General features: G+C 56.0%; 42 protein-coding genes and 4 pseudogenes (1 of these 46 only partly in view). 30 read left to right on the top strand and 16 right to left on the bottom strand.

Annotation, left to right across the window (positions count from 1 at the left end; genetic code table 11):
* Positions 1–9: 9 nt before the first annotated feature.
* The 3 genes from AC07XF_RS01370 to AC07XF_RS01360 form a co-directional block, all read right to left on the bottom strand.
* Complete coding sequence (locus AC07XF_RS01370; protein WP_495025073.1) at positions 10–393, bottom strand: c-type cytochrome; 384 nt, start codon at positions 391–393, stop codon at positions 10–12.
* A 431-nt stretch (positions 394–824) separates the two neighbouring features.
* A complete protein-coding gene (locus tag AC07XF_RS01365; protein WP_495025072.1) occupies positions 825–2,276 on the bottom strand; it encodes an arylsulfatase in 1,452 nt (483 codons plus the stop codon).
* A gap of 109 nt (positions 2,277–2,385) precedes the next feature.
* A complete protein-coding gene (locus AC07XF_RS01360) occupies positions 2,386–3,858 on the bottom strand; it encodes a flavin monoamine oxidase family protein (RefSeq protein ID WP_495025071.1) in 1,473 nt (490 codons plus the stop codon).
* Between the two features lie 371 nt (positions 3,859–4,229).
* Between AC07XF_RS01360 and AC07XF_RS01355 the strand changes: the two genes are divergently transcribed.
* On the top strand, positions 4,230–5,237 hold the full coding sequence (locus AC07XF_RS01355; protein ID WP_495025070.1) for an AraC family transcriptional regulator: 1,008 nt from the start codon (positions 4,230–4,232) through the stop codon (positions 5,235–5,237).
* 69 nt (positions 5,238–5,306) lie between these two features.
* Here AC07XF_RS01355 and AC07XF_RS01350 read toward each other — a convergent pair whose 3' ends face one another.
* A complete protein-coding gene (locus AC07XF_RS01350) occupies positions 5,307–6,410 on the bottom strand; it encodes a CaiB/BaiF CoA transferase family protein (protein WP_495025069.1) in 1,104 nt (367 codons plus the stop codon).
* 150 nt (positions 6,411–6,560) lie between these two features.
* On the opposite strand from AC07XF_RS01350, the gene AC07XF_RS01345 reads away from it, so the two are divergent.
* The 6 genes from AC07XF_RS01345 (at position 6,561) to AC07XF_RS01320 (ending at position 16,542) form a co-directional block, all read left to right on the top strand.
* Positions 6,561–7,424, top strand: coding sequence for an MBL fold metallo-hydrolase (locus AC07XF_RS01345; RefSeq protein WP_495025068.1), 864 nt, complete (start codon positions 6,561–6,563; stop codon positions 7,422–7,424).
* A gap of 280 nt (positions 7,425–7,704) precedes the next feature.
* Entirely contained in the window at positions 7,705–9,141 is a 1,437-nt protein-coding gene (locus tag AC07XF_RS01340; RefSeq protein WP_495025067.1) for a DUF1254 domain-containing protein, read from the top strand.
* 2,485 nt (positions 9,142–11,626) lie between these two features.
* On the top strand, positions 11,627–13,465 hold the full coding sequence (locus tag AC07XF_RS01335; RefSeq protein ID WP_095966145.1) for a TnsB C-terminal domain-containing protein: 1,839 nt from the start codon (positions 11,627–11,629) through the stop codon (positions 13,463–13,465).
* Positions 13,466–14,320, top strand: coding sequence for a TniB family NTP-binding protein (locus tag AC07XF_RS01330; protein ID WP_095966144.1), 855 nt, complete (start codon positions 13,466–13,468; stop codon positions 14,318–14,320).
* Between the two features lie 68 nt (positions 14,321–14,388).
* Entirely contained in the window at positions 14,389–15,423 is a 1,035-nt protein-coding gene (locus AC07XF_RS01325; protein ID WP_495025066.1) for a hypothetical protein, read from the top strand.
* A gap of 81 nt (positions 15,424–15,504) precedes the next feature.
* A complete protein-coding gene (locus AC07XF_RS01320) occupies positions 15,505–16,542 on the top strand; it encodes a TniQ family protein (protein WP_102674095.1) in 1,038 nt (345 codons plus the stop codon).
* 47 nt (positions 16,543–16,589) lie between these two features.
* On the opposite strand, the gene AC07XF_RS01315 is transcribed toward AC07XF_RS01320, so the two are convergent.
* Together AC07XF_RS01315 and AC07XF_RS01310 are read right to left on the bottom strand one after the other, a co-directional pair.
* Positions 16,590–16,856, bottom strand: coding sequence for a helix-turn-helix domain-containing protein (locus AC07XF_RS01315; RefSeq protein ID WP_095966142.1), 267 nt, complete (start codon positions 16,854–16,856; stop codon positions 16,590–16,592).
* 688 nt (positions 16,857–17,544) lie between these two features.
* Positions 17,545–18,684: a site-specific integrase gene (locus tag AC07XF_RS01310; RefSeq protein ID WP_495025065.1), complete on the bottom strand. Its 1,140-nt coding sequence runs from the start codon at positions 18,682–18,684 to the stop codon at positions 17,545–17,547.
* 78 nt (positions 18,685–18,762) lie between these two features.
* On the opposite strand from AC07XF_RS01310, the gene AC07XF_RS01305 reads away from it, so the two are divergent.
* The 5 genes and pseudogenes from AC07XF_RS01305 (at position 18,763) to AC07XF_RS01285 (ending at position 22,969) form a co-directional block, all read left to right on the top strand.
* A complete protein-coding gene (locus AC07XF_RS01305) occupies positions 18,763–19,635 on the top strand; it encodes a DNA-binding protein (protein WP_495025064.1) in 873 nt (290 codons plus the stop codon).
* Between the two features lie 194 nt (positions 19,636–19,829).
* Positions 19,830–21,202: pseudogene (locus tag AC07XF_RS01300) on the top strand (transposase).
* 273 nt (positions 21,203–21,475) lie between these two features.
* Positions 21,476–21,616: pseudogene (locus AC07XF_RS01295) on the top strand (FAD-binding oxidoreductase); the annotation flags it as partial.
* A 232-nt stretch (positions 21,617–21,848) separates the two neighbouring features.
* The gene (locus AC07XF_RS01290) at positions 21,849–22,151 is read left to right on the top strand and encodes a putative quinol monooxygenase (RefSeq protein ID WP_095966138.1); all 303 of its coding nucleotides are present in this window, start codon (positions 21,849–21,851) and stop codon (positions 22,149–22,151) included.
* A gap of 457 nt (positions 22,152–22,608) precedes the next feature.
* A pseudogene (locus AC07XF_RS01285) lies at positions 22,609–22,969 on the top strand (avidin-fold protein).
* A 128-nt stretch (positions 22,970–23,097) separates the two neighbouring features.
* Here AC07XF_RS01285 and AC07XF_RS01280 read toward each other — a convergent pair.
* The gene (locus tag AC07XF_RS01280) at positions 23,098–23,361 is read right to left on the bottom strand and encodes a hypothetical protein (RefSeq protein ID WP_495025063.1); all 264 of its coding nucleotides are present in this window, start codon (positions 23,359–23,361) and stop codon (positions 23,098–23,100) included.
* Here AC07XF_RS01280 and AC07XF_RS01275 point away from each other — a divergent pair.
* The 8 genes from AC07XF_RS01275 (at position 23,360) to AC07XF_RS01240 (ending at position 37,112) form a co-directional block, all read left to right on the top strand.
* Positions 23,360–26,023, top strand: a complete 2,664-nt coding sequence (locus tag AC07XF_RS01275) for an excinuclease ABC subunit UvrA (protein WP_102674092.1) — start codon at positions 23,360–23,362, stop codon at positions 26,021–26,023. The genes AC07XF_RS01280 and AC07XF_RS01275 overlap by 2 nt on opposite strands.
* A 589-nt stretch (positions 26,024–26,612) precedes the next feature.
* Positions 26,613–28,853, top strand: coding sequence for a putative bifunctional diguanylate cyclase/phosphodiesterase (locus AC07XF_RS01270; protein WP_116579523.1), 2,241 nt, complete (start codon positions 26,613–26,615; stop codon positions 28,851–28,853).
* Positions 28,854–28,985: 132 nt separating this feature from the next.
* The gene (locus AC07XF_RS01265; RefSeq protein ID WP_495025062.1) at positions 28,986–31,985 is read left to right on the top strand and encodes a xanthine dehydrogenase family protein molybdopterin-binding subunit; all 3,000 of its coding nucleotides are present in this window, start codon (positions 28,986–28,988) and stop codon (positions 31,983–31,985) included.
* The gene (locus AC07XF_RS01260; protein WP_218534925.1) at positions 31,982–32,788 is read left to right on the top strand and encodes an FAD binding domain-containing protein; all 807 of its coding nucleotides are present in this window, start codon (positions 31,982–31,984) and stop codon (positions 32,786–32,788) included. Before AC07XF_RS01265 ends, AC07XF_RS01260 begins: the two co-directional genes overlap by 4 nt.
* Positions 32,789–32,790: 2 nt before the next feature.
* Entirely contained in the window at positions 32,791–33,291 is a 501-nt protein-coding gene (locus AC07XF_RS01255; protein WP_008060977.1) for a (2Fe-2S)-binding protein, read from the top strand.
* A gap of 5 nt (positions 33,292–33,296) precedes the next feature.
* Positions 33,297–34,835, top strand: coding sequence for an AMP-binding protein (locus AC07XF_RS01250; RefSeq protein WP_008060979.1), 1,539 nt, complete (start codon positions 33,297–33,299; stop codon positions 34,833–34,835).
* Between the two features lie 19 nt (positions 34,836–34,854).
* Positions 34,855–35,658 carry an enoyl-CoA hydratase/isomerase family protein gene (locus AC07XF_RS01245; protein ID WP_116579521.1) on the top strand — a complete coding sequence of 268 codons (804 nt, stop codon included), beginning with the start codon at positions 34,855–34,857 and terminating at the stop codon, positions 35,656–35,658.
* Between the two features lie 101 nt (positions 35,659–35,759).
* On the top strand, positions 35,760–37,112 hold the full coding sequence (locus AC07XF_RS01240) for an MFS transporter (RefSeq protein ID WP_116579520.1): 1,353 nt from the start codon (positions 35,760–35,762) through the stop codon (positions 37,110–37,112).
* On the opposite strand, the gene AC07XF_RS01235 is transcribed toward AC07XF_RS01240, so the two are convergent.
* Positions 37,105–37,890 carry an alpha/beta fold hydrolase gene (locus tag AC07XF_RS01235; RefSeq protein ID WP_116579519.1) on the bottom strand — a complete coding sequence of 262 codons (786 nt, stop codon included), beginning with the start codon at positions 37,888–37,890 and terminating at the stop codon, positions 37,105–37,107. The genes AC07XF_RS01240 and AC07XF_RS01235 overlap by 8 nt on opposite strands.
* Before the next feature lie 90 nt (positions 37,891–37,980).
* On the opposite strand from AC07XF_RS01235, the gene AC07XF_RS01230 reads away from it, so the two are divergent.
* Positions 37,981–38,952 carry an XdhC family protein gene (locus tag AC07XF_RS01230; RefSeq protein ID WP_116579518.1) on the top strand — a complete coding sequence of 324 codons (972 nt, stop codon included), beginning with the start codon at positions 37,981–37,983 and terminating at the stop codon, positions 38,950–38,952.
* Positions 38,953–39,130: 178 nt separating this feature from the next.
* Entirely contained in the window at positions 39,131–39,985 is an 855-nt protein-coding gene (locus tag AC07XF_RS01225) for a helix-turn-helix transcriptional regulator (protein WP_008060989.1), read from the top strand.
* 104 nt (positions 39,986–40,089) lie between these two features.
* On the opposite strand, the gene AC07XF_RS01220 is transcribed toward AC07XF_RS01225, so the two are convergent.
* The 3 genes from AC07XF_RS01220 to AC07XF_RS01210 all read right to left on the bottom strand — a co-directional run bounded on the left by AC07XF_RS01220 (position 40,090) and on the right by AC07XF_RS01210 (position 42,639).
* The gene (locus AC07XF_RS01220) at positions 40,090–40,380 is read right to left on the bottom strand and encodes a DUF6388 family protein (protein WP_493726382.1); all 291 of its coding nucleotides are present in this window, start codon (positions 40,378–40,380) and stop codon (positions 40,090–40,092) included.
* 70 nt (positions 40,381–40,450) lie between these two features.
* The gene (locus AC07XF_RS01215; RefSeq protein ID WP_493726381.1) at positions 40,451–41,194 is read right to left on the bottom strand and encodes an SPOR domain-containing protein; all 744 of its coding nucleotides are present in this window, start codon (positions 41,192–41,194) and stop codon (positions 40,451–40,453) included.
* A 554-nt stretch (positions 41,195–41,748) separates the two neighbouring features.
* Complete coding sequence (locus AC07XF_RS01210; protein WP_218534915.1) at positions 41,749–42,639, bottom strand: LysR family transcriptional regulator; 891 nt, start codon at positions 42,637–42,639, stop codon at positions 41,749–41,751.
* 109 nt (positions 42,640–42,748) lie between these two features.
* Between AC07XF_RS01210 and AC07XF_RS01205 the strand changes: the two genes are divergently transcribed.
* Complete coding sequence (locus AC07XF_RS01205; RefSeq protein WP_116579514.1) at positions 42,749–43,756, top strand: zinc-binding alcohol dehydrogenase family protein; 1,008 nt, start codon at positions 42,749–42,751, stop codon at positions 43,754–43,756.
* A gap of 82 nt (positions 43,757–43,838) precedes the next feature.
* Positions 43,839–44,147, top strand: coding sequence for a putative quinol monooxygenase (locus tag AC07XF_RS01200; RefSeq protein WP_008155402.1), 309 nt, complete (start codon positions 43,839–43,841; stop codon positions 44,145–44,147).
* A 54-nt stretch (positions 44,148–44,201) separates the two neighbouring features.
* On the opposite strand, the gene AC07XF_RS01195 is transcribed toward AC07XF_RS01200, so the two are convergent.
* On the bottom strand, positions 44,202–45,185 hold the full coding sequence (locus AC07XF_RS01195) for an LLM class oxidoreductase (RefSeq protein ID WP_116579513.1): 984 nt from the start codon (positions 45,183–45,185) through the stop codon (positions 44,202–44,204).
* 754 nt (positions 45,186–45,939) lie between these two features.
* Between AC07XF_RS01195 and AC07XF_RS01190 the strand changes: the two genes are divergently transcribed.
* Entirely contained in the window at positions 45,940–47,247 is a 1,308-nt protein-coding gene (locus AC07XF_RS01190; protein ID WP_116579512.1) for an OprD family porin, read from the top strand.
* Positions 47,248–47,566: 319 nt separating this feature from the next.
* Positions 47,567–48,382 (top strand): CmcJ/NvfI family oxidoreductase, encoded by an 816-nt coding sequence (locus AC07XF_RS01185; RefSeq protein WP_095966127.1) that lies wholly within the window; start codon positions 47,567–47,569, stop codon positions 48,380–48,382.
* 229 nt (positions 48,383–48,611) lie between these two features.
* Here the strand turns inward: AC07XF_RS01185 and AC07XF_RS01180 are convergent, their stop codons facing one another.
* The 3 genes from AC07XF_RS01180 to AC07XF_RS01170 all read right to left on the bottom strand — a co-directional run bounded on the left by AC07XF_RS01180 (position 48,612) and on the right by AC07XF_RS01170 (position 51,312).
* A complete protein-coding gene (locus AC07XF_RS01180; protein ID WP_495025061.1) occupies positions 48,612–49,712 on the bottom strand; it encodes a low temperature requirement protein A in 1,101 nt (366 codons plus the stop codon).
* 518 nt (positions 49,713–50,230) lie between these two features.
* Positions 50,231–50,758, bottom strand: a complete 528-nt coding sequence (locus tag AC07XF_RS01175; protein ID WP_102674089.1) for a DsbA family protein — start codon at positions 50,756–50,758, stop codon at positions 50,231–50,233.
* Positions 50,759–50,769: 11 nt separating this feature from the next.
* Positions 50,770–51,312 carry a redoxin domain-containing protein gene (locus AC07XF_RS01170; protein ID WP_095966124.1) on the bottom strand — a complete coding sequence of 181 codons (543 nt, stop codon included), beginning with the start codon at positions 51,310–51,312 and terminating at the stop codon, positions 50,770–50,772.
* Between the two features lie 729 nt (positions 51,313–52,041).
* On the opposite strand from AC07XF_RS01170, the gene AC07XF_RS01165 reads away from it, so the two are divergent.
* The 3 genes from AC07XF_RS01165 (at position 52,042) to AC07XF_RS01155 (ending at position 55,639) form a co-directional block, all read left to right on the top strand.
* Positions 52,042–54,807, top strand: a complete 2,766-nt coding sequence (locus AC07XF_RS01165; protein ID WP_409077326.1) for an ATP-dependent Clp protease ATP-binding subunit — start codon at positions 52,042–52,044, stop codon at positions 54,805–54,807.
* A 192-nt stretch (positions 54,808–54,999) separates the two neighbouring features.
* Positions 55,000–55,410, top strand: a complete 411-nt coding sequence (locus AC07XF_RS01160) for a phosphate-starvation-inducible PsiE family protein (RefSeq protein WP_165824744.1) — start codon at positions 55,000–55,002, stop codon at positions 55,408–55,410.
* A 55-nt stretch (positions 55,411–55,465) separates the two neighbouring features.
* Complete coding sequence (locus AC07XF_RS01155; RefSeq protein ID WP_141249758.1) at positions 55,466–55,639, top strand: MFS transporter; 174 nt, start codon at positions 55,466–55,468, stop codon at positions 55,637–55,639.
* A 331-nt stretch (positions 55,640–55,970) separates the two neighbouring features.
* Here AC07XF_RS01155 and AC07XF_RS01150 read toward each other — a convergent pair.
* A pseudogene (locus tag AC07XF_RS01150) lies at positions 55,971–56,388 on the bottom strand (inositol monophosphatase family protein); the annotation flags it as partial.
* Positions 56,389–57,319: 931 nt separating this feature from the next.
* On the opposite strand from AC07XF_RS01150, the gene AC07XF_RS01145 reads away from it, so the two are divergent.
* Positions 57,320–57,671, top strand: partial view of a hypothetical protein gene (locus AC07XF_RS01145; protein WP_495025060.1) — the 5' portion only. It continues 80 nt past the right edge of the window; only the first 352 of its 432 coding nucleotides appear in the window; its start codon is at positions 57,320–57,322; the stop codon falls past the right edge of the window.

Here is a 57,671-nt window from a genome sequence, read left to right as displayed (position 1 = left end):
TGTGCAACGTCAGCTCTTTGTCTGCAGGAAACACAGCACTGCCTGACGTTCCTCGGCCTTGCGCAGGCCGCCAAAGGCCATGGCGGTTTCGGGGAATTTCCTGGCCGGTGCTGTCAGGAATTCGTCGAGTTGCTCGACGTTCCACGTTGACTTTGCGCCGGCAAGACCCGCCGTGTAGGTGAAACCCTGCACGGAGCCGATCGGGCGACCGACGACCCCGGCCAATTTGGGTCCCACCCGGCTTTCGTCGAGCGCGTGGCAAGCGCTGCACTTGGTCTGGAACACTTGTTGACCAGCACTGGCGTCGCACTCCGCGGCCTGGCTGATGCCATGTGCCAGAGCGAAACCGCTGGAAAGGATGGCCAATGCCAATCCGCGAATGGTTGTTTGCATCGTGAATCCCACTACTTACCGGGTCTTACCGCCGTTGTGGAGTAAGTGCGGATAAGGTGGCAGTTGAAGGGGGCGGATGAATCGCTGGATGGCGACAGGGTTTCTAGCTTTCGGCGCCAATCATCCCGGTGGTCCGGGGTTTTGAATTGGGGGTGGTTGATCAGGTCTGTATCCATGGGTAACCAAGGGCTCTTGCCCCTGTGGGAGCGGGCTTGCTCGCGAAGGCGGCATTACTGACGACGTAATTTCGCGGTTGCCTCCGATTCCTGTGGGAGCGAGCTTGCTCGCGATGGAGGTCAACGATGACGCGGGGAGCCTGACACCCCGCGGTGCTCTCAGGTTTTTCGCGAGCAAGCTCGCTCCTACAGGGCCCGCCGCCATCGGCCATCGATGGCCGGGGGCGGCTAACCCGGCATCCATCACGCAGAAGGCTACTTCGGCGGGCTATACGGGTCCGGTGTCCCGGCTTCAATCGGCGGGTATTGCTTGAGGCTCGCCTTCAAGTCACCGACGATTTTCATCATCGGCCTCACGATCCAGGTGTTCTGCGCGAGGACATCATGCTCCTCACGCAGGTCGGTCAGCAGATTGATGCCTTTTGCCAAAGGCAGCACCTGCGGTGGGTCGTACATGTTCTCCTGCCAGATGAAGTGCAATTTCCAGTTACGCCATTTGACGGCCGTCAACCGGTCGGCAACATAGGCCGGGAAACCTTCGCGGTTGGATTTCTCCTGTTTGCCGGTGAAGAAGTCCAGTTGATCCACCCCGTCAATCGGGCGATCCTGGGGCACTTGTGCGCCCCCCACATGGGCGAGGGTGGTGTACAGATCGACAATGTGCACGGTCTCATTGGTGACGCGGCCACCGCTGATTTTCCCCGGCCAGCGCAGGATGAACGGCGCGCGCAGGCTCGCTTCCATGGCAGTGAAGTAGCTGCCGCGCCAAGGGCCGTTGGCGCCCTGCCAGGGGTAGGTAGCCTCACCACCGTTGTCGCTGGCGAAAATCACCAGGGTATTGTCTTCAATGCCCGCCGCCTTGATCGCATCGAGTATCTGCCCGCTGCGATGATCCATCTCGGCCAGTGCATCGGCCCACGAACCATTCCCGGTCTTGCCCACGAATTCCGGGTTGGGAAGGGTAGGCATGTGCACCAGCGAGAACGGCACATAGGCAAAGAACGGTTTCCCCGCCTTGGCATTGCGCTGGATGAAGTCCACGGCGCGGGAAGCGACCTGCGCGTCGAGAGTCCGCTTGGTCGCCAGGTCCAACTTGGCCACCTTGCGTGCCGGCTCGCCCTTGCGCGCTTCGTAGATGTATTGCGCGGGGGCCAGTGACTCGTCCCAACCCTGATTGCGCCCAATGGCCGGCCGTTCATTGTCGGTGTCGTCGGCGGCCGACCACATCGCTTCGTCATAGGTGCGCGGTATTCCGTACCACTCATCGAAACCCTGGTGAGTGGGAAAACGGTCCTCGTTGCTGCCTAAATGCCATTTGCCCCAGATTCCGGTGGCGTAGCCGCGATCGGACAGTAATTCGGCAAGGGTGACTTCCCATTGCGTCAAACCATCCGGCGCACCGCCGCCGACCACTTTGTAGGTACCGGAGCGAATGGGAAAGCGCCCGGTCATGAGCGCCGAGCGCGAAGGCGTACATTGCGGTTCGACGTTGAAATTGGTGAAGCGCACGCCTTCGGCAGCCAACTCATCGATACGCGGTGTTGGCGCGCCACGCAGGATGCCGCCGCCGTATACGCCGAGTTCGCCGTAGCCCAGATTGTCCATCAGTATGACGACGATGTTGGGACTGCCCGGCTGTGCGAAGGCCGGCGCAGGGATGCTCAGTAGTGCTGCCGTGAGCGCAGCAATGGACGCTATGTAGTTCATCGACATTCCCTTAGGGATCGGATTTTCTCGCTGCCGATGCGTCACGCGAATCGCCTTGCCTTACTTGCAAGACGATTCGTCCAACGCTCGGCACTCGGGATGTGATGCGTCAGCCCAGCAACGTCTGCGTGCGCTTGGCGGCTTTGCCACCGGCACTGATCGCGCCGTCGATGAAGCCGCGCCAGCCTTCACCATGGTCGCCCTGACCGAAGATCACCCGACCGCGGTCCTGCTGGAAATGGTCGTAGTATTTGCCCAGCCAGTTTGGTCTGTAGCTGCAGTACGTGCCGCGCGAATAGGGGTCGAGCGTCCACTCGTAGCTGTAGCATTCCGTCACTTCGATGCCCGGAAAGAAGTTTTCGAAGACCTGCTGCACGGCGTCGCGGTCCTGGACGTCGAGCTTGTCCGGGTCGCTGCCGAAGCAGGCGAAAATGGTGTGGTCGTCAGCCTTGGCATAGGTGGTCACCAGGCTGAGCGGCTGGTGCGAGTCGGCGATGCCCGTGTATTTGCCTTCCACAGGCAGCTTGCCCTTGGTCCGCACGAACACCTTGATGCCGCTGCCGGTATGGGTTTCCTTGGCTGCCTCCACCAGTGTCGGGTCCAGCGCGGGAGAGAAGGCGATGCGCGGCAGCACGTTCATCGGTACGGCGACGATCACAGCGCCTGCTACGATGGTGTCACCCTGTTGGGTGGTTATCAGCACTCGATCGCCCTTGTCTTCAACTTTGGCCACCGGAGTCGACAGGCGCACCTCGGGTTTTCCGTCCGCGATCATTGCGTTGATCAGGCTGATGGTGCCGTTCTTGAAGGTGTAGCGACCGAGGGAATCGCTGAACTGCGACAGCTCCCAACCCGGCAGAGACCACCAGCGCAGCGCGTCGGCATAGGACGCTTTGTCGCTTGTGGTGTGCGAGATACCTGCAATGTAAGCGTCCACCACGGTCCGTTGCAGCGGCGTGAGCGAGAGCTGCGCGTAACGGTCGGTAGCTGACATCGAATCCACAGCACTGAGCTGATTCCAGGTGTATTTTGCATCGTAAGGCCGCTCCCAAAGCTTGCGAGCCTCGGCGAAGTAGGCATAGATCCCTTCGACGGCACTCATCAACTCCTTACCCGCCAGTTCGATGCGTTTGCCCTCATGGACCACCGACAAGGTGTCCTTGCCCGGTACGTGGTGCTCGGGGGTTTCCTTGAGTTGCAGGCCGTAACGCTCGACTTCACCCCAGACAAAGGGTTGGGTCCAGTGGATCCAGGTGCCGCCCAGCTCGATCTTGTGACCGGCGAATTCGCTGCTGAACGTACGGCCGCCGAGGCGATTGCGCGCCTCCAGCAGCAGCGTCTTGTAGCCGTGCTTGCTGCTGTCGCGGGCAGCGGTCACCCCGGCGAAACCACCGCCAATGACCACCACGTCGTAATCGCAGCCAGCGCTCTTGCAGCCTTGGTTGTTTTCTTGTGCCTGCACGCCATCGATGTGCGCCGCCCCCACAGCCACCACCGCACCAGCAGCACCGACGACCCCGGCATCGCGCAAAAACTTGCGCCGACTGACGCCGCTCTGGGTGTTCACTTCACGCTCCGTCATAGCCCAACCTCTTTATTGTTGTTGTCATCGCCCTTGGGCGTTTAGCGCACTACGGTGACAGAGAGGCCCCGCCAAGAATCGCTCAACGGCGCCAGGCAATCTGACATCTGACGCCAGCCATAACGCACCGGGATATTTGCGTCTTCGCTAATCCCCTGTAGGAGCGAGCTTGCTCGCGATGGTCGCTGACACTAACGCACGCTTGCTGGATAACCGCGGTGTTCTGGAGTTCATCGCGAGCAAGCTCGCTCCTACATAACGATGACACCCCGAGGGGCGAGGGATGCCCCCCTTTTATTAGGGGTAGAGAGGTGGCGATGTTTGGAGTGTAATGGCTCGTATTTCAAGGCGATCTGAAAAAGAGGCCCATCATGTCTCATGGCAACTACACGGTGTTCAGCGAGACGCTGCTGCAACGACATAGCGAGATCTTCAGGCCCTACCTGGAGTCCGTTGGCTTGAGTCAGGATGTCGTCGATCGCGCAGACAGCGAGGTACCACTGAGCAGTTACATTCAGCTTCTGGAGACGACTGCCGAACATGTCGACCCCTGCCTGGGGTTGCGCATGGGCCTGGGACAGCTGAGTCCGCCGACATCGGGAAGTTACCTCGGAGCATTCGGACACGCTGCACGCAGTGCCAGAGATGTCCGCGCGATGCTGAACTTCATCAGTCGCTATCTCGTGGTACATGCCCACGCCAATGAGCTGACCTGGTACTTGCGCGGTGGACGGGTGGAAGTCCACTACCAACTGACCGACCCGAGTATTACGCGGTGCCGACAGGATGCCGAGTTTGCGATGGCCGGGCTGTACGTCACGCTGTGTAAAGTCACGGATAACAAGTTCGCCCCGCTGCGGGTCGATTTCGCCCATTCGCAGCCCCCCGACATCAGCCTGCACCAACAGGCTTTCCAGTGCCCATTGAGGTTCGGCCAATCCATCAATGCGATGATCTGGCCAGGTGCAATGCTTGAAGAACCTTTGGTAACCGCCGACGAGCGTCTGTTCCAGGCGTTGCAGCCGTATCTGGAAGAACAGCGCAAGAAGCGTCTGGCGGACACCGAACTCACGGCACGCATCAGTCAGACCATTGCGGGCAACCTGCGGGCAGGCCATGTAGGTCTCGACACTATTGCCAAACAGCTGGGGTTCAGTCCAAGGACGTTACAACGCCGTCTGCAGGAACAGGAACTGGAGTTCAACACGCTGGTCGAGGAAATCCGCATAGCGAAGGCGTTGGAGTACATGGAGAACTCTACCCGCAGCATCAACGATATCGCTTCGGGGCTGGGCTACACCGAGGCCAGTTCGTTTACCCGGGCTTTCCGTCGCTGGACCGGGCTCAGCCCGCGTGAGTTTCGTCAGCAGATACGCTAAAACAACGAACAGCTCATAAACGACAATGCCCGTATCCTGCGATACGGGCATTGTCGTTGTGGCATTGCCTCAGAGCCAGTCGCGCAGCACTTGGTCAGTGTGCTCGCCACGTTCAGGCAGCGGGCCCGGCCTGCCAGGCGGCGTACCGCTGAAACGGGGCGCCGGGTTGGCCTGGAGCATGCCATTTTCGCGGTCGAATACTTTGCGAGCCTGAAGGTGAGGGTGGTCCGCCGCCTCATCCAGATTCAGTACCGGGGCGAAGCAGGCGTCAGTCCCCTCCAGGATTTCACACCATTGCTCGCGGGTACGCCGGGCGAAAATCGAAGCGAATTTCTCGCGCAACTGCGGCCAGGTTTTCGGGTTGTAGCCGTTGGCGGTCTCCGGGTCGTCGCTCAGGCCAAGCTTTTCCCGCAGCAGTGCGTAGAAACGCGGCTCCAAAGACCCCACGGACACATACTTACCGTCGGCGCAAAGGTAAGTGTTGTACCAATGCGGGCCATCGAGCCCGCTTTGTCCGCGCTCGTTGGGCAATTGACCACCCGCCTTGGCGCTCAGCAGCAAATTCTGCATGTGGGCGCAGCCATCGACAATCGCAGCATCGATGACCTGGCCCTTGCCGGTATTGCGAGCGTTCATGACGCCGGCGAGCAAACCGATGGCCAGGTAGAGCGCACCACCGCCAACGTCACCCACCAGACTTGGAGGTGCAATCGGCGCCTGTCCCGGCTGGCCGGCATACCACAGCGCCCCGGCCAGCGCGATGTAGTTCATGTCATGCCCGGCGGCCTGGGCCAGCGGACCATCCTGGCCCCAACCGGTCATGCGGCCGTAGACCAGACGCGGATTGCGCGCCAGGCAAACATCCGGTCCGAGCCCCAGGCGTTCCATAACGCCGGGACGCATGCCTTCGATCAGGGCGTCACAGCTTTCTACCAGGCTCAGTACGGTCTGGATGCCTTCCGGGCTTTTGAGATCAACCCCGACAGAGCGTTTACCGCGCTTATAGATAGCGCCTGCGCCCATGTCGATTTCGTCAGCAGTCTGTGCACTACGCTCGACCAGCACCACATCCGCGCCAAGATCGGCCAGCAGCATTCCACAAAAGGGTCCAGGCCCAAGCCCCGCGATTTCAAGAACCTTGAGGCCCGACAGCGGCCCTTGTTTCGTCTGCATAGCGCTCTCCATTGAAAGTTGAGTACTGGTCGATGATAGCGTTCGGACAAAACGCCCAACCCCACTCATTGGGGGTGGGTGGCAGTTCACAGCACTGGTTCAAGCTGCAAGCGATAACACGTCCATGACCAGTCTGAAGAGGTAAGCATTGTGAACCGCAGCATTTCCACATTGGTCGGCAGAAACACCAAACTTGACGGTGGCATAGTGTTTGGCAATACGCCGCGTCTGCGCTGGGCAAACTGGATCAAGCCCGATCAGGACAACCTGGTGGACCTCGCCACGCGCGGCCTGCTAGTGCAGCAGGCAGGCAAAAATATCTTGATAGTCGCCGGAGCCGAGGCGCTTCTGGCTCCACCACCACGAACCTGCCGGTGTCAGCCGCGTGCTCCGGGGTTGCTGGAAACCCTGGCCAAACTGAGGCTCGGCGAAAGCGATATCGATGCGGTCGTACTGCCTCATCTGCATGCGCAGCTATCAACTGAACTGGCTGGCCTGGTGAGGGAAGGGGAGATGCCGCGCCTGCTGTTTCCAAATGCGCACTACATCGTGGGTGAACGCCATTGGCTGCGCGCCCGGCACCCGCATCCGCGTGACAGGGGGCAGTTTGTCTCTCAGATCATTCACCGCATCGAGGACAGTGGCCGCCTGGTGCTGATCGATGGCGGCCGCTGTGATCAGCTCGGCGATGGCTGGCAGTTCCATGTCTGTGATGGCTATACACCGGGACATCTGGTGCCTGAAATCGCTATGCCGGGCGGTCCGGTGATGTATGCCGGCGACCTGATCCCGGGCATCCATTGGCTTGACCTGGATATCACCAGCGCCAACGACCGCAATCCAGAGTGCGTAGTCGGTGAAAAGGAGCGCCTGCTCGACCACGTGGTGGCCAGCGGCGGTCGATTGTTTTTCTCTCGTGACCCTGACATCGCCATGATCAAGGTCACGCGCGATCGACAGGCGCGTTACACGCCCTTCGACCACCACGCTTCGTTCAGCCGATTCGAAGCCTGATCGAGACGCTGCCACTGAGGAACTGCCTCGATTGGCAGTGTCGCTTAGCGGACTTGTCTCGCGTTTTTCGGTATGACGCAAGCCGGCACCGTCTGGCCCGGGAGCGGTAAGTCCAGCCCCCTCACCTGGAGGGGGGGATGTCGCAACAAATGGGGGTGTACTGGGACCTGCAGGCATCAGAAGCCTGTTCTATCCGATATTAAGAATAAAAATGAGGACAAAACCAATGAGACATCGCTTCGTTCCGCGACGTTGCGTCATCGCCGCTGTCGGCGCACTCATGACCCTGCAATTCGCCTTCACACCCGCGTTCGGGCAGGAAGCTCTCGCTGCGGCCGCCCAACCCGTCAGTGCAGACTCATCTGCGCCGATACAGAATTGGCGCGAGGAGAATGCCTACACCTTGGGCGTGCAAGCCTTCCTTGTTGGCTACCCGTGGATCCATCTGTCGAAAACTCGCTGGCGTGCCAGCAACACCGAGCCCGCTGGCAGCTCCAACGGCGTCCTGGCTTATACGCCGTTCAAAAACACGTTCTGGCACGCTACCCGGCTGGCGGACGAATACGCCCGCACCAGAATTTCGCCGAATGGTGATACCGGTTACGGCGTTGCCTGGCTCAATGTAGGTAAGGAGCCCATTATCCTCAGCGTGCCGAAAATCCCGGATGGGCGTTACTACACGATGCAGTTCTGTTCCATGGATGGCGATAACTTCGCCTACATCGGCACTCGCACAACGGGGCCGAACGGTGGTGATTTCGCTATCGTCGGGCCGGACTGGAAAGGGCAACTTCCGGCGGGGGTGAAACTGCTGCCCGCATCGCGCACCCCCTCCGTGCTGATCGGCAGCCGCGTACTGGTCAGTGGGAACGACGACTTCGTCAATGTGCGAGGGTGGCAGCAGCAACTGCGCCTTACACCGCTGAGTCAATGGGGAAAGCCTCAACCGGCGCAGCCCGAACGAATGGACGTGTTCAAGCCCGGCGATCCGAAAGAGGATCCGCTGGCGGACTTCCGCACGTTGAATCAGGCGTGGGCAGAAAATCCGCCACCGGCAAAACTTTCGCACCTGATTAAAATGCTCGAGGGCATCGGCATTGGCCCCGGACTGGATCTGGACAAGGTGGACGCGGACACCCGACGCGGGCTGGAACGCGCTGCGGCAACCGGGATGAATATGGTGATCGGCAATGCTCGTGCAGCGGGGAAATCGCCATCGAACAACGGCTGGGAGTTTGAGTCACATGCCGTAGGTCGTATGGGAGATCAGGACCTATATCTTGAACGTGCAGGTTTGACACTTTCTGGCCTGGTTTGGAACGACGAGGCGGAAGCCCTGTACATCCACGGGCTGCGTGACAGTCAGGGTGAGCGTCTAAACGGCAGCAAGCACAGTTACAAGGTGCGCTTCGCACCCGGAGATAAAATACCAGCCGATGCGTTTTGGTCACTTTCCCTTTACGGAATGGACTATAACTTCGTCGACAATCCTATCAAGCGCTTCACGATCGGCGACCGCACTCGCGATCTGAAACGTGATTCGGACGGTGGGCTGACGATCTACATGCAAAATGAATCGCCCGGGGTCGACAAGGAGTCCAACTGGTTGCCGACCCCAAAAGACGATTTCTACTTGCTGTTCCGCGGTTACATGCCCAAAAAGATAATGCTTGCCCACGATTGGGTGCCACCTGCGATTACTCCAAACAACCCGTAAGGCGAAGTCGCAAATGTAAAAAAACGCTGCTGATCTCACGATGGGCGGCGTTTTTCTTATCGCAGTGCAGTGTTAGGCCTGAACGACCAAGTGGGCGGCCAGCCCTGTCTGGCAAATAAAAAGTAGGGGCAGACCTTTTAGCCGAGGAGGGTGACCGCCCACACCGCCAAAAATAGAACCTGCTCCTACGAAAACTGTAAGTCGCTGACAATCAATAGGCTGGTACCGAATTTGATACTAAGCACCAAGCCCGACAGTTCCCAATTGTTGACCATCACAGCGATGGAAACACCACCTTTTACGAGGGGGGTAGCGCTTGAAGAACACCACTCAGCGCGAAAATGCATTCGCCAGATCACTCGACTTGCGCAGTGGCAGGATAGAAAATAACGTCGGTGCAGGAGCCTTTGACTGCTAACTAAACTAAATGCCTCTTTAGTTGAGTTAGACTCAGACCAATAACATTACACCTCCAAAAACGAATGCACTACGAGAAAACAGTAGTTAAAAAGGCCGCTGATGAAAAGCAATCGTGAATAACCGAAACAGGAGAAGTTGGCAATTCCCAATTGCGTTATTGCCAGTTCGGGGCGCGCTGCGACGGCTTTAAACCGGACATTAAGCCTAAGCGAGTCAACATTTCCAGACACGTTTAGACTACTTGCATAGTTGTATGTTTTCACAATGGCAAAACCATACTTCATCATGTTCACCACATGGGAGCCGTTGCCTTTACCTATTACATGATAGTCCGCATTCCGGGCGTACAAAATGAGCTACAGGCATTCTGTTTTTTGTGTCAGGAATGCACCGAAAACCGCTTGAAGTCATGCTTCCAGGCGATTTTCCTATCCAGGACTGCTCAAGCAGTCAGATCAAGCAACTCCGCTTGCCGGAAAAGGCGCCTACATTTGCCGGCTGACTCAGCCTAAATGGTGTTTCAGAGCAATGCTTGGTGCATGGGTTGCTAGGAGCGTAATTTTCGACGGTATCACCAGGCATTGGCCAATTCCGGTATGGCTGTCCTTGAAATCCGCGCACCAACACCATGCCGAAAGCCACAGATTTCACACAGCGTCGTGATTGCTGACATTCTTGGAAGCGTTGTTCATGCAGACCGATCAGGTGCGACGAATGCGGCAAGATCAGCGCCAGACCTTTGAGAAATCAAACGGCTACTGGGCAGGCGAAAAGCTGATGCGCATATTTAAATAATATTTTCTGGACGATGCAGTGAGCGGAGGTCACTAAGGGGCTGATTTTTCGGCCGTTTTGTGAGCGCCGGCTAAAAATTATAACTTCTTAACCTACTGATGAGCTTAGGTAAAATTTATTTTATCAATTAAAAGCTAGAATAAAAACCGCGTGATTTTTCCAAACTCTACTTTTTAAATGTTTTTTTGTGATCTGTCACGCGTCTTACGGTGGCTCGGATTTGAATTACCAACACTGGCCAGTCGAGCCGACGCTAGTAGCCCCAAGCATCACAGAGCAAATTTCTGGGATCTCTATTTGGAGGGAATGCATCCGATAGACTCGGTGGACAGAAGCATCGCTAAGCAGTGGTCGAGTCAAATGCACGCGGGGTCAAATCGCGCATATTTGGCACTTGAAGCATCTCGTTAGCTTTATTGATGAAGGAGGCAGTAACAAGGCAAACGAGGTGCAGTAGCCAGAGCGGTGGTTGGGATGCCTGGGGGTGAGTAGAAGGCGAACGCCAAATGACGTAGTTATGAAAAAAATTAGAGTTTGCATGTCTGTGCTGGTTGGTTCGTGGTAAAAAATTCCAAAAAACAAGAATTATGCACAATTATGCAAAAATTCATAATTTCTCGAAGTGGGAAAAACCAGGCGTGCAGGGCGCCACAGCGAGCGCGGGGATACAACTGCCTCTTAATAGGCCTTCTTATTCGCTTTCTGGCGGCCGTGTCTGTGAGGCGCGTTGGTCGAACCTGATGCAAATGGCTGGTCAGGCTAGCATCCTAGCTGACAATTTCTCTGTGGAATTCATCAACTACATAATTGCCAAGTCGGATATAGCGATAAGACATGCTTTTTTTTGGCGGGCGTGTGGGCTTGCTCGTTGTTTAAGTCGGGTTAACACGATATTCATCGTGCACAGCGCCAGTGCAACTGCTAATCAGTGCCAATGTATAGAGGTGGACGATAGGGATGAGGTTGGGGTGGCCATTTAAAAGTAATGAGGTGGTGTATTTTTTCTAATGGATTCATTGAAATGTGACACTATTTACCATTGAAAAATGACACTGTGAGTGTTCTTTTGTTTTATGGGGCTTCAGCTCCAGGAGGCAATTACTCGTATAATGGAGTGAGCAGTGTAGAATTAACCTTATGATAAACATGAATAAAATCAAATTCACTATTCTAACGTTAGGAAAAATTGAGATTCGAGGTTGCCAAATTCGAATTATCAAATATCTTTTTTGGTGAGGCTTTCCTGTGTGTTGCACAAAGGATTTATCAAATGCAATTTTCTACATTAGAAGTAGGCTTGATGGTACTCGTCGCCGGAGAGCCGGCGAGGGTTATCAAATGCACGCCGCCTTCAGAGGTCGAGGTTTTGCGTTTGAAAGACAAGAGGAGGTTTTCGGTACCCGTTGATAACATCGTGTTGTTACCGCCCGCACAGTGTAACGACTCTATAGTGCCTATAGATAATTTCATGGATTTACTTGAAAGTGCGTCTAGCAAGGAAATCAAAACTGCCGAAGAACGATTTCTGGCAATATCGCAGTATCTGTCAAAAGAAATTACGATCGAAATGGCAGTAAGCGTTTGTAATGTGGGAAAGGCAAGGTTCTATCAAATTTTGAGGACGTATGACGAAAATATCGGAATAGCCTCACTGTTGCCCAAACGGAAAGGTAGAAAGAAAGGCGAGTCAAAAATTTCTGCTGAGGTGGAAGCGCTCATACAGCGGGCGATAGACAAAAAGCGAGTTGGGAAAGGACTCACATACGCCAAAGTTTGGTCTGAAGTTCGTTTTTCATGCGTGGAAAACCATCAGCCAATCCCCAGCATAGGAACCGTCACCGCACGGATAAAAAAGCTGGACGGCAAGACACTTCATGCAAAGCGATTTGGCTCGGAAGCTGCAGCTCAAGTCTACGGCGCCAAACCGGGCGCTCAAACAACAACAGGTCCACTGGCCGTGGCCCAAATAGATCATACATTAGTTGATATAATACTATGTGACGAGGAGTCCCGAATCCCAATTGGTCGGCCCTGGCTCACTGTCGTGATTGATGTGCATACTAGAGTTTTGCTGGGCTACTACATTGGATTTAATGCCCCCTCGGCCGTCTCCGTTGCCTGTGCAATCACCCACGCAGCTTTTCCAAAACAGCACTACCTGAAACAAATAGGCCTCGAGAATTCAGATGTACTTTATCCCTTTTATGGTGTACCGAAGGTACTCCAAATGGACAATGCCGTTGAATTCAGGTCGCTTACGCTAGAACGTGCCTGCTCAATTTATGGGATTAAAACTGAATTTAGACCTCCGGGGAAGAAGCACTACGGAGGGGCGGTAGAACGACTTATCGGTACACTGATGACCAGTAATGTTCATTTCTTGTCCGGCACAACCTTTTCAAATGTCCAGCAGCGTAAGGGTTATGACAGCGAAAGGAAATCTGTCCTGTCACTCCGCGAGTTCGCAAAATGGTTTGCCGGACAGGTTGTAATCTATCACGCCACCATGCATCGAGGAATCAAACAGACTCCTGGGGATTGTTGGAATAAAGCCTTCGCAAATGCAGACGGCAGTATCAACATGCCCCCTCTGATTCACGAACCACTGAGATTCAGATTGAACTTTATGCCAAGCGTTCGGCGAAGTATATCACCGAAAGGTATCGCCTTTAAAGGACGGTATTACTGGTCGCCTGGATTCAATCCTTTCGTAGGCACTAAAAATGTTTTGATAAAATTTGATCCGCTGTCGCTTTTGACCATATGGGTTGAGTTGAATGGCGAGTATGTAGTGGCTAACTACAGTGATCTAACCGGATCCCATTTGAGTTTAGAGGAGCACCTGCTAAGAGTTGGTAATTCTAAAAAATTGGCATGGATATCGGAAGAGGCGGTCGCAAAAACCTACCAACAAAATGAGACGCTCATTCAAGGAAGTGCCCGGACGACCAAAAAAATCAAAAAGCAAGCCGCTGCGATAAAGGAGTACCAGAAGTATTTGACTGATGTCGGGCAGAAAACGGGCAGGGAGTTTGTTGCGGAAGAGCTGTACGACGAAAATTTAGATTATTCGAAAAAGCCAAGACCCTACGCCAGCGAGGACGTTTAAGTGAATGATGAACACGTGAAAGCATCCAAGCGTCATCTTTTGCAACTGAGCGCTCCCGAGCGAATAAGGGCGATACAACAGGATGTATGGATAGATTGCCCTCAATCCATACAGGTATTAAATATGATCAAAAACATCGTTCAAGCTCCTAGTCAGTCGCTTGCGCCTTGTATGTTGGTGTGCGGGGAGGGGGGGAGTGGTAAGTCCAGTATCATTCGCCAACTTAAACTGATCTCTAAGGGCTGGGATGAGCAGATCATTTTTATGGCGCTCAATGAAAATCCCGGCAGCCTTAGCTTCAGAGACCATTTGTTGGAGGCCATGGGTATACCACGTTCAGCTCGTAGCCGGTTAAAGCCAAATGTGCCGGAGGAGCTAGCGGAATTTGTGAAGTTAAGGAAAGTTCGCGCCATTGTGATCGATGAATTTCACGATGCACTGATATCCAATCGCAGCGAACAACTAAAAACATTGTCTATCTTGAAAGGGCTTTCCGGTGAACCCTATTCATTGTCAGTGATCGGTTTTGGAACGTCGCTGGCCAGAAATGCACTGTTGCATGATACCCAATTGTCCAGGCGCTATCATATCCATGAAATCCAAAAATGGACCAAGTCAGAGACTTTCCGTGAGTTTTTGGCTGCTTTGGAAGAAAACATCCCATTGTTAAAGCCATCAATGCTTTATGGTGCGGACAAGGTGAAATTCATACTTAGCAATTCGGGTGGAGTAACAGATAATATCGTCAAGATGATAAAATACGGCGCCATATTGGCTGTATCAAGGGGTGAGGAAGAGGTTTCGATTAAATCGATGCAGGAAGCAATTCTAAATCCTTGGGCGTATAAATGTTAAGTTAGTTCGGGAAAATGCGCATGCTCGAGTCGACTACGTGGCCACCTCCTATTGAAGATGAGACATTTATGTCTTGGGTTTTTCGGTGTGCGCTGAACCCGCAATGTCGCCCACTCAGTGAAAGCAAGGGCGAACGTTACTATCAGATGTGCGGTATAACTGGCGATGCGGATTTTGACTTTAGAAGTTCCGCATTTTTTGAATTGGAGAGTTCTCTACACTGGCCTATCGGCATTGAGTCCAGCCACTTCAATCCAGCTACAAGCCTTCTGCTTTCCCCGCAGCAGCGATTCGCTTTTTGTTTGCATTGTTTGAGGTCTGATGTGGCGATGCACGGTTATCCAGTCTGGAGGAAATCTTGGTGTTATGTGTGCGCCCCGTTTTGTTGTCGGCACGAGCAGTTATTGCTTCTAAATGATCGCTATTTAGGGTTCGATAAGCCTTGGCAGGCGTTTGCTTTCCATCACCAGGAAAGTCGTTTGCGTCCTGAGGCAGATCTTAGTTCGTGGCGGGGGATGTCAAACCTCAAGTTATTGGTAAAGCTCGGTTCACAGGTTCAGCTTTGGGTCAATATGCTAGACTCTTGCAATACCTGTAAGTTGCCGGGTTGCGATGAAGTTGTCGAGACTCAATGGCTCATCCGAACAGTGCACAATCTGATGAGGATATTTTTGACCGCCAAAAGTACTTTTCGCCCCTCTGGACCTGCACGTTTCTGTTTCTCCAATTCAAGACAAAATATAGTTCATGGGGGAATTGACTATTCCACGGCGATGGAGGTGGGTGCGGCCACAGCCTCGCCTTACCAGCGAATGATCGCACTCATATGGGTCGGATGGGTTTTTGAACTATTTCAGCGAGAGGAGATTGGTTGTTTAGCTCAAGCTGCCAATGTATCTGGTTATCAGTGGTACAGAAATATAGAAGAGCTTGGATATTACTGCCCGCCCTGTGCGACAAAAAGTGAATATGACAATATTGGGAAGTTATTTTTACTTCTACCGCGCCCTATTTACTTGCGTATTGAACCGCTTTTAAAGGGCATTCAGCACTCCGCGTATGTGCATGGGGTGATACCGAGACCGCCGAATATTCCTGGATAGTCATTCCAGTCTGCATCGTTGGCGCTTTTGTGCGTAAGACTTCTAGCAATAGTTTGAACGTTTAGGAGATTATACAAGGCCATGAAACTGAAAGGGTATCCGCGTGCCACTCCGGACGAAACGTTAACTTCGTGGCTGTTTCGTTGCAGCTTAAATAGAGGTTGTCGCGGCATGACACAAGAAATGGCCGAAACCTATTGTTCGCTTGATAAAGATATCGACTACGATTTTGATTTTTCCAGCGGGGATTTTTTCGCGCTTTGCCATCACTTGCAGGGTGCGCCAAATCTGATCAGCGCTTACTTCAAGCCAGATACCACTTTGCTGCTTAATACTGTTTTTCGGCTCAGTTACTGCCCTCTCTGTATACGAGAAGATATACGCAATTATGGGCTGCCTGTCTGGCGAAAGACGTGGTGTTATGTGAGCGCCCCATTTTGCATGAGGCATCGATTGCTGTTGGTGCACTTATCGGATCCCGTCCCATCTATAAAATCATGGTGCGCATTTGCCAATCGAAAGCAAATACTCGATCCGCATCACCCCTACTACCCCCGGGCACGGCAATGGGGTGGCGTCCCAATCGCGCTTCTCGGTACAGATCTCGGCATCAAGGTACAGTCATGGCTTTGCCGCTTACGAACCCCGGCAAGTTACCTTCGCGCCACAGACGCATTACCTTTAAGTCCGTTATTGGTGGGAGGGACTGAGTTTCTGCTGCAATATTTTTTGCGTCTCGCCCTTCCTGGAGGGCGCGGGGGGCTGGCGCGTACATATTTCAGCAGCGGGCGGGATCGTGTGGCTCATGGTGATAAGACCTTTGGTGCGCGTCTGAGCAAGGGTGCGCGCGAAAGTACTCCATATCAGCGCATGATGGCGATGTTTCTGCTCGGCTATCTTTTCGATGTTTTTTCTGACAGCGATTTAAGGCGGATCCAGAGCGCGTGCCTCTTTTCAGAATATCCCTGGTTTTCATCCATCGAATATCTGACGTATATAGGTGGCCCCTATTCCCATATAGCGTACGAGGCCATGTGTCGCGTGTTTGATGATGAAGTGCTAGGGATGTTTCCTGGACTCCGATTGTTTTTGAGTCACGTCAAGCACAACTTGGAATAAAGCTATCTCCTTGCCATCTCAAGGATGCGAATCCGTTCATGCGGAACCTACAGTTCTTTCTTGATCTGGCTGAAGAGATCATCCAATGAAATGGTTGGGTCCTGTGTAAGGTAACACTTGGTCAAGACTGTAAGCGGGTGGACGTCCAATACGCCGGCTAGGTCCTGGACTTTCTCCAGTGTTGGGCTCTTAAGCCCTCGCTCCAGTGTGCTGAGATAGGTTCGGCTACTCACGTCAGAAAAGTCTTCTTGTGAAAGGCCGTTTTTTTGCCTTAACAGCCTCAGTGCCACGCCAAATGCCTGCTTCAGTTCCATTTTTTCGTTCCTGCAAAAGGAACGATGAAGCCTTTTAGAGCCCTATAGGGCTACAATCTATAGTGTTCATTTTAAACTGCCTGGTGCGCTATGTTTTTAACCCTCGATCATTCTGAACACCCAGCAGGCCGGATGCTGAAGGCGGGACGTCTCTGGAGGAGTGTTGAGTACTTATCTGACGAGCCTTGGTTTTGCGTCGCCATCGAGGAGCGGCATACTGTCGAAGCAGGGCTACGGAGCGGACTAACCTTGGTGTGGGAAGTGGAGGAGCTCCAGGCTCTTAGCGCCTTGGTCGGCCCTACGTTCGCCATCAAGGGCGTTTGGTTGGCGAGTCCGAGCTGGCTGAATGACTCTGAAGGGTGGCGAATGGAGAGCCTACAGCAAATTGTTCGGCGCTCGCGGAACGGTAGGCCCTGTGTGGTGTATACGTTGTCCGAAGGTGGCGAATACTGTGAAGTCGACGATAGTCCATCGATAGGCGGCTGCGATGAAGTGCTCTTCACGGTTGCTTAGCGATGCAAGGCGTACACTCAGACGTATTGTGCAGCGCAGTGCGTCAAAAAATAAAAGAACCAACTCGTTGATTTTTCAGTTTAGCCCAACCATCCGCTGTCCACGATTCATGGAGTGTGGACAGGTGCCTAAGGTTCATCTTGAGCTTGTCAAACGCCGGTACTTTCTTGGAAATTTATTCCGGGTCGGAATCGGAATTTACACTCTCGTCACTGTCGATCGGAGATATCCCGGTTGAGGTCAGGAGGGTTGTTGCGCGGCTCGTCAGCAGTGAGCCGGATTGGAAGTAGCCCATCACCGTGGCGACGCTGCGATGTTCGGTCATGGCCATGACCTCGCCCAGTGGCACGCCTTGACGGCCCGCCTCGGTAACGAAGCCTGAGCGTAAACTGTGGGCCGCCCAATCACCGACCAGCCCTGCAACCTTCGCTCGGCGCTGGACGATACGGGCGACCTGATCGGTAGATAAGCCTGATGTACCGACCTTGCCACCTTTATACAGTCGGCGGAACAGCGGCCCGCTGTCAGTCGGTGCCACCTCCAGCCAAGCGGCGAGGGCTTGCGCCGCGGGGCCGCGCAGCGGCTTTTCCCGACGTACGCCGCCGGTATCGGTTTTGGTGACGCCTAGGGTATATAGCCAAGTGTCGTCATCTAGCTTACGCACGTCGCCGACTTGCAGGCCGACCACTTCCGAACGCCGTCGGCCACCGCCACTCCAGGCCAGCAGGAGTAGAGCGCGGTCACGCGCTCCGCGTGCACCATCCGTACAGGTGGCGAGCAACGCCTGCAACGGCTCGAGCACGACAGCGGTTTTCTTACGAACCGCCACGCCCTGACGCGTCTGCGCCTTGCGCGCGTCACGCAGCAGGGTCTTCAACGCTGACGCTTCGGTCGGGCTGTCCCACTCGTTGATCCGGTGCCATTTACCGAGTACCGAAAGACGGTGGTTGACCGTGTTGTACGCCAGCGGCCCCAGTTTGGCCTTGACCCGGGCGGCGACCAGCGCGGCGTCGATCCATGGCGGTAGCAGGTGCGCCCAGCCGCCGTCGGCCAACGGTCGGGCCAGGTGATCCAGCACGAACTGCACGGCCACGGTGGCTGGCATTGGCGCATCGCCCAAATTCTGGCCGTAACGCAGCTGCAGCCAGGCCGACCAGTAGGCGAGGGCGCTGCGGTAGCTGCGCACGGTGTTGGCCGCGGTGCCGGCGGCGATAAAGGCCGCGGCGGCTGCCTGGGCGTTAAGCGCCAGAAAATGCGGATCCAATGGGGTTTTGTCGACCAGAGGCAATTGATCTGTAATATTTAATACGTTCAACGTATGATAATTCCATTAATCAGCAAATAACGTCGGATAATCTTTCATTATCAGACCTAATATAGCCGGAGATGAGCCATGGCAGTAGGGGTACCGGAACACGAGGTGTTTGCCGCTGCGGATACGGTATTGGCCCGCGGCGAACGCCCGACCGTCGAGCGCGTGCGCCTGGAATTGGGTCGCGGTAGCCCGGCGCGGGTTGGCGGCCTGCTCGATCAATGGTGGGCGCGCCTGGCCGAGCGCCTGAGCGGCGAGACCCGCCTGCCGGCACTCCCGGGGGAGGTTTCGCAAGCGTTTGTCGCGGTGTGGCAGCAGGCGATTCATCTGGCCCAGGGTGTTGCTGAGCAGACGTTGTCCGAGCAACGTCAGGTCTTGGCTGCCGAGCGCGAGCGGGTGGCAGAGGTCGAGGATCAGGCGCGTCAGGACGCGGCACAGTTTCGCCAACAGTCGATGGACGCCGTAGCGGGGCGCCAAGCGGCTGAGTCGCGCCTGACCGACCTGGAACTGCTGTTGGCACAGCGCCAGACGCAGATCGAGGATTTGCAGCTTCAGCGCGAGGGTTTGTCGCACGAACGCCGTGAAGCGCAGCGCCACAACCACACGCTACAGCAGGATCTGCAGGCGTTACGGCTCAAGGCCGAGCAGGAGCGTGTGACGCAGGAGGGCTACGTACGTGGGATCGAAGATCGTGCGCACCGTGAGGTTGACCGCGCGCGGGAGGAGGGCAAGGCAATTATGGCCCAATTTAAGACAGTGGGACGGCAAGTCGAGCAGCTACAACGTCGGCTCGAGTCGATCCAGACTGAGCTCAGCCAAACCCAGCAACGTGCCGCCGCGCAGCAGGCGCGTGCCGACACACTGGAGCAGCAACTGATGCAGCTACGCCAGGCGCCGGCGGCCAAGCGCAAGCCAAAATCCCGGAAACCCGCGGCGACAATGTCCGATTCCTGAGGGCAAAGTCAGCATCTTCGGGCCGATAAGGAGCAAGTTGATGCAGTAAGTTGCAGATGCCAGATCAAAGGCCGAAATCGGCTGTGGATTCAGCCGGCCACTACAGGCAGAAACGGTCGATTCTGTTGAAAAAGTAGTTCCTCTGTCTGGCCTGCGGCAAAATATCTGCATTGGCCAGCAGGGAAGCACGAAGAATGATGGGACAGTTATCGAGTGGGCGGGAACGGCTGTTTTACTCGTTCAACCTTGAAGATCACATCCCAGCCAATCACCTTCTACGCAACATTGATCGGTGTCTCGATCTGAGCGATTTGCGCCATTACCTCGCCGATTTCTACAGCCCGATTGGCGTCCTTCGATTGATCCCGAACTGATGATTCGTATGCTGATCGTGGGTTATTGCTCCGGCATTCGCTCCGATCGGCGGCTTTGCGAAGAGGCTTATTTGAACCTGGCGTATCGTTGTTTTTGCCGGTTGAGCCTTGAAGATGAAGTCCCCAACCACTCGACCTTTTCCAAGAACCGACACGGCCGTTTTCGGGACAGTGATCTGTTTCGCTGGTTGTTCAATGAAGTGCTGCGTCGCTGCATTGACGCCGGCTTGGTCAAGGGCGAAGGCTTTACCGTGGACGCCAGCATTATCGAAGCGGATGCGAGTCGGCAGCGCGGCGTACCAGGTGATGAACCGGTCAACTGGAGCGATCCGGCCCTGAGTACCCGAGCCGCGCGTGAGTATCTCGAAGCACTTGATCAGGAGGCTTTGGCCGAAACGCAGCCCAAGCGCCTGTCGCTGACTGATCCTCAAGCCCGCTGGACCGCAGCTCCAGGTGGCCCAGCGTTCTACGGTTACTCGACGAATTATCTGATCGATACCGAGCACGGCGTGATCATGGATGTGGAACCCACACCGGCTCATCGAAACGCAGAAGTCGAGAGCACCAAGACGATGATTGAACGAGTCGAAGCGCAATTCGACATCAAGCCGGAACGCCTCATCGGCGATACCGCGTACGGTTCTGCGCCGATGTTGGCCTGGATGGTGGAGGAGAAAGACATCGAGCCACACATGCCGGTGTGGGACAAAATCGAGCGCAAGAACGACTGTTTGTCGAACGGCGATTTCCAATAGAACGAAGAGGCGGAGGTATACCGCTGCCCGGCCGGCAACGCGTTGCGCAGCGAATGGCGAGCCTTCAAGAACGAGCGTTCGCACGTCACCAAAGCCAACACAATCATCTTCCAATCCCGGCAGACCGACTGCGTAGCCTGTCCGATGAAAGCCAAGTGCTGCCCGAACACGGCGTTCCGTAAGATCGTCCGCAGCGTCCATGAAGCTGCTCGTGATGTGGCTCGGCGCATTGCAGTAACGCCGGCGTATCAGCGCTCTCGCCACGAACGTAAGAAGGTCGAAATGTTGTTCGCCCACCTCAAGCGCATCCTGAAACTGGATCGCTTGCGACTACGTGGCATGAGTGGCGCGACTGATGAATTCACGCTGGCTGCTGCGGTGCAGAACCTGCGACGGCTGGCCAAATTTTCTTCTCAAGGGCCACCGGTTACGGGATAGGTGCGTCTGCACAAAGCAAAAAACCTCAAATCAACCCAATAGCCGAGCTGCAAAGCTCAACGAAGGGCCGAAAAACCACTCAATGTGGTGAGTAGGTTCTCCAGTGGAGATCGTGCGTGAGTTCAGCCGATCTGCAAATCAGACTTTTTCAACAGAATCGACCAGAAGCAGACACTGATACCGCGTTCTGAACGATCAGGTTTTCATGCGGTGAAATCCTCCCGCCGTCGTACCATGGGCAGCTCGACAGAATGGAGGTTGATATGGGACGCCTTGGTTGAGGCTGAAGGTATCGCGTCGGGAGAGACTGGAAGTTCATTCGCATGGATCAACACCCAATACGGAGAACCTGACCCCAATGCAGAACTGCACGGAGCTGCAATCAAGGATGCGCCTCGTGCAGAGATGGTGCTGCACTTAACGAATAGTCGAGATCGGTCTTCGGGAAGCTGAACGGTTGTCACGGTAGCCTTTACAAATATTGTCACTGACCGCTTTTCGCCTTTTTCTCACGACTGCGAAAATGACTCGACGCTACCCCTCATCCCGCCACGCTGGAGCTGGCCGGCAAATCGGTGAATATCGCGTTGGGCTTACTGGAAAGAATGGCGCATGATGGCGTAGGCGTAACAACAGGAGGCACGTAATGGTCAAGGTAGCGTTGTTCGTTCGTCTGGAAGCCAAATCCGGGAAAGAGAAAGAGGTAGAGAGCTTTCTCTTGGGTGGCCTTCCAATAGTGGAGGATGAGCCGGCCACTACGGCTTGGTTCGCCATCCGCTTGGGGCCGTCCACCTTTGGCATCTTTGACGCTTTCCCGGATGAAGCAGGCCGGCAGGCTCATCTTTCGGGCAAGGTCGCAGCGGCGCTTATGGCCAAGGCTGCCGAGCTGTTTGCCACACCGCCATCAATTGAGAAGGTTGACGTCCTTGCGGCCAAGCTACCCGGCTAAGCAAGTCCAACAAGGCGCTCCAACCAATTTCCCTGCCGCCACTTTGCAGCATCAGGGGCGCGGCTGAGTTTGGACGTTTAGCGATGCCAACTGGGATAAAGCCGTGGAGGGGGCTGGCGATCCTGCTGACGCCTGTATCCACACCAGTGTGCAAGCCGAATTGCCCGATGCCCTTTGGTTGGATATGGAGCCGAACGCTGCACCGAAACCCATCAAAGCGCTGACCCCGATATCGCCGGGCGATCACAGCCAGATGTTCAGCAGTTGGCTGTGGCAGGGCACCGGCAGCCTAAATGTTAAACAGTTGCGTTTTATATATGAAGTGAGCCGTCACATTTTTTTGTACACAGTCTTGAACGACTGCTTTTGGCTAGCGGCCGTTCAGATGGAAGCCCCAACCATCTACGTATAGGCTGTGCGCTTCTGAAATGGATTTCCAGGTGAGGGCAAGTGGCTTATGGAAAGTTCCGAAATTCACGAACGGTTGAACAACCGTCGATTCATCGTCGCCAACAACACCCAAGGGCTATCGGGTAACGGAACGGTATTTCATTATCTCGTCGACGGCGGGGCCATCACCGGCACTTACCACGGCGGCCGGATCCGCATGGGCAGTCAAGTGGGGCGGGTGACGGGCAGCAACACTATCGAGCTTCTTTATCACTGCCTTACCACTGAGGACGAGATCCTTGCTGGCTGGTCGCGCGGCGAGATTGGCCAAGACCATCATGGGCGCACGACGCTTCACTTTGTTTGGGGATGGCTATCCGGTGCGACGGGGGGGGGGCGAGTCTAGTTACGTCGAGCTTGTCGACTAGCTAGCCTATTGCAGAAGCAGCGATTCGCGAACGTCCGCGAAGAGTTGAAAGCAGATATGTCGTCAATTGAGGCAGGTCCATACAAGCTCGAAAGGCCGCAACTGCGGCCGCAAACTCCATTAAACGCTTTACTGGAACCGTTCCGGCTCTATCGGGCTCCGAGCCTGACTTCGGCTTTCAACATCTTCCAGCAACGAATCCACCAGCGCCTGGCAGATCTGCAGCAAATGTTCGGTCGCTGGATTGACAGCGACAGGCGAAAGGTTCCCGGGGCAGAGCAGGGGATTCAACGCGGGCGGCGAACTTGAAACACTGAACTCCGGCAACATGAGCGTTCGACCCACCCGGATCATCAGCACGTTGCCATCACGCACAGCAGGACGGGAACCCATGCCAAACCCTTCATTCGGTGAATCCTCCTGCACCACTGCGGCCAGCGGCCTGGTGGAAGTGCGCGGCGCGCGGGAAAACAATCTCAAAGACGTCGATGTCGCCATTCCACGCAATGCGCTCGTGGTGTTTTCCGGTGTGTCGGGTTCCGGCAAGTCCTCGCTTGCCTTCGGCACGATCTATGCCGAGGCGCAGCGGCGCTACTTCGAGTCGGTTGCCCCCTATGCGCGGCGATTGATCGACCAGGCGGGCGTTCCGGATGTCGATGCGATCGACGGCCTGCCGCCAGCGGTCGCATTACAGCAACAGCGCGGGGCGAGCAATGCGCGCTCTTCCGTAGGCAGTGTGACCACGCTGTCCAGTTTCATACGCATGATGTACTCGCGTGCCGGCGCGTATCCCGCCCATCAACCGATGTTGTATGCGGAGGACTTTTCGCCAAACACGCCGCAAGGGGCCTGTCCGGCGTGTCATGGCCTGGGCCACGTGTACGAGGTGACGGAGGCGAGCATGGTACCCGATCCGTCGCTGAGCATACGTGATCGGGCCATCGCCGCCTGGCCACCGGCCTGGCATGGTCAGAATCTGCGCGACATCCTGGTCACCATGGGCTACGACGTCGACCGCCCCTGGAAGGATCTGTCCAGAAAAGACCGTGACTGGATCCTGTTCACCGAGGAGACGCCCACGGTACCGGTCTATGCGGGCTTCACACCTGGCCAAACCCGTGACGCACTCAAGCGCAAGCTTGATCCCAGCTACATGGGGACCTTCACCGGCGCGCGACGCTATGTGCTGCACACCTTTGCCAATACCCAGAGCGCATTGATGAGAAAGCGCGTGTCGCGCTACATGGAAGGCAAGCCATGTCCGACCTGCCACGGCAAGCGGCTCAAGGCCGAGGCGCTGTCGGTCACCTTTGCCGGGTTGGACATTGGCGAGTTCATGCAAATGCCGCTGGACCACCTGGCTGCACTGCTTGAGCCCATAGCCCAGGGCGATTTTCGCGCGCACGCCGCCGGGGAGGGCTCCGACCTGTCCGCGACCCGTCGTGATCGATCCGAACGTGCCGCGCACGGTCGTGCGGTGCATGCCGCATCGCCTGACGTGCGCCGGACCTCGGCGCTCTCGGAGGAGAAGCGCCTTGCCGCACAGCGCCTGGTCGGGGGTGTGATGGCGCGACTGCGCCAGCTGCGCGGATTGGGCCTGGGTTACCTCACCCTGGATCGGGCCACCCCGACGCTATCGGCTGGCGAGCTGCAACGCTTGCGCTTGGCCACGCAACTGAGCTCCATGCTGTTTGGCGTGGTGTATGTGCTCGACGAACCCTCAGCAGGCCTGCACCCCTCAGACAGCCAGTCGCTGTACGACGCGCTGGACAAGCTGCGCGATGCCGGCAATTCGGTGTTCGTGGTGGAACACGACCTCGACTTGATGCGCCGCGCGCAATGGCTGGTGGATGTGGGGCCGGATGCGGGAGAGCGGGGCGGCCATGTGCTTTACAGCGGTGTGCCGCAAGGGCTGCGTAAGATTGCCGAGTCGCGCACCGCACGTTATCTGTTCGATGAAATCCCTGCGCCGGCTAGCCGTGGGCGCGAACCCGCCGGCTGGCTGGAGTTGCGAGGTATTCGGCGGCACAACCTGCACGGCGTGGATGCCAACATCCCGCTCGGCGTGCTGACGGCGGTGACCGGCATCTCGGGTTCGGGAAAGTCCAGCCTGGCCGCTCAGGCCTTGCCGGAACTGTTGCTGTTGCACCTGGGGCACGAGCCCGAGGACGATGCGGCTGAAAACGCCAGCAGCGAAGGGCCGGCGATGATCGAAGTCACCGGTGGCCACCTCGCAGGCGATGTGGAGGTGGTCCAGCGCCTGGTCCAGGTCGACCAGAAGCCGATTGGCCGTACGCCACGTTCCAACCTGGCCACCTACACCGGTCTGTTCGATCACGTGCGAAAACTGTTTGCCGCTACGCCGGACGCGCGCCGTCGTCGCTTCGACGCCGGGCGATTTTCCTTCAACGTGTCGAAGGGGCGCTGCGAGACGTGCGAAGGTGAGGGTTTCGTCAGCGTTGAGCTGCTGTTCATGCCCAGCGTCTACGCACCCTGTCCCACGTGCCATGGCGCGCGCTATAACGAGGCCACGCTCGCCGTGCGCTGGAATGGAAGCAACATCGCCGATGTGCTGAACATGACGGTGGAAGAAGCCCAGGACTTCTTTGCGAGCCAGGACGCCATCGCGCGGCCGTTGCAGCTACTGCGGGACATCGGGCTGGGTTATCTGCGCCTTGGGCAGCCCGCCACGGAGTTGTCGGGGGGCGAAGCGCAACGCATCAAGCTCGCCACGGAGCTTCAGCGAAGCCAGCGAGGTCGCAGCCTGTATGTGCTCGACGAGCCGACTACCGGCCTGCACGCGTCGGATGTCGACCGCTTGCTGGTACAACTGCAGCGCCTGATCGATGCTGGCAATACCGTGGTGATGATCGAGCACGACATGCGCGCGGTGGCCCAGGCCGACTGGGTGATCGACGTCGGGCCTGGCGCGGGAGAGGCGGGCGGCCGGATAGTAGCGGTCGGCACGCCCCGGCAGGTAGCGGTCGCGCCAACAAGCCAGACAGCTCCTTTCATGGCTGAGGCGCTCAGGCGCGCGCCACAGTCAGTCGACTGATCGCACAAGGGCGACCTTGTTCTGGTCACGATCGCAAGGTTGGTACGCGTGCTCCGCCTGAGTCGAAAATGGCACTTCACAGTCGGCCGCTACCGACCGATTTTGTTGAAAAAGTCGGTTAAAGATTTCAATCTCACATCTGCTGACGTGCCGATAAATTTCAAATTTCATGTAGACGCACGCACTTCAGTTTTGGCGAAGCGTTTTTACACACTCTGGGCCGATTGCTGCCGATCAATCCGAGCCGGAGTTGACCTGAAACAAGCGCTCTGCGAGCGCTACAAAACTTTAAGTGATTCAGTATTGAAGAATCTGACCGAGGACGGCAGTAGGGGGACTGTGGCGACGTACGCTGGAAAAGACATAATCGATTTGACCAGAGGGTGCTCCTAGGTCGAGCGAGTCGAGAAATCGAAGTCAGCTAAACGGCGGCAATCTGATACGGTTTTTTATGTTGGATCTGAACCTTTTTTTTGTTGGTCGGTGCTCTATAGAGTGCGCGTCCGACGCACTAGTGGACAGTGATCGGCCGCCCACTATTTCGGGCTCTCTGATGACCGGATGACCTCGAGAGTCTTCAGGAACCACCATGAATACTCGTCCTGGCTTCCACAGCAAGGCATTGCCCGAGTCGCAACGTGACATCCTCGGCATGATCGCGACCGACCATCATCTGGGCGAAATACTCTGCGCCATCTGCGAGATGCTCGACGCACAGTCCCCCGAAACCTTCTGCTCGATTCTGCTTACCGATGCCGAGGGTAAACGCTTGCTGAGCGGCGCGGCGCCCGGCCTGCCGATCGAATACAGCAAGGCGGTTCATGGTATGACCATTGGACCAGAGGAAGGAACCTGTGGCACCGCAGCGTTCCGGCGCGAACTGGTGGTCACCGAAGACATCGCCCGGGACCCCAACTGGGAGCGTTTTCGCGACCTGGCGCTGGGGCATAACCTGCGTTCCTGCTGGTCGGTGCCTTTGCTCTCCCATCAAGGAAACGTGTTGGGTACATTTGCCCTATACCAGAACCGCGTCCATGCACCGGACGAGGCGCAGATTCAACGACTGGCCTGCGCAGCCCAACTGGCAGTCATCGCGATCCGCCATGAGCGTGACGGCCAACGACTGGAGGAAAGCGAGCAACGTTTTCGGTCGTTGTTCACCTACAACCCCAACCCGGTGTTCGCCCTTGATCTGGCTGGCAACATCCAGAGTGTGAACCCAGCAGGCCTGAAGCTGAAACCGCACACCGCAACCGATTTCATTGGTCATCACTTTTCCCATCTGGTGCTTGAAGAAGACCTGCAACGGGTCAGTCAGCATTTTTCCGCAGCCCGCGCCGGAGAGCCTCAGCGCTTCGAGGCGCGGGTTCGCGACGAGAGTGAAAAGCTGTTGACCATGGACATCTCTAACCTGCCGATCATGGTCAACGGAGAGATCGTCGGGGTATTTGGCATTGCCCGGGACATCAGCGAGCAAAAGCATTTCGAGCGCCAATTGAGCTTCAACGCCAGCCATGACCGTCTGACCGGTTTGCTCAACCGTGTCTCGCTTGAAGACCGGCTTGTTCTGGATTGTCACATCAGTCGTCGGCGTAAGCGTCGTCTGGCGGTGATGTGCATAGATCTGGATGGATTCAAATCCATCAACGATTCGACCGGGCACTACTTCGGCGATCAGGTGCTGATCGAGGTGGCGCAGCGTATGACCCAGCAGGTTCGTCCCGGGGATACCATCGTGCGCATGGGCGGTGACGAATTTATCGTGCTGTTGCCTGACCTGCTTCGTGATGAGGACGTTGTACCGGTGGCCGAGCGCTTGATGGCCAGCATTGCCAGACCCTACTGTGTCCAGGGCATTGACTTGCACGTGAGTGCCAGTATCGGCATCACCCTGAGCGATGGTCACATCGAGCAGCCGATGCAGCTGATCCAGCAGGCTGACATGGCCATGTACAAAGCCAAGCAGCAAGGGCGCAACAACTTTCAGTGGTACACCAGCGATCTTAATCAGCGCGTTTGTGAGCACGCGAGCCTGCGCAATGACCTGCAAAAGGCTATCGAAACTCAATCGTTACAGCTGCATTATCAACCGCAGATAGACGCGCGCACGGGGCGGGTGGTCGGGATCGAAGCGTTGCTGCGCTGGGAGCATCCGGAAAAAGGATTCATCTCTCCGGCGGTGTTTGTGCCAGTGGCAGAGGACAGTGGTCAGATCATCCCGCTAAGCCTTTGGGTTCTTGATACGGCTTGCGCGCAGTTGCGCCAGCTAGGCGAGCAGGGCATCACCGGCATCTCAATGGCCGTGAATATTTCGCCGATGCATTTTCAGCGTGGCCATTTCGTCCAGTGTATTCAGGCTACCCTGGACAAACATGGTCTGCTGGGTGAGCAGCTGGAGCTGGAGATCACCGAGTCGCTTCTGCTGCATAACGCTGAACAGGCGATCGACACGTTGCACCGGCTCAAGGCGTTGGGGGTGCGCATTGCTCTCGATGATTTCGGCACCGGTTTTTCCAGCCTCAGCTATCTCAAGCGTTTGCCCATCGACAAGATCAAGATTGACCGCTCGTTCATCCAGGAAATCGCCACCGACCATCACGATGCAGCGATCACCCAAGGCATCATTTCCATGGCCCATCACCTCAGCCTGACGGTGGTCGCCGAAGGCGTGGAAACGGCTGCCCAGGTGGATTTTCTGGAGGTCAGTCGCTGCGATATTTTTCAGGGGTATTACTTTGCCAAACCGATGCCCTTTGCAGAAATCGAAGCGTTCCTGAGCCATCCCGTTTCCCTCTCCCTGACCGGCAATTGTGTCGGGTCCCAGACCTGAAATTCAGACGCTAAGGCAAATTTTCAGACCCCAGCGCAGAACTCCCTCTCCCCAGGCAAGGCGCTCCCTGCGCCTTTCTCACACACTCGGCTCTAACGCTATCGCGCTGCAAAACAACAAGAGCCGCGAAAAATGACTAGTTTCCAACCTGCTACCGAAAGCCAGACCGGCCACATCGGCGCCCGTCAGACCCGTGTCGAGGACGCCGCATTGTTGCGCGGCCTTGGCTGCTATGCCGATGACGCTGCGATCCCGCCGGGTACGCTACACGCGGCGATCATCCGTTCACCCCACGCTCATGCGCGGATCACCTCGGTGGACTTTTCCAAAGCGCTGCTGATGAAAGGCGTGCACGGCGTACTGGTCGGCGAAGACGTCAAACGCTGGGCGCTACCGTTCCCGGTGGGTGTGCGTCAGCCGATGGAGCACTGGTGCGTTGCCGTCGACAAGGTGCGTTACGTCGGAGAGCCGGTGGCCGTGGTGATCGCTGAGAGCCGCTATCTGGCCGAAGACGCCATCGAAGGTGTGCGCGTTGAATACGAGCCGCTGCCACCGATCATCGATCCTGAACTGGCCACCGCCGAACAGGCGCCGATCCTGCACGAAGCAGTCGGCAGCAACGTGGTCAACGAACGGCACTTTCGTTATGGCAAACCGGAGCAGGCGTTCGAGCAGGCGCCGCACAAGGTCTCGCTCAAAGTGAAGTTTCCGCGCAGTTCCTGCACACCCATCGAATGCTATGTGGTGCTGGCTCAGTACGAGCGCGCCACTGGCATTTATGACGTGCTTGCCAATTTCCAGGGCCCCTATGCGTTACACACGGTCATGGCCCGTGCACTGAATGTGCCCGGCAACCGATTGCGTTTGCGCACACCGAAAGATTCCGGCGGCAGCTTTGGCATCAAGCAAGGCGTGTTCCCTTACGTGGTGATGATGGGCCTGGCGTCACGCAAGGTCGGTGCACCGGTGAAGTGGGTCGAGGACCGTCTGGAACATCTTCAGGGGGCTTCTTCGGCGACCAATCGGGTGACCGAAATTGAAGCGGCGGTAGAAGCCGATGGTCGCATCACCGCGTTGCGTTATGACCAGATCGATGATTGTGGTGCCTACCTGAGAGCGCCCGAGCCGGCAACTTTCTACCGCATGCACGGGAATCTGACGGGTGCCTACGCAATCCGCAATGTACAAGTGCGCAACCGGGTGGTGCTGACCAACAAGACCCCCTCCGGCCTGAACCGTGGTTTCGGTGGCCCGCAAGTGTATTTCGCCCTGGAGCGGCTGCTGCAACACATCGCCGTGCAGTTGAAGCTTGATCCGTTGGACGTGATCCGCCGCAACCTGGTGCCCGCCGATGCCTTTCCTTACCAAGCGGCCGCGGGTGCGTTGCTCGATTCCGGCAATTACCAGGCAGGCATTGCCTTGGCGGTGGCTGATGGCGGTCTCGACGAGTTGCTCAAACGTCGTGATCGGGCGCGTGCCGAAGGCCGAATCTATGGCATTGGGTATGCCGCCGTCATCGAACCCTCGATTTCCAACATGGGTTACATCACCACCGCGATGACACCCGAAGAGCGGCGTAAGGCCGGTCCAAAAAACGGCGCTGTCGCAACGGCAACCATTAACGTCGGCCCGTTGGGGGACGTCAGTGTGCACGTGTCCTCGGCCCCGCAAGGGCAGGGCCACCAAACCACCGTGGCCCAGGTCGTCGCCGAAGTGCTTGGGGTTGCGCTGGAATCCATCGTGGTCAACGTCGAGCTCGATACCCAGAAGGACGCCTGGTCGATTGCCTCGGGCAACTATTCGAGCCGCTTCGCCGGTGCTGTAGCCGGTGCCGTCTTTAAGGCCGCGCTGAAGATCCGCGATCGCCTCGCCGCGATTGCCGCCGAGCAGCTGCAGGCCAGTCCCGAAGATATTCGCTTCGCGGGCGGCAAAATTTTTGTCGTCAATGGTGGGGCGGTGGCGCCATTCCATCGGATTGCTGGTGCGACCCACTGGTCGCCGGGCCTGCTGCCGGAAGGTGAAAGCGGCGGTCTGCGCGAAACCGCCTTCTGGAGCCCGCCGCAACTGGTGGCCCCGGACGACCAGGATCAGGTCAATAGCTCGCTGTGCTACGGCTTTGTCTTCGACATCTGTGGTCTGGAAATCGACCGCATGACCGGCGAGATCCACATTGATCGCTACGTCACCTGCCATGACGCCGGCCGCCTGCTCAACCCGGCGCTGGTCGATGGCCAGATTCGTGGTGGCTTCACCCAGGGCCTGGGCGCGGCGCTGATGGAAGAGTTCGCCTATGGCGAGGACGGCAGCTTCCTCTCCGGGACCTTCGCCGATTATCTGGTGCCGACCGCACCGGAAGTGATCGAACCGGTGATCCTGCACATGGAAACGCCATCGCCATTCACCCCACTGGGCGCCAAGGGTGTGGGCGAGGGCAACAATATGAGCACGCCGGTGTGCATCGCCAACGCGGTGGCCGACGCCCTTGGCCGCTCGGACATCCGTCTGCCACTGACGCCATCGAAAGTACGCACGCTCATCGGGATCGACGAGCCGCCACGGCCCGCCGGTATGGAGCCCGATGAAAACCTGGACGCGGCAGCTGCCGGTGGACCGGCACTGCGGGCCAACGACTCGGTGGTGATTCCTGCTGCGCCGCAACAGGTCTTCGATACCTTGCTCGACCCGCAGACGCTGGCGGCAATCATTCCCGGTTGCCACGACCTCGTGCTTGAAGGCGAAAACCGTTACCGCGCAGACGTCACCGTCGGCGTCGGCATGATCCGTGCGCGCTTCGAGGCCAAGGTTGCCCTGAGTGATCTGGACCCGCCGCATTCATTGCGTCTATCCGGTTCCGGCAGCAGCTCAATGGGTTCGGCCCAGGGTCAGGCCAAGGTTCGTTTCGTCCAACTGGAAAATGGCCACACACGTCTGGAATACCAATACCAGGTGGCGGTCAGCGGCAAAGTCGCCGCGGTCGGCGGCCGAATGTTGCAAGGGGCCTCGAAAGTGATCATCGGACAAATCTTTACTCGCCTGTCGCAACGGGTCAGCGGCCAAGCCATCTCCACCGGCTGGTGGGCGCGACTGCGGGCCTCGCTTGGCGCGCTGTTTGGCAAGGGAGGTGCGCAATGAAACCGGCTGCTTTCGATTACGTTCGGGCTGACACCCGTCGTCAGGTGGTTGAGTTGCTCGCCGAGTACGGCCAGGACGCTCGCATCATTGCCGGTGGCCAGTCGCTGATGGCGGTGCTGAACATGCGCCTAGCTCAACCCAAGTTGCTGATCGATATCAATCATGTGGCTGAGCTGACCTATATCGAACTGCGCAAGGATTGCCTGGCGGTAGGCGCAGGGGTACGCCAGGCGCAGCTGCTGGCGCGTTCGACCCTGATGGACGAGGTTCCTCTGTTGGCACTGGCGATGCCCTGGATCGGTCACTTCCAGACGCGCAATCGCGGCACCGTCTGCGGTTCGGTGGCTCACGCCGACCCCAGCGCCGAGTTGCCGCTGTGCCTGGTGACGCTGGGCGGCGAGATCGTTCTCGAGTCGAAAAAAGGCAAGCGCATCGTCAAGGCTTCCGACTTCTTCCAAGGCATTCTCACCACCGACAAGCGTGCAGATGAACTGGTCGTCGAGGTGCGTTTTCCGCTCAAGCGCGAAGGCATCACCTATCGCTTCCGTGAAATCGCCATGCGCCACGGCGACTTTGCAATTGTCTCCCTGGCCGCGGCCATCGGCGCGGACCAGGTCGAACTCGGCATCGGCGGGGTCGCCGACCGTCCGCAACGTCGCAGCCTGCCACGTGGTGCGGCGCTGCCGGACGCGCTCAATCAAACCGCCTGGTCGCTCGACGCTCAAGACGACGTGCAGGCCAGCGCTGCCTATCGCCGCCAACTGATTCGCGAGCTGGGTCATCAGCTGATCGAAGGAGTCTGAACATGCGTGTAACTGCCGACCAAACCTTTCCGATTCGCCTGGAACTCAATGGCCGCTCCCGCGAAGCGCTAGCCGAACCGCGGACCCAACTCTGCGACTTCCTGCGCCACGACCTCGGTGCCACCGGTGTCCATGTCGGATGCGAACACGGTGTCTGCGGTGCCTGCACGGTGCTGGTGGACGGAGTCGCCATGCGTTCCTGCCTGATGCTCGCAGTACAGGGACACGAGCGGCGTATCGAGACCGTCGAGTCCCTGGCCGACGACGACACTCTGAGCGACCTGCAACAAGCCTTTCGCCGTCATCACGCCTTGCAGTGCGGCTTTTGCACTGCGGGCATTCTCATGTCCTGCGTGGATTTCCTGGAACGGGTACCCAACCCGGACGAGACCCAGGTACGCGACATGCTTTCGGGGCATCTATGTCGCTGCACGGGCTACACCGGCATCGTCCAGGCCGTGCTCGAAGTCGCTGCCCAGCGCCAAACGAACAAAGGGGTATAACAATAATGTTCGATCTCGGACGCAGTTTCCTCGCTGCTGTTGAACGCCGGCCGCACGCCGTGGCGGTCAGTGACGGTGCGTTGAAGAAAACCTATGAAGACTGGTTCGTCGATATCCAGAGCGCCGCTTGGGGCATGCAATGCCTTGGGCTGCAACGCGGTGATCGACTGCTGGTAGCAATGCAAAACCGCTGGCAGATGGCAACCTTGCATTGGGCCTGTCAGTTTACGGGCATCGTCATGACCCCGTTGAACTGGCGTTCGACGGCCGATGAACTGGGTTACTGCATCGAAGATGCGCAAATCCGGGCAGTGGCTTACGACGACGCTACCGTGACCGCCGTGGCCGGTTGCAGCGCCGCCACAAGGCTGCCTCGGATCGCCGCCGGACTTCGTGCCGCCAACACCGACCTGAGTTTCGAGGAACTGTGTTCGCAGACCCCCTCCGGCATCATTTTGCAGGCCGACGCCGAAGACTATTCACTGCTGCTTTACACCTCCGGAACCACCAGCAAGCCCAAGGGCGTGCCCCGTCGGCACCGTTGCGAACGCGCCGCGGCGGTTGCCCACGTGGCGCAAAACCTCTACCGCCAGAGCGAGTGCACGCTGGGTGTCATGCCGCTTTACCACACCATGGGCGTGCGTTCGTTGCTGTCCATGGCGTTGATCGACGGACATTTCGTCTGTGTGCCGAAGTTCGACGTGGAAGCCACGCTGCAGGCCATCGAGCGGGAAAAAGTCAGCAACCTTTACCTGGTGCCGACGCTCTACCACATGCTCATCGAACACCCGGCCTTTGCTCGCGAGCGAGTTGCCAGTGTGGAGAAAATCGGCTTTGCCGGTGCGCCGATGAGCGACGGCTTGATGCGTCGTGTCGAGCAGGCGTTCCAGCCGCAATTGTTCGTCAATCATTACGGCAGCTCGGAGATCTACACCTTCACCATCGACCAGCAAGCCAACCGCAAACCCGGTTCGTCAGGGCGCAGTGCAATGAACCAGCGCGTGCGCGTGGTGCCGATCGATGCTGAAACGGCGGATGTGCAGGTCAACCCATTGGAGGAGGGCCAGATCATCGCCGACCTGGCGAGTGACGAGGCGTTCGAAGGCTACCTGAACCGCCCCGAAGCGACCGCCAAGGCATTACGTGACGGATGGTATTTCACCGGTGACATCGGCTACTTCGATCTGGAGGGCGATCTGTTCGTCACGGGGCGTGTCGATGACTTGATCATCACCGGCGGCGAAAACGTCAGCCCGGCGGAAATCGAAAACATGCTCTCTCTGCACCCGGCAGTGGAAGAAGTGGTGGTGGTCGGTCTGCCCGACGAGCAGTGGGGCAAGATCATTGCCGCGTTTATCAAGCCACGCGCCGAGGTCTCGGAAGGAGACCTCGATGCCCATTGCATCGCTTCGGGCCTGGCCAAATTCAAGCGGCCACGGCGTTACCAGTTCATCGATCAGATTCCCAAGTCTCCAGTGGGCAAGGTGCTGCGGCGCGTGCTGCTGGCCCAATTTCAGGAACAGGCCTTGAAGGCCATCAGCTAATCATCCAGAGGACACTCTCATGCAACAACAAGCGATCCAGCAATTTCTCGACACTCAGTTCGATGGCTTCCAGGTTGAAGTCGATGTGTCCCGCGAGCGCGCCGACATCATCCTCAACCGGGCGCCATTGAACGTCATTTCCATGGGGCAGCGCGATCAATTGCGCCTGGTCTTCGAAGCCCTCGATGCACACAAAGACGTGCGCGTCATCGTGCTGCGCTCGGTGGGTGAACACTTCTCCAGCGGCGGCGACATCAAGGGTTTCCTCGAAGCCTCGCCCGAGCACGTTTCGAAGCTGGCCTGGAACGTCGCGGCACCGGCACGTTGCGAAAAACCGGTGATCGTCGCCAACCGTGGTTACACCTTCGGCGTCGGTTTCGAACTGTCCCTGGCCTGCGATTTCCGTATTGCTTCGCAAACCACTCGCTACGCCTTGCCTGAGCAGAACCTGGGTCAGATCCCGGGCTCGGGTGGCTCCGCGCGCTTGCAGAAAATCATCGGCATCACCCGCACCAAGCACATGGTGATGCGCGCCAAACGCATTACCGGCGACCAGGCCTACGCCTGGGGTATCGCGACCGAGGTCGTGCCGGATACCGAACTGGAAAGCACCGTCGATGCGTTGGTCGATGAACTGCGGCGCTTCTCGCCGCTGGCTCAGCGCACGGCGAAAAAACTGATCAACGACAACGAAGACGCGCCGCTGACCGTCGCGATCGAAATGGAAGGTCACTGCTACAGCCGTCTGCGCAGTTCCAAGGACTTCAAGGAAGGCGTCGAAGCGTTTCACAGCAAGCGTGAGGCCGTATTTATCGGCGAGTAGATCGTACCGGCGAACAGGCCCGGGAGTATGTTGGTAACGGCGTACGCCTTACGGAGCAGGGCCTGCCGCTCCTTTTGATTCACCGCTTGTGTGAGGCAACCATGACTACGACAACAACAATAACTGCATCACCCACCAGCGCCGCTATCGATACGCCGCAGATTCCACCGGGCAAGGCTTTGCTCGCGGCATTTGCCTCGACATTCGGCTGGGCGCTGGATTTGTTTGACCTGTTCATTCTGCTCTATGTGGCGCCGATCATCGGCCGCCTGTTCTTCCCCTCGGACACCCCGACACTGTCGCTGGCCGCCGTGTACGCCTCGTTCGCCGTGGCCTTGCTGGTACGTCCGCTGGGCTCGGCGATCTTTGGCGCGTATGCCGACAAACACGGTCGCAAGCGTGCGCTGATGGTATCGATGGTCGGCGTCGGTATTTCCACGGCACTGTTTGGCGTGTTGCCAACCATTCACCAGGTCGGGGTGTTGGCCCCGATACTGTTTTTGGTATTGCGGGTGATTCAGGGCATTTTCGTTGGCGGCATCGTCGCTTCCACTCACACCATCGGCACCGAATCCATCTCGCCGCGCTATCGCGGCTTGATGTCCGGGTTGATCGGTGGCGCCGGTGCCGGCATGGGCGCGCTGTTGGCGTCATTCACTTATCTGGTGTTGTCGGAGATCTTTCCGGGGGGCGAATTCGACGTCTGGGGCTGGCGCTTCATGTTCTTCTGCGGCCTGCTCAGCACATTTTTCGGTCTGGTGATGTTCCGTTACCTGGATGAAAGCCCGGTCTGGCGGCAACTGCAACAGGCCCGCAAAACCAAGGGGCCGACGGTCGTGGTCGTGTCGCCACTCAAGCGTCTGTTCGGTCGTGAGTACCGCGCCGTGATGCTGGTCAATCTGCTGATTACCTTCGGCGGCGGTGCCACCTATTACCTGGCCTGCGGTTATCTGCCGACATTGCTCAACGTGGTCGCCAAAGTGCCTCATACGCAGACTTCGCAGCTGCTCATGTATGGGTCGGTGGCAACCATTGTCGGCGCACTGGCCTTCGGTTACCTGAGTGACCTGATCGGTCGCAAGAAGACCTTCATGCTGCTGGGTGTGATCAACCTGGTGGGCCTGCCCATGATGTTCCATGGGGTCGCCGAGCCGGGTTCGCTGACCCGCACTGCGCTGTATTGCATGGGCATAGGCTTCATGGGCGGAGCGATCATCGCGCCTATCCTGATCTTCCTCAACGAACGCTTTGCCACCGAGCTGCGAGCCAGCGGCACCGGATTATCCTGGAACATCGGTTTCGCCCTCGGCGGAACCATGCCGACCTTTGTGTCTCTGGTCAGCAGCAGCCCCGCGCAGATCCCCATGGTACTGGCGTTTTTTGCCGTCGGTCTGTCTGTGATCTACCTGATTGGCAGTGTGGTAATTCCAGAAACCCAAGGCAATTTCAAATAAACGCGGGGAGGTGCTCCAGGAATTCGCAGATCAGCTGCAAGGTCTGCTCGGGCGCTTCGGTCTGGGGAAAGTGCCGACAGTTATCCAGCAACACACAGCGGCACGGTCCAGGCACCTGTCGCTGGATGACTGCCAGTTGCTCGGGCGTCGCGTAGTGGTCTTCGCGACCCTGGATGACCAGCAGCGGTTTTTCGATATAAGCCAACTGCGTTTCGAGATCGTCCAGGGAAAAGTCCGCGTGCAACCAACTGTCGCTCCAGCCGTGAAAAGCACCGTCGACATTGCTCCCATGGTGGCGCGCCAGGCGTTCGCGCAGTTCGCCCTGATGCCAAGCCTCAGTGGTATGGCGAATGCCAACGAGGCTCTCGGTCTCGACAATCACGTGAGGCGCCAATGCAATGCTGCCCAACACGCGCGGATCGTTGGCGGCGGCATAGGCCAGGACGATGGATGCGCCGTCACTGTGACCGAGCAAGACCACTTGCGGCAGTTGCAAGGCATCGAGCAGTTGCCGCAGTTCACGAGGCCCGTCGCTGCTCAGGTAGTTCAGCGGACGCGGCAGGGTTACCGGGCTCGATTGCCCATAACCCTGACGGCTGTAAGTGACTACACCGTAACCGCTGGCCTGGGCCAGGCGCTGGGGAAAGTCTTTCCATTGATCGGCGCTTCCGAGGCCTTCGTGCAGCAGCACAAGCGTCGGTCGCGATGGGTCAGCCGCAGGGATTTGGCGATATTCCAGGCGCAGCGACCCAAGTTGCAAAAATTGTTGTGGCGACATGTTGAATCAACGATTGAACAAGGTTGCTCGCAGGTTACCGTAAACGTAACCCTGCATGCAGCACCACGCTTTGCTTGAGGTACAGAAAACATGCGTCATCTCGATGTTCAGGTGATCGACCAGGCACTGCAATGGGCTCGCGCCGGGCAGGCACAGTGGTTGTGCACGGTGCTCTCCACCTATGGCTCGGCGCCGCGTGCGCCGGGTGCGATGCTGGTGACCAACGGCTCGGGCGAACACGTCGGCTCGCTGTCGGGTGGCTGCGTCGAAGAGGAGTTTCTCGAAAGTCTGGCGCGCGGTGAATTACGCGAACCGGCACAGATCGTCAGTTATGGCGACAGCGTCGAGCAACGCCACCGCCTGAGGTTGCCCTGTGGTGGCGTGCTGATAGTGCTGGTCGAACACCGCGCTGCCAGCCTTGAATGGATCGCACACCTGGAGAGTCTGCAAGCGGCGTTACTCGGTCAGCGACGTCTGCAGCGCCATATCGAGCTGAGCAACGGTGCCTTGCGCCTGGATCCGGACGCGGGCCACGGCAGCGAACGGGTACAAGTCGACTACGAAAGGGTGCGCATCAGCGTTGGCCCGGCATTACGCCTGATTCTGGCAGGGCTCTCGCCGGTCGCTGAAGTTTGCGCCAGTTTCGCCCGAGCCATCGGCTGCGAAGTTATCGCCTGCGACCCCCGGGAAGAGATGCTGCATGTACATCTTGAAGGCGTGGAGATGCAACGTGTGCTGCCCTCAATGTTCATTGCCGCCGGAGGTTGCCACGCGGCGACCGCGGTAGTGGCGCTGACTCACGATCCGCGAATCGACGATCTGGCACTGATGGAAGCGGTGCACACGCCGGCGTTTTACATCGGCGCCATGGGGTCCCTGGCAACCTCGGACAAACGCGCCGAGCGGCTCAAGCGCATCGGTGGTCTCACGGATGAACAGATTGCCCGTTTGCACATGCCCATCGGCCTCGACCTGGGCAGCAAAGCCCCGGCGGAAATCGCCCTGGCGGTGGTGGCCGATATCCTGCGCGTGTATCACGGGAAAGAGCGTCATGCCTTGTAAGACGGTTTTTCCGACGAGTGTGGGGGCTGCGAAAGTCGAGGTAGACGCTCGGTCATTCGCGCGCGATAGTGGTTTGCTGAACCATAGAGCGATCGCCGGTGTTGAGAAATAGATAGACGCCCCGATGATATGCATTGAGGTCGATAACGATATCGCTTCATGCGAGCGGAGAAATCTGATGTCCATTGCCCAACGGGTTTTCCACGGCAGGTTTGGACGGGTCGCCTTGCTGAATATGGATCGTTCGCTGGTCACCCACACCCATTCCGAATGCCATGTGCTGGTCAAAGTGTCTGGCGAAGACACTTACTTCAACGTTAACGGTCGGCGGGTACCGCTCAGCGATCGCACGGCGGTGCTGGTCAACGCCTGGGAGCCGCATTTCTACGATCCGCAGCCGGATGCCGGTGCCACCCTGATCCTGGCGCTCTACATCGAGCCCGCCTGGCTGGCCACTGCCCAGCAGTCGCTGGCGCTCAGCGGTCGGCCGGACTTTTTTGCCCAGTCGTGCATCGAGCTGTCGAGTCGTAATCGCACCTTGGCTGACATCTTGGTCGCCGAAGCGCATGGCTGCGGGATTGTTCCGAAAGAGCGCATGGAATTCATGCTGTTTGATTTCCTGATCGAGCTGATCGAGGACTTTTCCAGCTGGCGGCATTTGTCGCTACTGGGTGCGCCGAACTCAGGTGAGTTCCGGGACGCACGCGTGCGCCGTGGCACCGCCTGGTTGCTTGAGCACCTCGATGATCCGAACCCGATCGACAACGCCGCACGGGCTTGTGGTCTGTCGCGGGCGCACTTTTTTGCGCTGTTCAAGAAAGATACCGGCATGACGCCGACCCTGCTGCTTAACGACGCGCGCATGCGCCGGGCTTTTGCCTGGCTTGAGCGTGAGCGCAGTGGAACATTGGGCCTGTTGTCGGAGAACCTCGGGTTCTCCGAGCAAGGTCATTTCACACGGTTTTTCCGTCAGCACATCGGAGCTTCACCCAGCCAGTATCGGCGTGTAGTGGATTGTTATCCGACGGTTTGAATCGAGAGAAGGGCGGGGGTATTGGGCAATACTCCCGTCGGTGAAGTTAGTCGTTTATCTACAGCATTGGAGGCGTGTATAGGCTACGAAAGTTATAGGGTGGACTAATCGTCCAGAAACTCATAAATCTCTTTCATGCGTTCTTCACGCATCAACTCAAGCTCTTCATTAGTGTTGGCTACCCATTGGAGAGTGAAGTCCCAACAATCACAGTCATGAGCGTCTGCTTCTGTTTCAAATGCTTCTTGCAGGAATTTATGGCGATATTCTTTGGGCGACAGCCCGCAACTTTCAGCGAGGCTGTAGTTCAACTCGCTGAGTTCAAGCTGGAGCCATAAGTTGGCGTCCAGGAATTTCTTCAGGGCGAGTTCGGCTCTGAATTCTTTTGCGATCATGAATATTCTCTTGTGGCATGAAAAATGTGGCGGGTTGTACGAGGTCGGCCCAGCGCTAAATCGGACTATGTCAATTTCCTGCCATCATCCATCCTCGAACGCCATGACTTTCACTCAACTCTTTCACGACTCGAGCTGCGTCTTGTTTTTGTCTATACGGGCCGATGACGACAAAGTTGTTTTCTTTACGCGCTACCGGTAATTCCAGTTGCTTAATGGCATTTGTGGCGCGATGACGGCTGGGTGTGTTCAACGCTATTTCGATCACCCACAAGCCGGATGAAGGCGTGATTGAAGCTTCTTTTTTAGCGTGGAGAATATAGCTACCACACGTTAAGCACGGGCTTTCCAGCGTGATTAGCGACCCAGGCACGGAGCGAAAGACGTGCCATTGCGGATCAGAGGTTTTTTTGCGGGCGAAGAGCACCAGAAGCAGGCCGGTAGAAGCAATCAGGCCGCTAAGGATAATTGTCCAATTGCGTGCTTGTGTGGGCAGTGAAGGCAGCGAAAAAACTGGCGATTCGTCTGGATTTTCGATCAAAAACTGTGCGGCGTGAGCCTCCGTTGAGTCGGGTATGGGGGATTCGTTTTCCGCAAGGGGCGTGAGCCCGTCGGAATATTTCGTAGTGAGGTTTGTTACAACTTCATTAGCGGTGTCATCGATGAGCTGTTTTAGCTTTGTCACGTTTTTTTGGATGTATGAATTGTCGACATTGTTTTCACAAAGTGGTCCTATGGATGTGTACGTCCATAATAATGCTGATAGTTGCCCTACAACGCCCGTTACCAGGAAACCCAAGCCAAGCTTTCGCACGGCACCATCTCCAAATCAAATGAATAGTTATTTATCCCATTTCTTTCTGATAAAGCATGGTTCTATTGTTTATCCTGGGATGGTCTGGATTCTTGAGCGCGTCAGTGTGCCCAAGCGCCAAAATAAGTTGGCTTCTTTTTTGTTGTTTTAAAGAACATCGGGCTTGCACTTTATAGAATGCTGGTTGACGAAAAAGGCTCAGGTGAGCGAAAAAAAATAGTATCAGATGGGTTGTTATGCTGGCCTATTAAAACACTTGTATTTAAGGTAAATTTTGTGGCCGAAGTAACTGGCCAAAGATTTAGGTCATACCTATGCACTTGCTATAAAGGAAAGGACTGTTAGCCGGCCCTTTACGGTACGGACAGGGAGAAGCTATTGAATTTTTTGTCACCCTTTCAAACGATGGCGGTGTCCTGCGCTACATTTCAGGTGTCATTCCTACCTTGGAGCGTTCTTGGTGAACGATCCGGACATTGTGCTTGGTGAGCGCATTGATCCGCCGAACCACGAAGCGAGGGATGCTCAACAAGCATCAATTGTCGTCATTCGGTTCAACTGCGCTTCAGCGCAGAAAACTGACCACTTAACCACGTATAAAGCTGGGAAACCGCAGGGCTGATCTGCTTGCGATGCGGGCACACCAGACTCAACGGCGAAGCTTCGCCAGGAAAATCCGGCAGCAGCACAAGCAGGCGCCCAGTGGCGATATCGGCACTGACATCCAGCCAGGATTTGTAGGCGATACCGTCACCGTCCAACGACCAGCGTCGCACGACATCGGCGTCATCGCTGAACAGTGGCCCTGAAACCTGCACGGTTTGCCCGCCCAGGTTCCACTTGTCGTAGACCCGGCCATTTTGCAGATAGAGCAGGCAGTGATGCTTGCTCAAGTCATCCGGCGTTTGGGGAGAACCGCAGCGTTTCACATACTCCGGCGAGGCAACCAGAACCCGCTGGTTCCACGGTGCAAGCGGCAGTGCCACGTAGTTGGCGTCTTCATTCGGGCCATATCGAATCGCCACGTCCACCGGGTCGCGAAACAGATTGGCCATCTGGTCTGACAGGAAAAAACGCAACGTCAATTCTGGATGCTGACGGCGGAACAGCGTCAGCCACGGCAGCAGTATGTTGCGCCCCAGATCGGAGGGTGCTGTCACCTGCAGCACGCCCCGCAGCGTGGCGTTCTTACCACGCAAATTTTCCTTGCCTTGCTGCAGGGTCTCAAGCACTGAGTGGGCGGTGGGCAGATATTGCTCGCCTTCGGCAGTCAATCGCAGGCTGCGAGTGGTGCGGGCGAACAGGCGTACGTCCAGCTCGCGCTCCAGACGTTTGATGGCGGCGGCGACCTGACCAGGCAATAGATCAGCCTCCAGCGCCGCTGCGGTGAAACTGCCCAGCGCGGCGCTGCGGATGAATAAACCAAGATCATCGATGCGGATCATTTTCACTCCTGCAGTGAAAGTGTTGGCGCATTCTGCTTGTTTTTCTTTGTACTTGGGAAGTCGAAGATGGCTGCAAACGAGTGCATCACCCTTCAGACAGCGAGTGTTTATGAAAGCCATCACCTTTACCGAACACGCTTTGCCCATCGACAATCCACACGCATTGATCGACATCAGCCTCCCGGTGCCCACGCCTGGTCCACGGGATCTGCTGGTCGAAGTTCGCGCGGTGTCAGTGAATCCGGTCGATACCAAGGTGCGCGCCGGAACTTTCACAAAAGAACCGAAAATCCTCGGCTGGGATGCCACAGGCATTGTCCGCGAGATCGGCTCTGAAGTGACGTTGTTTCAGCCGGGCGATGAAGTGTTCTATGCCGGCTCGATTGCCCGCACCGGCAGCTACAGCGAATTCCATCTGGTCGATGAGCGGATCGTCGGGCACAAGCCTCGGTCATTGAGTGCCGCCGATGCGGCAGCGTTGCCGTTGACCTCGATCACTGCCTGGGAATTGTTGTTTGACCGGCTCGGTGTCGTCGAGGGTTCGGGGGAGGGCAAGTACCTGTTGATCACCGGAGCGGCTGGGGGCGTCGGTTCGATGCTGGTGCAACTGGCACGACAGCTGACCCGCCTTACCGTCATCGGAACTGCCTCACGCCAGGAAACCGCTGATTGGGTGCGGCAGTTGGGCGCGCATCACGTGATTGATCATAGCCAGCCACTGCTCGCACAGTTGCAAGCGCTCGGCGTGCCGGAGATCGACTATGTCGCCAGCCTGACTCACACCGAACAGCACTTTGCACAACTGATCGACGTTCTCAAGCCGCAAGGGCGTCTGGGTGTGATTGACGATCCCGACAGCCTCGACGTGATGCCGCTCAAGCGCAAGTCGCTGTCGTTGCATTGGGAGCTGATGTTCACCCGCTCGCTGTACGAAACCCCGGACATGATCAACCAGCATCACCTGCTCAATCGGGTCAGCGCTCTGATTGACCAAGGTGTTCTTCAAACCACTGTGGGCGAGCACTTCGGTGCGATCAATGCGGCAAACATGCGTCGTGCCCATGCGCTAGTCGAGAGCGGCAAGGCCCGGGGCAAGATCGTTCTCGAAGGTTTCTGATTTCACTTAAGGCGGGTCGCTTGCGGGCCCGCTGAACCGCCTGCGGCATCACTTGCCATTTTTTAATGTTGGAGCGTTGACGATGAATTCGTCCAGTAACGTGTTGGTATCGATTGCCGTGCTAAAGGCCAAGGCAGGCAAAGAGCTGGCATTGAAACAAGAACTGCTGGCGTTGGTAGAGCCGACCCGAGCAGAGCCGGGCAATCTCGATTATGTGTTGTTCAAGCTGCGCGACGAGCAGGACACGTTCTACATGCGCGAGGCTTTCAGGGATCAGACGGCGCTGGATGCGCATTTTTCGATGCCTTACTTTCAGCGCTTTGCCGCCACGGCAGATGACCTGCTCGAAGAGCCGTTGCAACTGATATTCCTTGAGCAGGTATCGGCCTGATGATTCAACCAGTTGAACCGCACCACCTCGGCCGGCGTGGAGGCGGCCGGCGGATCAATTCGCTTCAGGACGCGGCTGTACTCCGAATTGCGGAACGATGTGAGTCCCCAGCTCCTCAATGACTTGCGCAGCAGGGCGCTTTCCGTATTTGAGATTCAGGATAACGTGGTCCACTCCGATTTCCTCAAGCGACTCCAGCAAAAACCGGAGATGGTAGTGTCCAAGTTTGAACCCCAAATGAATGCGAGTGGGCGGCGTGGACGGGTTCTCATCGAGGTCGATGTAAAGCGACTGAGTGAAGGGCTTATAGACTGAACCACATTGCTTCATGACCTCCAGCCGCCAATCTTCCACGATCAGTCGCTGCATGTTCGGCGCACGTGGATAGTTGATCCATCCGGTGCTTTCGCGCGCGATCCAATCCAGTGACTGGCGACTATTCCCGGTCACGAGCATTGGAATAACTTGGGTCGTGGGTTTCGGAATGAGGTCTGCGCCCTGCATCTCACCATCGCTCCAGCGAATGGGCTCGAAGCTGGTGCTGTGGGCTCTGCGAATCACCTCGTAATGCTCCCGAAAGATTTCTGCGCGCCTTTCGGGATCAACGCCAAAAGCCGAAAACTCCACAGGGCGATCGCCGGAAGCTACACCCAGAATCAAGCGACCTGCGCTCAACTGATCGACGCTGGCTGATGCCTTGGCCGTGTGCAGAGGATGGTGTAACGGGATGGCAATGGATGCGGTGCCAAGCGCTATCTCTGACGTGTGGGCGGCCATATAGCCCAGGTAAACCCAGGGGTCGAAGACTTGGCCGACATCACCGAAATTAGGGTCTCGAAGAGGCACATCGCGAAACCAGAGCGCGCAGAAGCCCAGCGCCTCCGCTCGTTTGGCCAATGCGACCTGGTTGAGCATGCTCGGAGTGTCCCCATCGAAGGCCTCCAAAGGAAAGAACAATCCCAGGCTCAAATGACCCGGAGTGAAGGTTCGGCTGAACCCTCGATGCTCCTGATAAGGAATCGTGCTCGGCCGATACATACTCATCTTCCTCAAGGGGGAGAACGTGAACAGCGCCCCTGTTTCCAGAGGTGCTGCGGCATCGGTCGCTTGGGAACGACAGGTGGGGTAGTGGGTGCAATCTTTGCCCGTTGCGCCGTACATGCTGGTCGGGTCGACCGGAGTGAGGGGCCAGTTGCTGGCGATACGCGCGGGCAGGTCCAGATTAGCATTGAGCGGACGGTCAAAATAAATCAGATCGTACCAACCCGATACATCGCCTGAGCAAACGCATGGGGACCATCCAACAAGCGTAGGCGGCATTGCGGGGAACCGCCATGTTCGTCGTCCGTCTCGGTACCTGTTGCAGATGATTACACCGCAGTCTGGGCCTTGGACGTCGTGATCGCCGCGCCGCGGGTTGCTATAGAGGACAGTCGTCAGGTCAGCCCGCTGAGCCTTTGGGTACTCGACCGACAATTGGGTCCGGCCCCAATCCTGAAATTCAGACGATAAGATAAATTTTCAGACCGCAACGCAGAACTCCATTTCCCCAGGCAAGGCACTCCCTGCGCCTTTCTCACACAATCCGCTCTATCACTAGCGCGTTGCATAACAGAAACAGGTGCGATGAGCGACTTTGGAACTTGCATTAACAATATTAACTTGATGCAGGAGGGGCGAGGCATCGTCGATTTCTCGTTTTCAGCAGGATATTAAGAATAATAAAAAACGCGCACCTGAAAATCTTGCGTTGCTTCTATTACTTTAAAATAACAAATGGAGCGCTATATAAATGAGTGGAAAAACAATAACTGCAAGTTCGGTGTTTTTTAGTATTACCCTGAGTGCCCAGGTGCATGCGGACTTCCTGAGTGACAGCAAAGCCACCTTGGGAATGAGAAACTTCTACTTCAATAACGACAACCGCGATGGCGTTGCCGCACCTTCCAAAACCGAAGAATGGGCGCAGGGTTTCACGCTGGACTTCAAATCGGGCTATACCGATGGAATAGTTGGCTTTGGTGTCGATGGCCTGGGGTTGCTGGGAGTTACCTTGGACAGTGGCAAAGGACGGCATGTCGGTAGCAGCATGATGCCTTCTGACAGTGACAACCGCGCCGTCGACGAGTGGAGCCGGCTGGGGCTGACCGTAAAAGTCAAGATGTCGAAAACTGAACTTCGCTACGGCACTTTGATTCCCAAACTCCCAATTCTGGTCGCCAACGACGGGCGCGTGCTTCCACAAACCTTCGAGGGCGGTCAAATCACCTCGAGCGAGTTCAAAGGGTTGACCTTGACTGGAGGTCGTATCGAACATGCAACAGGACGTGGTTCGAGCGATCAGACGGGGTTGGCAGTTGCCGGTGGTACGCGGGAAAGCAATCAGTTTGACTTCGCCGGGGGCGATTGGAACGTTACCAAGGTTCTGACAGCTCAGTACTACTACGCCAGCCTCGACAACTACTATACGCAGCATTTTATGGGATTAATTCACACCCTTGCCCTCTCGGACAATCAGTCCCTTAAAACCGACCTGCGCTATTTCAAAACTGACTCGTCAGGGGCAAATAGCTCCGGGACGTCAGGCTACAGAATGAGTGGCTACACCAAAAACGGTAGTGGAGAGATCGACAACCGTACCTGGAGTGCCGCGTTGATTTACACACTGGGTGGTCACGCGATTACTGCGGGGTACCAAAGTGTGTCAGATGGCAGCAACTTCACTCAACTCAATCAGGGTAGCCTGACTGACAAGGGCGCCGGTGGAGCAAGCCTGTACTTGTATACAGACCGCCTTATCCAAACTTTCACCCGCGCAGGCGAGCGCACAGCTTTCGGTCAGTATGCTTACGACTTCGCCGCTCTGGGTGTCCCTGGCCTGAAAGGATCGGTCATGTACCTCTCCGGTGATAATATTAAAACTACGTCAGGCAACAACCAAAAGGAATGGGAAAGAGACATTAGTCTGGACTACGTTCTTCAATCCGGAGCGCTCAAAGGCGTAGGGTTCGGCTGGCGTAACGGCAAGTCCAACAGCGAAGCATCTCGTAACGTAGATCAGAATCGTGTTTTTGTGAGTTATAGCATTCCGCTTTTCTAGATAGTGGTGCGGGAAGTTTGATTCAACCAACGTCCGAACCCGTCATGGCAGACAAACGAATGTAAAGGGCGGGCCGGGATATCGGATGCTCATGATCGGCGCAGACCCGGAGTGCGACGCGCCAGTCATGGTCAAGCTGGTCGTCGATGCCGAGGTAACAGTGGTCCTTTTTTACCAGTCGGGAGCCATGCACCTCGGGCTAAATTTGATAGTGTCCATTCGAAGGCATACGATTGAGCGGGAAGGTGCCTACGTACAAGTTACAGCTCCGCCACGGTGACACCACGCCTGAAGCGGTCAGCAGACTGGGAGGTGTTACTTGAAGCACACAACTGATACGCCCGCTAGCGTCATCACGACACTTACCTACCTGGTCAAGCACGATGCGAAGCCCTATGTGCATACCGAGGCTCTGACCGGTAACAGTGAACCGCACTATTTTGCTGAGCAGGAGGAGCGCGAGGTCACGATACGCAACGGTCGTCCGTTGGCAGACAGCCTGTCTCTGGACAAGCAGGGGTTTGAACTCCATCGGCGGGATACGGTGGTCGAGGATCTCTACGACGATACCTCAGTGGAAAGCATCTACTATGACGAGGTCAAGGCCTTGATCAAGGAGTTGACGGGCGCGAGCCGGGTCGTCATCTTCGACCACACCAGGCGCAGCGACGCCGAGCGGCGGGATATTCGCGGTCCAGCCAGCCGTGTGCATAATGACTACACCGACCGCTCGGGGCCTGAGCGTATTCGCGACGTGCTGGGTCAGGATCAAGCCGCCGCACTGGTGTCGGTGGCCCAGATTAACCTCTGGCGCCCGATGAGCGGGCCCGTCAAGCGCTCACCGCTGGCCGTGTTGGACGCCTCGACGCTCAACTCCAATGACCTGCTGGCCACCGACTTGGTCTATCCGGATCGTATCGGTGAGATCTACCACCTGGCCTACAATCCGCAACAGCGCTGGTACTATTTTCCGGACATGCGCCGTGACGAAGTCTTGCTGATCAAGGGGTATGACTCACGTTACGACGGCCGTGCCCGCTTCACGCCCCATACCGCCTTCAAAGACCCCAATACGCCGCCGGGAGCCCCGCCGCGCGAGAGTATCGAAGTTCGCACCCTGGCCTTCTTTGATTAGGTTTTTGCCGCTTGGCGCGGGCCTCCCGCCGCGCGGTGTTCCCCCCCGTGCTTTACCATGCGACCACCCGCTTCTCGTTGGTAGGGATGTATAGCGACTGGGTGAAGGGTTTGAACAGCTAACCACATTCAGCACGATCCGCAGTGCGCCAGTCCTCGACAATCAGCTGCTGAGTCTTTGGTGCGCGCGGATAGCTGATCCACCCGTGATATGGCCCAACTTTAAAGATTCAACGATACCTGAAGTTTAATAAAACATAACAGATCATGGTTGCTGTCAGGCCGACCAATATGTACTCGACGCGGGGTAGGAATATAACCAAACCACCTAGAGAAAACACGATCAAGGTGTTTTGTAGTATGTATTTCCTTATTTTAGGTACCGCTATGAAGTAGCCATATTGCTTGCCTAAGAAAAATAAGGCCATGCCGGTGATTGACGTAATCTGGAAATCGCGCATCGCAATGTCATTCAGGATCGCATGCCTGATCAAATTTGCGAGAAGTGCTAGCCCCATAAACAGAAAAAGGTGCGAGTAGATTAAGGAGTGTCCACTCATACTACTTTCATTTTTGCTCAGTAGGTAAAAGCTATCAAAATAGATCCACCAGATACTGCAAATCATGATAAATCCGGTGATTGCCGCCATCACATTATAACGATCCCATTGGATGTCAGATAACCCTACAGAAAGGCTAATTACCGACTCGCCCAATAAGATAAGGGTTAGTAAACCTAGTCGTTCAACCAAGTGTTCTGTATGTGCGGGCAATGGCTTTAGCTTACCCCAAGAAAATAAAGGGAGCAGAATGTCAAGAAAAATCCCAATGTAAGCGACAAGGTAACGCATAGGTGGGTCAAAAAGAATGGATGAAAGACTAATCACTGCGCTAACTAACAGGGCGAAGCCAAGCCTGGAGGAGAATTCGCTACGGTGATCAAATTTATTTATGGACGAAATGTACATAATGCTGATGATGGCACGTATACCAAAATAGCAGGCAATAACAAGCGCAAAGTTTACTTCCAATTCTTCCCCAATCCGTGCAGACAGCACAATGAGCAGCAACATTAAAAATAATGTTGCCAAGCGGTGAAGGCTACTGTCTGTATCAAACCTATTTGAGTAAATCGTGTGGCTGGACCAGATCCACCATAATGGAACAAAAAGCAGTAAAAATGTCCATAATTGCTCCTGTTCAAAGTGGCCGTGATGAAGATGTCCGAGAGTATGCGTAACCTTGCCAATTGCTACAACAAAAATCAGGTCAAAAAACAACTCTAACCATGTGGCGTGTCGATTTTTTTCATAATACTTCAAAGATTTCATTCGCTGCTGGCTCCGTGTGCACCTCTTTAATGTAGAAGGAAACTAACGGATAAGCGAACGGGTGGACGGGTATAGGCGTCAACCTTGGGGGCGGTCGCAAAAACTGAGTGCAACACCTGACCTAGTCCACCACCACGTCTGTTAGTACGGTCAATACAGAATCCAGCGTGCCATCGGGCCGATAGCAACATTGCGCACGGGCGGACCTTAACGGGCAACTGGGCTGCTGTTCCGCCAACCATTCATTCAGCGCCTCGACCAGGACACGCGCCTCGACTATGGAATCTTCCGAGCTGTCAAAAATTAACATCGCCATTTTTTATGTCCTCGGTTCTCTGGGCTGATATTTTCGTGCCGCTGCTTTATGAGCGATGCTTATCGTTGGCAGCACCGCGGATTCTTCAATCTCCCGTATTGAAATATTATCGAATGCACACCTGGTGCGCTGCGCAATGGGGCACGTTCGCCCTCGGCTACGGTGTGGGTGATGCCAAGCGATTCTCTATCTAGCGATTTCGTCAACTCACTAACGAAAGCTCAATCATCTGACTCATCTCGGTGAACTCTGGAGCCCCGTCATAGCGAAGCCCGTCAATGTAAAACGCTGGGGTGCCATTCACGCCGCTCCGTACGCCGCCATTAAAATCGGATTTTATTTTGGGTATGTAAGTGCCGTCCTGCATAGCAACATAGAGTTCTTCGCTGGAGAGGCCGTGTTTTAGAACGATGGCCCCAAACAGCGGCAGGCCCAATCGATCTTGATTTTCATACAATTCGTCGTGAGCCTCCCAGAAGAATCCTCGACTCCCGGCATACTCAGCGGTGACGGCTGCACCCATCGCATGCGGGTGAGCGGTGGTCAGTGGAAAGTTACGGAACACAAACTGCAGATCATCGCGAAAATGCTGCTGTAGCTTTTTGACGACCCAATACGCTAAACCGCAGTAGGGACATTCATAGTCGCCAAATTCCACCAAGGTGACTTTGGCATGCCCACTTCCTTGGCGATGGTCGTTGGCACTTACCGGGACTTTGAGAGTGGCCATGTGATCACCTGCTAATTTTTGGTTGGCGCGCTTTGGGGCGAACTCGCCAGAGCATCCAGCGCATCCAGAATGCCGTCCGCCCCAGGGTTGATTGCCATCGGTGAGATGTAGCTCCAGGCGATCACTCCCTCCTTGTCAATCACGAACAGCGCCCGCTTACAAACTCCCAGGTGGGAGTCGTACGCTCCATACTGTCGAGCCACAGCCCCTTTGGGCTCAAAATCGGCGAGCAGGCTGAAGTGAAAATTCCGATCTTTGGAAAAGGCCTGATGACACCAAGCGCTGTCAACCGAGATACCCAGTAGCGTCGCACCGTATTCTCTGAATGTGGGTAGCAACTGGTTGTATAAGGTCAGTTGGTCGCCACAAACAGAAGTCCAGTCTGCGGGATAAAACGCCAGTATCACGGGATTTCCCTTTAGCTCGCGTAGCGACAACTGCTGATCAGGGGTCGCGTACAGCGAGAAGCCGGGCGCGACAGTGCCGGCTGACAGCGGCCCCTGAACCAGGTCGTCATTCGTTTCTTTTGCAACATCCAATTCTGAAGTGTTCATTGCTTGAGCCCTGATAGATAGGTGGGTGGGATCTACTCAGGGGGGATACGACTTTCCCGGCGGGATAACTCCATCCACCATCAAGGGATTTATAAAGGCAACGATGCCTCGATCTCAGCCTGAGCCTGAGTGTTTTCGGCAGCGAAACGTTCACGATCCGCGTCAAGAAGCACGACGACGTTCGCCGTGCTTTCGCGGTATTTGGATTGAGGGCCATGTGGGTAGCGCAACGGCAGGATTCGCTCTGGCTCACCAATGACTATAGTCGCTGTTGTCGCTTGCCGTAGTCGCTGAACGCATTTTCGGTTTCCACAGCAAGGCCTCGCGCTAATTCTGTTGCCCATCCGCCTTCACCGTAATCGCCCGATCCTCTCATTGCTGATCGATTCGCCCCCGCGAATCCCGACATCAAAGCGTTGCTCGATCACTGGTGATTCCCTAGCCTCAATTGCTGATGAGTTGGTGGTTTACGACTGGCGGTATTTTTGAGCACGAATTTATCAGACGTCGTTCGTCGGTATCCTGGGTCGCCCATAGCGTGTTTTGATGAGATCCGACTATCTTGATTGGATGGCATCGTCTGTCGTGACTGCCATTCCCCGCAACATAATCGTCTTCCTGATCAAGCTCAGCGTAATGCGGATCTCATGTCCCAGCTTCTTGTGCATCGTTTACAGGGAAGTAGATCCATCTGAATGAGTTCGTGTTATCCACCTTTGGAGACAACTCATCATGGCTACTCTCTGTGAAATATGTAATGCGAGACCAGCGGTCGCGCGAGTGACCGTATCGCAAAATGGCCAAGCCAGGACAATGTCCATTTGCGACCACGATTACCGTCAACTCTTACGCCATCAAAGCATGTTGAATCCATTCGATTCTCTGCTGGGCGGGGGAGTGTCTCGCTTTTTCGACAGCATGGGCGGAGCAAAGGATCAGGGGGGCGATGACTTCAGGCTCTCTGCGCAAGTGCCTCGAGAATCTGTCGATGCAACCGATGCATTCAGTTCCCAGACGCTGGAAATCCTGCAACGCGCGGGTGAAAAAGCCCATGAGCTCAACCGTAGCGAGCTCGATACCGAGCACTTGTTGTATGTGCTGGCGGATACCGATGTGGGTACGGCGTTGCTCAAGGAGCTGAAGCTTTCTGCGGACGAGATCAAAGGCTACATCGATCAACATGCTCAGAAAGGCACGGCGCAGGACCAGTCCCCGGTGGACCGGATGAGCATTTCGCCCCGGTTGAAGAAAGTGTTCAATTCTGCGTTCCAGGCCTCTCGTGATTTAGGACATTCGTACGTTGGCCCGGAGCATCTGTTGATCGGACTTGCCTCTGTACCAGACAGTATTGCCGGGACATTGCTTAAAAAATACGGCGTAACGCCTGAAGCCTTGCGGCAGAAGGTGGTCAAGGTAGTGGGTAAGGGCGCTGAGGATGGGCGAGTCGATACCCCGACGGGAACACCGACACTCGACAAGTTCGGTCGCGACCTGACGTCACTGGCTCGTGAGGGCAAACTCGATCCCGTACTGGGGCGCGCGCAGGAAATCGAAAATACCATTGAGGTGCTGGCGCGGCGCAGAAAGAACAATCCAGTTCTTATCGGCGAACCTGGCGTCGGTAAAACCGCCATCGTCGAAGGGCTTGCACAACGAATAGTGAAGGGCGATGTCCCTGAGATCTTGCGTGGCAGACGGCTTGTTGAAGTCAATCTGAACTCAATGGTTGCGGGCTCTAAATATCGTGGTGAATTTGAGGAGCGAGCCAAGCAACTGCTTGATGAAGTCGCCGCAAAAAGCTCGGAGCTTATTCTGTTCATCGATGAGTTACACACGATCGTTGGCGCGGGGCAGGGTGGTGAGGAGGGCGGCCTGGATATTGCCAACGTATTGAAACCCGCATTGGCGCGCGGGGAGCTTAGTTTGATCGGTGCGACGACACTCAATGAATATCAAAAGCACATCGAAAAAGACGCAGCGCTTGAACGACGCTTTCAGCCTGTGTTGATATCCGAGCCCACCGTAGAACAGACCATCATTATCCTGCGTGGGCTGCGCGACAAGCTTGAGGCTCACCATCAGGTCACATTCGCCGATGAAGCATTTGTGGCGGCAGCAGAGCTGTCGGATCGTTACATCACCTCGCGCTATCTACCGGATAAAGCCATTGACCTGATCGATCAGGCAGCGGCCCGGGTTCGAATCAGTTCCTCCTCGAGGCCGGCTGGCATTCAGGAGTTGGAAGCCGAAATCACCCAACTTAAACGTGAACAGGACTATGCATCCTCCCGTAAACGATTTGATGAATCCAAAGGCTTCGAAGAACGCATTGGTCAAAAACAAGCGCAACTGGGAGAGGAAACAGAAGCCTGGGAGCGCAAGACAGGCTCCGAAACCCTTGAGGTGACCCTGGAGTCGATTGCCGAGGTACTGTCCCGTCTCACCGGGATTCCTGTGACCGAGCTTACGCAGGAGGAGCGTCAAAAGCTGTTGAATATGGAAGACACATTGCGTGATCGGCTGGTCGGGCAGGAAGATGCTGTTCGCGCGGTCAGCGATGCCGTTCGTTTGTCTCGAGCCGGCCTTGGCCAAGCCAACAGACCGATTGCCACGTTTCTCTTTCTTGGCCCTACGGGCGTCGGCAAAACCGAACTAGCCAAAGCGTTGGCGGAAACGGTGTTTGGTGACGAGCAATCGATCATTCGTATTGATATGTCGGAGTACATGGAGCGTCATGCGGTTGCCCGGTTGATCGGTGCGCCACCCGGTTACGTGGGATACGACGAAGGCGGGCAGTTGACAGAGCGTGTCCGCCGCAAGCCCTACAGTGTGATTCTGCTCGACGAGATCGAGAAGGCGCATCCCGACGTGAACAACGTATTGCTGCAGGTATTCGACGATGGGCGTCTCACGGACGGCAAGGGGCGTGTTGTGGACTTCAGCAATACGATCATTATCGCCACCAGCAACCTGGGCTCTCCCATTATCATGGAGAATCTTGAGCGCCCTGAAGATGAACGCCTTACGGATAAAGCGTTACGTGATGAATTAATGGGAGTCTTGAAAGGGCATTTTCGTCCCGAATTCCTGAACCGTATTGATGACATCATCGTGTTCCATGCCCTTACCCGTGACAACATCCGATCGATTGTGAGCATTCAGCTTGATCGGGTCATTCGAACCGCATCTGCACAGAACATCACAGTGAAAATTGATGACTCACTCATTGATCACCTGGCGGATGTTGGTTATCAGCCTGAGTTTGGCGCGCGTGAGTTGAAACGTCAGATTCGCCAGGCCGTCGAAACGCGGCTTGCGAAGGAAATGCTCGCTGACAAGCTGCAAGCCGGCGACAGCGTTGAGTTGGGTTACGACAAGGAGCGTAGCGAAGTGGTCTTCAATAAGGTGGAGGTGGATGCGCCAAAGACCGCCGAAAAGGGTAGTCCTCCAGACCAGCCAGATGATCTGGCACCTGTTGCGGAGACTGGGACTTAGCCTCAACACACTCACGTAACCTGGGAGCGGGCCTGTTGATCACGACGTGCAATGATGAACTGGATCCTCAAATGCCTGGATGAGCCCGGCAGGCTGAAGACGCAAGTGTGGAGGATTATCGTGCCAAAACCTGATTCTGAAGGGCGTGAGCGCAACTCGACGCTGAAAAATTTCAGACTTCAGTGGGCGCTGATGAATGCTTACGAACGTTTCGAACAATTGGTTGTTCTTGCGCTCAGTCTCATCATCGCGTCTGTGATTTTGATGGCGCTACTGCAGCTCTGTCGCAGGGTTGTGCCGTTGGTGATCGGTGGTGCGATTGACCCTCTAGATCACGATGTTTTCCAGGCCCTCTTTGGTTCAATCTTCACCGTGCTGATAGCCCTGGAGTTTAAGCATTCGATTGTACGCCCGGCCCTACGACGCAACAGCATCGTTCAGGTTCGCACAGTGCTGTTGATCGCCTTGCTGGCGCTCAGCCGGAAGTTCGTTATTCTCGATTCTGCCGCTACTCCTGCGCTCACCATTGCCGCACTAGGATTTGCCACCCTGGTGCTCGGCATCGTCTGCTGGCTCTTACGAGAGCGTGATCAGGATGAATAGCTACAAGGGTTACGCAATGCCGACAATTTTTTAGCGAGAGCACCCCGGTATAGCCGTGCCGTACGCATTATCAGTGACACTGTGTGGCGGAACCGCACCGTATCTTATGGCCGCGATGGCCGGATGGGGCTATGGGCACTTGTTCTGGATCTACCTGACGGTGATCAGCGCCATCAGTGCCGTGGTCTATTTGCGCATGCCAGAAACCAAGGACCTGCCACTGCGCTAATTGTTTAGAGTTACACCGATACAACCAAACGCCTGATGCACCGCATCGGGCGTTTGGTATTTCAGTAATGAATAAGAAGGGCGAGGGCGGTTTTCGCTGTTGCACAATGCTTCAATGCGATTAAAATCTATCCAAACTTAGCTCAACTAAATAGACGTTTAGTTGAGTTATGGTCATGATCTTAACTAAACTCTACAAACAGACCGCATTTAGCTGACCATCGCCCCCAAGAACCACACTCAAAGTTCTTGCCAACAATTTGATAGCTCTGACCAATTTCGATGAAGTAACTTCATACAGGCGATTGGTGCCCCTCCAAAGCTCCAACCTCTAAATCTCTTTGGCTAAGATCTACGTCCACCGGCTGGCCATTACGCAATAGGTAAGGCATACCCTCAGCCCAAGCGAGGCAGTCCTTACCACGGTCTTCTGTTATCGGCGCGTAAACCACACCTAGAACTGGGATCGAATGTCGTAGTAGGCCGACAGAAATTGATGAGCCTTTGACGCCTATTAAAAAATCGCTTGTGCCGTCGTTTGGATCGATTACCCAGCACCACGGGTGCCCGGTTAATACATGCCCCGTTTCCTCCCCCCCAAAAATCACATTTGAGCAATTGCAGTAGGGGATCGCGCAGACGCTCCTCAATCTCGATATCCACATCTGCCTTATTGCCCTGACCACGTACTCCAGAAGGCCTTTGCCATTCGGCGATTAGTAGTTCACCAGCAAGTGAAACCTCGGCTATCCGCTGAACTTTTTTTTCTACTAAGGTCTAGTGCTACGTAAAAATCTGCGCCTTCCTAGCCTTGGTGAAAGTCCAGGATTTACGTAGGCCGCCGCGTGGATGGGTGACCGCTGAAACTGCCGTGCTAGAGCCGTTATGCGACCTGTAGTCCACTATAATTTTTAAATGTCGATTAGCGACTCTGTCTAATTTTTAAATGTTGGCGCTCAATTGTCTGCCGTTGGATCGAAGACAGTTGATTTAGACGCGTCCAGTGGTAAACAACAAATGAAATCGATGGAAGCTCTGAATCAGTGGGCGCTAAGCTACCGCCGGGAAAATTAACGAACCCTGAATATGGTGTAGCCCATCTTGTTGATTTGCTGAGGATTATAGTTTTTAAATGCGTTTTTATAATTTTTAGATGATCCTCACACGTTTCATATTTAGCTTTATCTGACCACCAGACGCTCCCACGTCCGTACAGGGCGATACGCATAATGTATATTATGTTAAATCATATACGCATTTCCACTGCCATCGGTGCTTACGAGTTTGAATCCCTTACCCGCTCCCTTGCGACTCCGCAAAATTGAAACTATTTGCCCCACGCCGCCCTTGAAATCCGTTCCTTTCGAGTAAATTTGAAATTCTCGCGTAGATAATTCCGCAAATATGAAACTCTCGGGAGCTGCAATGAGCTTCCCTCTGTCCAGCAATACCTCAAGAGTTTTGTACACCGAACAGATTCTCGAAATTTTCAGAATGTAAAACTCAAAACTGGTATCGCCGTTACCGCTTTTGTATTTCCCTTCCGCGATTTCATGACGCGGTCAGCTTGCGTTGACCATAACTGTCCTGTCAGTGCGCAAAAAACAGTGTACGTCTGGACCTGGTGTTGACTGCCTACTTCAAATGACGGATCGTGTTTTTTTGCTCAATGGATCCTACTATGGCAGCGCATCGGGATACCGCCTTTCGGGAACAACAGATGCTCAAGCGCGCAAAGAAAGCCATCCTTGACAGTGGTGACTTTCTTCCTCAGGACCAAATTGCTCCGCGACTCGGCCTACCCCTTACGACACTAAAGGCGGCGCTGGATGAGTGGGAAACTGAAGGACATATTTTTTCAATTCAGGACTCAGGCTGCTCATTGTTTCCAACGTATGTCTTTCAGGACCGCACTGAGCATGGGCCTATGCCTGAACTGAAGGCGATACTCGATGTGCTGAGAACGAAAAAAGATGGATGGGGAATCGCATTTTGGTTCGCCTCCAGTAATGGATACATCGGAGGCTGTCGAC

This window comes from Pseudomonas sp. GW821-FHT01C01 (assembly GCF_059422645.1).
The sequence above is the reverse complement of the archived record's forward strand: the minus strand, read 5'-3'. Positions and strand labels throughout refer to the sequence as shown.

Bases quoted from the DNA above. Each gene is read 5' to 3' on its own strand.
- AC07XF_RS01320 (WP_102674095.1), top strand. From the start codon at position 15,505: ATGAAACTGAAAGGGTATCCGCGTGCCACTCCGGACGAAACGTTAACT.
- AC07XF_RS01160 (WP_165824744.1), top strand. From the start codon at position 55,000: ATGAATGCTTACGAACGTTTCGAACAATTGGTTGTTCTTGCGCTCAGT.
- AC07XF_RS01315 (WP_095966142.1), bottom strand. From the start codon at position 16,856: ATGGAACTGAAGCAGGCATTTGGCGTGGCACTGAGGCTGTTAAGGCAA.
- AC07XF_RS01180 (WP_495025061.1), bottom strand. From the start codon at position 49,712: ATGAAATCTTTGAAGTATTATGAAAAAAATCGACACGCCACATGGTTA.
- AC07XF_RS01265 (WP_495025062.1), top strand. From the start codon at position 28,986: ATGACTAGTTTCCAACCTGCTACCGAAAGCCAGACCGGCCACATCGGC.
- AC07XF_RS01350 (WP_495025069.1), bottom strand. From the start codon at position 6,410: ATGCAGACGAAACAAGGGCCGCTGTCGGGCCTCAAGGTTCTTGAAATC.
- AC07XF_RS01170 (WP_095966124.1), bottom strand. From the start codon at position 51,312: ATGAACACTTCAGAATTGGATGTTGCAAAAGAAACGAATGACGACCTG.
- AC07XF_RS01365 (WP_495025072.1), bottom strand. From the start codon at position 2,276: ATGAACTACATAGCGTCCATTGCTGCGCTCACGGCAGCACTACTGAGC.
- AC07XF_RS01325 (WP_495025066.1), top strand. From the start codon at position 14,389: ATGTCTTGGGTTTTTCGGTGTGCGCTGAACCCGCAATGTCGCCCACTC.
- AC07XF_RS01245 (WP_116579521.1), top strand. From the start codon at position 34,855: ATGCAACAACAAGCGATCCAGCAATTTCTCGACACTCAGTTCGATGGC.
- AC07XF_RS01235 (WP_116579519.1), bottom strand. From the start codon at position 37,890: ATGTCGCCACAACAATTTTTGCAACTTGGGTCGCTGCGCCTGGAATAT.
- AC07XF_RS01355 (WP_495025070.1), top strand. From the start codon at position 4,230: ATGTCTCATGGCAACTACACGGTGTTCAGCGAGACGCTGCTGCAACGA.
- AC07XF_RS01175 (WP_102674089.1), bottom strand. From the start codon at position 50,758: ATGGCCACTCTCAAAGTCCCGGTAAGTGCCAACGACCATCGCCAAGGA.
- AC07XF_RS01240 (WP_116579520.1), top strand. From the start codon at position 35,760: ATGACTACGACAACAACAATAACTGCATCACCCACCAGCGCCGCTATC.
- AC07XF_RS01275 (WP_102674092.1), top strand. From the start codon at position 23,360: ATGCCAAACCCTTCATTCGGTGAATCCTCCTGCACCACTGCGGCCAGC.
- AC07XF_RS01195 (WP_116579513.1), bottom strand. From the start codon at position 45,185: ATGTATCGGCCGAGCACGATTCCTTATCAGGAGCATCGAGGGTTCAGC.
- AC07XF_RS01270 (WP_116579523.1), top strand. From the start codon at position 26,613: ATGAATACTCGTCCTGGCTTCCACAGCAAGGCATTGCCCGAGTCGCAA.
- AC07XF_RS01290 (WP_095966138.1), top strand. From the start codon at position 21,849: ATGGTCAAGGTAGCGTTGTTCGTTCGTCTGGAAGCCAAATCCGGGAAA.
- AC07XF_RS01280 (WP_495025063.1), bottom strand. From the start codon at position 23,361: ATGGGTTCCCGTCCTGCTGTGCGTGATGGCAACGTGCTGATGATCCGG.
- AC07XF_RS01260 (WP_218534925.1), top strand. From the start codon at position 31,982: ATGAAACCGGCTGCTTTCGATTACGTTCGGGCTGACACCCGTCGTCAG.
- AC07XF_RS01205 (WP_116579514.1), top strand. From the start codon at position 42,749: ATGAAAGCCATCACCTTTACCGAACACGCTTTGCCCATCGACAATCCA.
- AC07XF_RS01210 (WP_218534915.1), bottom strand. From the start codon at position 42,639: ATGATCCGCATCGATGATCTTGGTTTATTCATCCGCAGCGCCGCGCTG.
- AC07XF_RS01230 (WP_116579518.1), top strand. From the start codon at position 37,981: ATGCGTCATCTCGATGTTCAGGTGATCGACCAGGCACTGCAATGGGCT.
- AC07XF_RS01340 (WP_495025067.1), top strand. From the start codon at position 7,705: ATGACCCTGCAATTCGCCTTCACACCCGCGTTCGGGCAGGAAGCTCTC.
- AC07XF_RS01250 (WP_008060979.1), top strand. From the start codon at position 33,297: ATGTTCGATCTCGGACGCAGTTTCCTCGCTGCTGTTGAACGCCGGCCG.
- AC07XF_RS01255 (WP_008060977.1), top strand. From the start codon at position 32,791: ATGCGTGTAACTGCCGACCAAACCTTTCCGATTCGCCTGGAACTCAAT.
- AC07XF_RS01190 (WP_116579512.1), top strand. From the start codon at position 45,940: ATGAGTGGAAAAACAATAACTGCAAGTTCGGTGTTTTTTAGTATTACC.
- AC07XF_RS01360 (WP_495025071.1), bottom strand. From the start codon at position 3,858: ATGACGGAGCGTGAAGTGAACACCCAGAGCGGCGTCAGTCGGCGCAAG.
- AC07XF_RS01335 (WP_095966145.1), top strand. From the start codon at position 11,627: ATGCAATTTTCTACATTAGAAGTAGGCTTGATGGTACTCGTCGCCGGA.
- AC07XF_RS01220 (WP_493726382.1), bottom strand. From the start codon at position 40,380: ATGATCGCAAAAGAATTCAGAGCCGAACTCGCCCTGAAGAAATTCCTG.
- AC07XF_RS01305 (WP_495025064.1), top strand. From the start codon at position 18,763: ATGGCAGTAGGGGTACCGGAACACGAGGTGTTTGCCGCTGCGGATACG.
- AC07XF_RS01370 (WP_495025073.1), bottom strand. From the start codon at position 393: ATGCAAACAACCATTCGCGGATTGGCATTGGCCATCCTTTCCAGCGGT.
- AC07XF_RS01200 (WP_008155402.1), top strand. From the start codon at position 43,839: ATGAATTCGTCCAGTAACGTGTTGGTATCGATTGCCGTGCTAAAGGCC.
- AC07XF_RS01225 (WP_008060989.1), top strand. From the start codon at position 39,131: ATGTCCATTGCCCAACGGGTTTTCCACGGCAGGTTTGGACGGGTCGCC.